Origin of the sequence: Enterobacter sp. 03-F-07-AD-ECC (assembly GCF_047530935.1) — a bacterium.
Classification (GTDB): Bacteria; Pseudomonadota; Gammaproteobacteria; order Enterobacterales; family Enterobacteriaceae; genus Enterobacter; species Enterobacter cloacae.
On sequence record NZ_JBLKBZ010000017.1, the window covers coordinates 1 to 57529 of the forward strand.

Annotated in this window: 56 protein-coding genes (1 of these 56 cut by a window edge); 27 read left to right on the plus strand and 29 right to left on the minus strand. The window is 52.9% G+C overall.

Annotated elements, in window-relative coordinates; all coding sequences use genetic code 11:
- The 5 genes from ACMWKA_RS19525 to aceK form a co-directional block, all read left to right on the plus strand.
- The coding region (locus tag ACMWKA_RS19525; RefSeq protein WP_414760523.1) for a hypothetical protein at positions 1-216 on the plus strand (216 nt) is incomplete at its 5' end.
- Between the two features lie 33 nt (positions 217-249).
- Positions 250-1179, plus strand: a complete 930-nt coding sequence (gene metA, locus ACMWKA_RS19530) for a homoserine O-acetyltransferase MetA (RefSeq protein WP_013095021.1) — start codon at positions 250-252, stop codon at positions 1177-1179.
- Positions 1180-1449: 270 nt separating this feature from the next.
- Positions 1450-3051 (plus strand): malate synthase A, encoded by a 1602-nt coding sequence (gene aceB, locus ACMWKA_RS19535; protein WP_013095022.1) that lies wholly within the window; start codon positions 1450-1452, stop codon positions 3049-3051.
- 32 nt (positions 3052-3083) lie between these two features.
- Positions 3084-4388 carry an isocitrate lyase gene (gene aceA, locus ACMWKA_RS19540; RefSeq protein ID WP_058684019.1) on the plus strand — a complete coding sequence of 435 codons (1305 nt, stop codon included), beginning with the start codon at positions 3084-3086 and terminating at the stop codon, positions 4386-4388.
- Between the two features lie 50 nt (positions 4389-4438).
- Complete coding sequence (gene aceK / locus ACMWKA_RS19545) at positions 4439-6190, plus strand: bifunctional isocitrate dehydrogenase kinase/phosphatase (protein WP_414760524.1); 1752 nt, start codon at positions 4439-4441, stop codon at positions 6188-6190.
- Positions 6191-6212: 22 nt separating this feature from the next.
- Here the strand turns inward: aceK and iclR are convergent, their stop codons facing one another.
- Entirely contained in the window at positions 6213-7040 is an 828-nt protein-coding gene (gene iclR / locus ACMWKA_RS19550; RefSeq protein WP_013095025.1) for a glyoxylate bypass operon transcriptional repressor IclR, read from the minus strand.
- 193 nt (positions 7041-7233) lie between these two features.
- Here iclR and metH point away from each other — a divergent pair, with 193 nt between their 5' ends.
- Both metH and ACMWKA_RS19560 read left to right on the plus strand, forming a co-directional pair.
- Positions 7234-10917, plus strand: a complete 3684-nt coding sequence (gene metH, locus ACMWKA_RS19555) for a methionine synthase (protein ID WP_038980788.1) — start codon at positions 7234-7236, stop codon at positions 10915-10917.
- Between the two features lie 115 nt (positions 10918-11032).
- Positions 11033-12664: a Na/Pi cotransporter family protein gene (locus tag ACMWKA_RS19560; RefSeq protein WP_013095027.1), complete on the plus strand. Its 1632-nt coding sequence runs from the start codon at positions 11033-11035 to the stop codon at positions 12662-12664.
- On the opposite strand, the gene ACMWKA_RS19565 is transcribed toward ACMWKA_RS19560, so the two are convergent.
- On the minus strand, positions 12661-12948 hold the full coding sequence (locus ACMWKA_RS19565; RefSeq protein WP_013095028.1) for an addiction module antidote protein: 288 nt from the start codon (positions 12946-12948) through the stop codon (positions 12661-12663). The two genes, ACMWKA_RS19560 and ACMWKA_RS19565, sit on opposite strands and share 4 nt — an antisense overlap.
- A 6-nt stretch (positions 12949-12954) precedes the next feature.
- Positions 12955-13257 (minus strand): type II toxin-antitoxin system RelE/ParE family toxin, encoded by a 303-nt coding sequence (locus tag ACMWKA_RS19570; RefSeq protein WP_058684023.1) that lies wholly within the window; start codon positions 13255-13257, stop codon positions 12955-12957.
- Between the two features lie 197 nt (positions 13258-13454).
- Between ACMWKA_RS19570 and rluF the strand changes: the two genes are divergently transcribed.
- Positions 13455-14324, plus strand: coding sequence for a 23S rRNA pseudouridine(2604) synthase RluF (rluF, locus tag ACMWKA_RS19575; RefSeq protein ID WP_023621411.1), 870 nt, complete (start codon positions 13455-13457; stop codon positions 14322-14324).
- A 67-nt stretch (positions 14325-14391) separates the two neighbouring features.
- On the opposite strand, the gene panS is transcribed toward rluF, so the two are convergent.
- From panS to ACMWKA_RS19675, 20 genes are all read right to left on the minus strand, one after another.
- Complete coding sequence (gene panS / locus ACMWKA_RS19580) at positions 14392-15336, minus strand: ketopantoate/pantoate/pantothenate transporter PanS (protein WP_128311365.1); 945 nt, start codon at positions 15334-15336, stop codon at positions 14392-14394.
- Between the two features lie 165 nt (positions 15337-15501).
- Complete coding sequence (locus ACMWKA_RS19585) at positions 15502-15957, minus strand: hypothetical protein (protein WP_414760525.1); 456 nt, start codon at positions 15955-15957, stop codon at positions 15502-15504.
- A complete protein-coding gene (locus ACMWKA_RS19590; protein ID WP_414760526.1) occupies positions 15954-16568 on the minus strand; it encodes a DUF4376 domain-containing protein in 615 nt (204 codons plus the stop codon). The genes ACMWKA_RS19585 and ACMWKA_RS19590 overlap by 4 nt, the downstream gene beginning before the upstream one ends.
- Positions 16569-16574: 6 nt before the next feature.
- A complete protein-coding gene (locus tag ACMWKA_RS19595) occupies positions 16575-18143 on the minus strand; it encodes a phage tail protein (RefSeq protein WP_414760527.1) in 1569 nt (522 codons plus the stop codon).
- Positions 18116-18778, minus strand: a complete 663-nt coding sequence (locus ACMWKA_RS19600) for a phage tail protein I (protein WP_414760528.1) — start codon at positions 18776-18778, stop codon at positions 18116-18118. Before ACMWKA_RS19600 ends, ACMWKA_RS19595 begins: the two co-directional genes overlap by 28 nt.
- Entirely contained in the window at positions 18771-19886 is a 1116-nt protein-coding gene (locus ACMWKA_RS19605) for a baseplate J/gp47 family protein (RefSeq protein WP_149896871.1), read from the minus strand. The genes ACMWKA_RS19600 and ACMWKA_RS19605 overlap by 8 nt, the downstream gene beginning before the upstream one ends.
- Positions 19877-20236: a GPW/gp25 family protein gene (locus ACMWKA_RS19610; protein WP_353798258.1), complete on the minus strand. Its 360-nt coding sequence runs from the start codon at positions 20234-20236 to the stop codon at positions 19877-19879. The genes ACMWKA_RS19605 and ACMWKA_RS19610 overlap by 10 nt, the downstream gene beginning before the upstream one ends.
- 97 nt (positions 20237-20333) lie before the next feature.
- Positions 20334-21041 (minus strand): phage baseplate assembly protein V, encoded by a 708-nt coding sequence (locus tag ACMWKA_RS19615; RefSeq protein ID WP_128311354.1) that lies wholly within the window; start codon positions 21039-21041, stop codon positions 20334-20336.
- Between the two features lie 9 nt (positions 21042-21050).
- Positions 21051-22091 carry a phage late control D family protein gene (locus ACMWKA_RS19620; RefSeq protein ID WP_414760529.1) on the minus strand — a complete coding sequence of 347 codons (1041 nt, stop codon included), beginning with the start codon at positions 22089-22091 and terminating at the stop codon, positions 21051-21053.
- On the minus strand, positions 22079-22288 hold the full coding sequence (locus tag ACMWKA_RS19625) for a tail protein X (RefSeq protein ID WP_102891703.1): 210 nt from the start codon (positions 22286-22288) through the stop codon (positions 22079-22081). Before ACMWKA_RS19625 ends, ACMWKA_RS19620 begins: the two co-directional genes overlap by 13 nt.
- Positions 22288-23241 (minus strand): phage tail protein, encoded by a 954-nt coding sequence (locus ACMWKA_RS19630; RefSeq protein ID WP_414760530.1) that lies wholly within the window; start codon positions 23239-23241, stop codon positions 22288-22290. The genes ACMWKA_RS19625 and ACMWKA_RS19630 overlap by 1 nt, the downstream gene beginning before the upstream one ends.
- On the minus strand, positions 23241-25502 hold the full coding sequence (locus ACMWKA_RS19635; RefSeq protein ID WP_414760531.1) for a phage tail tape measure protein: 2262 nt from the start codon (positions 25500-25502) through the stop codon (positions 23241-23243). The genes ACMWKA_RS19630 and ACMWKA_RS19635 overlap by 1 nt, the downstream gene beginning before the upstream one ends.
- 187 nt (positions 25503-25689) lie before the next feature.
- Complete coding sequence (locus tag ACMWKA_RS19640) at positions 25690-26007, minus strand: phage tail assembly protein (protein WP_149896877.1); 318 nt, start codon at positions 26005-26007, stop codon at positions 25690-25692.
- A 52-nt stretch (positions 26008-26059) separates the two neighbouring features.
- Positions 26060-26584 carry a phage major tail tube protein gene (locus tag ACMWKA_RS19645; RefSeq protein WP_128311344.1) on the minus strand — a complete coding sequence of 175 codons (525 nt, stop codon included), beginning with the start codon at positions 26582-26584 and terminating at the stop codon, positions 26060-26062.
- Entirely contained in the window at positions 26584-28011 is a 1428-nt protein-coding gene (locus tag ACMWKA_RS19650; RefSeq protein ID WP_128311342.1) for a phage tail sheath subtilisin-like domain-containing protein, read from the minus strand. Before ACMWKA_RS19650 ends, ACMWKA_RS19645 begins: the two co-directional genes overlap by 1 nt.
- A complete protein-coding gene (locus ACMWKA_RS19655) occupies positions 28001-28198 on the minus strand; it encodes a hypothetical protein (RefSeq protein WP_128311340.1) in 198 nt (65 codons plus the stop codon). Before ACMWKA_RS19655 ends, ACMWKA_RS19650 begins: the two co-directional genes overlap by 11 nt.
- Positions 28195-28653 carry a Gp37 family protein gene (locus ACMWKA_RS19660; protein WP_414760532.1) on the minus strand — a complete coding sequence of 153 codons (459 nt, stop codon included), beginning with the start codon at positions 28651-28653 and terminating at the stop codon, positions 28195-28197. Before ACMWKA_RS19660 ends, ACMWKA_RS19655 begins: the two co-directional genes overlap by 4 nt.
- Before the next feature lie 128 nt (positions 28654-28781).
- On the minus strand, positions 28782-29096 hold the full coding sequence (locus ACMWKA_RS19665) for a hypothetical protein (protein WP_149896880.1): 315 nt from the start codon (positions 29094-29096) through the stop codon (positions 28782-28784).
- Between the two features lie 12 nt (positions 29097-29108).
- The gene (locus tag ACMWKA_RS19670) at positions 29109-29675 is read right to left on the minus strand and encodes a transglycosylase SLT domain-containing protein (protein ID WP_411162200.1); all 567 of its coding nucleotides are present in this window, start codon (positions 29673-29675) and stop codon (positions 29109-29111) included.
- Between the two features lie 44 nt (positions 29676-29719).
- Complete coding sequence (locus ACMWKA_RS19675; protein ID WP_149896882.1) at positions 29720-30007, minus strand: putative holin; 288 nt, start codon at positions 30005-30007, stop codon at positions 29720-29722.
- 419 nt (positions 30008-30426) lie between these two features.
- Between ACMWKA_RS19675 and ACMWKA_RS19680 the strand changes: the two genes are divergently transcribed.
- The gene (locus ACMWKA_RS19680; RefSeq protein WP_161669859.1) at positions 30427-30774 is read left to right on the plus strand and encodes a Mor transcription activator family protein; all 348 of its coding nucleotides are present in this window, start codon (positions 30427-30429) and stop codon (positions 30772-30774) included.
- A 61-nt stretch (positions 30775-30835) separates the two neighbouring features.
- Here the strand turns inward: ACMWKA_RS19680 and lysC are convergent, their stop codons facing one another.
- On the minus strand, positions 30836-32185 hold the full coding sequence (lysC, locus tag ACMWKA_RS19685; RefSeq protein WP_013095032.1) for a lysine-sensitive aspartokinase 3: 1350 nt from the start codon (positions 32183-32185) through the stop codon (positions 30836-30838).
- Between the two features lie 375 nt (positions 32186-32560).
- Between lysC and pgi the strand changes: the two genes are divergently transcribed.
- The 5 genes from pgi (at position 32561) to ACMWKA_RS19710 (ending at position 38352) form a co-directional block, all read left to right on the plus strand.
- Positions 32561-34210, plus strand: coding sequence for a glucose-6-phosphate isomerase (pgi, locus tag ACMWKA_RS19690; RefSeq protein ID WP_020686615.1), 1650 nt, complete (start codon positions 32561-32563; stop codon positions 34208-34210).
- Between the two features lie 367 nt (positions 34211-34577).
- Complete coding sequence (yjbE, locus tag ACMWKA_RS19695; RefSeq protein ID WP_013095034.1) at positions 34578-34820, plus strand: exopolysaccharide production protein YjbE; 243 nt, start codon at positions 34578-34580, stop codon at positions 34818-34820.
- Positions 34821-34883: 63 nt separating this feature from the next.
- Positions 34884-35522, plus strand: a complete 639-nt coding sequence (locus ACMWKA_RS19700; RefSeq protein ID WP_013095035.1) for a YjbF family lipoprotein — start codon at positions 34884-34886, stop codon at positions 35520-35522.
- Entirely contained in the window at positions 35519-36256 is a 738-nt protein-coding gene (locus ACMWKA_RS19705) for a capsule biosynthesis GfcC D2 domain-containing protein (RefSeq protein ID WP_072200518.1), read from the plus strand. The genes ACMWKA_RS19700 and ACMWKA_RS19705 overlap by 4 nt, the downstream gene beginning before the upstream one ends.
- Positions 36256-38352: a YjbH domain-containing protein gene (locus ACMWKA_RS19710; RefSeq protein WP_029882648.1), complete on the plus strand. Its 2097-nt coding sequence runs from the start codon at positions 36256-36258 to the stop codon at positions 38350-38352. Before ACMWKA_RS19705 ends, ACMWKA_RS19710 begins: the two co-directional genes overlap by 1 nt.
- Before the next feature lie 55 nt (positions 38353-38407).
- Here the strand turns inward: ACMWKA_RS19710 and ACMWKA_RS19715 are convergent, their stop codons facing one another.
- Entirely contained in the window at positions 38408-38860 is a 453-nt protein-coding gene (locus ACMWKA_RS19715; RefSeq protein ID WP_020686619.1) for an acyltransferase, read from the minus strand.
- Positions 38861-38956: 96 nt separating this feature from the next.
- On the opposite strand from ACMWKA_RS19715, the gene psiE reads away from it, so the two are divergent.
- From psiE to ACMWKA_RS19740, 5 genes are all read left to right on the plus strand, one after another.
- Positions 38957-39367, plus strand: a complete 411-nt coding sequence (gene psiE / locus ACMWKA_RS19720; protein WP_000202963.1) for a phosphate-starvation-inducible protein PsiE — start codon at positions 38957-38959, stop codon at positions 39365-39367.
- Positions 39368-39513: 146 nt separating this feature from the next.
- Positions 39514-41208 (plus strand): PTS transporter subunit EIIC, encoded by a 1695-nt coding sequence (locus ACMWKA_RS19725; RefSeq protein WP_414760533.1) that lies wholly within the window; start codon positions 39514-39516, stop codon positions 41206-41208.
- Positions 41205-42248, plus strand: coding sequence for an oxidoreductase (locus ACMWKA_RS19730; protein ID WP_414760534.1), 1044 nt, complete (start codon positions 41205-41207; stop codon positions 42246-42248). Before ACMWKA_RS19725 ends, ACMWKA_RS19730 begins: the two co-directional genes overlap by 4 nt.
- 100 nt (positions 42249-42348) lie before the next feature.
- Positions 42349-43110 (plus strand): hypothetical protein, encoded by a 762-nt coding sequence (locus ACMWKA_RS19735; RefSeq protein WP_414760535.1) that lies wholly within the window; start codon positions 42349-42351, stop codon positions 43108-43110.
- A 40-nt stretch (positions 43111-43150) separates the two neighbouring features.
- Positions 43151-43855, plus strand: coding sequence for a GntR family transcriptional regulator (locus ACMWKA_RS19740; protein ID WP_013095042.1), 705 nt, complete (start codon positions 43151-43153; stop codon positions 43853-43855).
- A gap of 103 nt (positions 43856-43958) precedes the next feature.
- Here ACMWKA_RS19740 and malG read toward each other — a convergent pair whose 3' ends face one another.
- From malG to malE, 3 genes are all read right to left on the minus strand, one after another.
- Positions 43959-44849, minus strand: coding sequence for a maltose ABC transporter permease MalG (gene malG / locus ACMWKA_RS19745; RefSeq protein WP_013095043.1), 891 nt, complete (start codon positions 44847-44849; stop codon positions 43959-43961).
- 14 nt (positions 44850-44863) lie between these two features.
- Entirely contained in the window at positions 44864-46408 is a 1545-nt protein-coding gene (gene malF, locus ACMWKA_RS19750) for a maltose ABC transporter permease MalF (RefSeq protein ID WP_020686620.1), read from the minus strand.
- Between the two features lie 125 nt (positions 46409-46533).
- A complete protein-coding gene (gene malE, locus ACMWKA_RS19755) occupies positions 46534-47724 on the minus strand; it encodes a maltose/maltodextrin ABC transporter substrate-binding protein MalE (RefSeq protein ID WP_014830274.1) in 1191 nt (396 codons plus the stop codon).
- 371 nt (positions 47725-48095) lie between these two features.
- Here malE and malK point away from each other — a divergent pair, with 371 nt between their 5' ends.
- The 5 genes from malK to ubiA all read left to right on the plus strand — a co-directional run bounded on the left by malK (position 48096) and on the right by ubiA (position 53204).
- Positions 48096-49205: a maltose/maltodextrin ABC transporter ATP-binding protein MalK gene (gene malK, locus ACMWKA_RS19760; protein ID WP_008500080.1), complete on the plus strand. Its 1110-nt coding sequence runs from the start codon at positions 48096-48098 to the stop codon at positions 49203-49205.
- A gap of 71 nt (positions 49206-49276) precedes the next feature.
- Positions 49277-50584 (plus strand): maltoporin, encoded by a 1308-nt coding sequence (locus ACMWKA_RS19765; RefSeq protein ID WP_013095047.1) that lies wholly within the window; start codon positions 49277-49279, stop codon positions 50582-50584.
- A gap of 114 nt (positions 50585-50698) precedes the next feature.
- Positions 50699-51643, plus strand: coding sequence for a maltose operon protein MalM (gene malM, locus ACMWKA_RS19770; protein ID WP_023622494.1), 945 nt, complete (start codon positions 50699-50701; stop codon positions 51641-51643).
- 180 nt (positions 51644-51823) lie between these two features.
- Positions 51824-52321, plus strand: coding sequence for a chorismate lyase (gene ubiC / locus ACMWKA_RS19775; protein ID WP_013095049.1), 498 nt, complete (start codon positions 51824-51826; stop codon positions 52319-52321).
- Positions 52322-52334: 13 nt separating this feature from the next.
- Positions 52335-53204, plus strand: a complete 870-nt coding sequence (ubiA, locus tag ACMWKA_RS19780; protein WP_129327654.1) for a 4-hydroxybenzoate octaprenyltransferase — start codon at positions 52335-52337, stop codon at positions 53202-53204.
- 98 nt (positions 53205-53302) lie between these two features.
- On the opposite strand, the gene plsB is transcribed toward ubiA, so the two are convergent.
- Positions 53303-55723 carry a glycerol-3-phosphate 1-O-acyltransferase PlsB gene (gene plsB, locus ACMWKA_RS19785; protein WP_013095051.1) on the minus strand — a complete coding sequence of 807 codons (2421 nt, stop codon included), beginning with the start codon at positions 55721-55723 and terminating at the stop codon, positions 53303-53305.
- 154 nt (positions 55724-55877) lie between these two features.
- Here plsB and ACMWKA_RS19790 point away from each other — a divergent pair, with 154 nt between their 5' ends.
- The 3 genes from ACMWKA_RS19790 to dinF form a co-directional block, all read left to right on the plus strand.
- Positions 55878-56246 (plus strand): diacylglycerol kinase, encoded by a 369-nt coding sequence (locus ACMWKA_RS19790; protein WP_023620295.1) that lies wholly within the window; start codon positions 55878-55880, stop codon positions 56244-56246.
- A gap of 108 nt (positions 56247-56354) precedes the next feature.
- Positions 56355-56963: a transcriptional repressor LexA gene (lexA, locus tag ACMWKA_RS19795; protein WP_013095053.1), complete on the plus strand. Its 609-nt coding sequence runs from the start codon at positions 56355-56357 to the stop codon at positions 56961-56963.
- 64 nt (positions 56964-57027) lie between these two features.
- Positions 57028-57529 carry the 5' end (the start) of an MATE family efflux transporter DinF gene (gene dinF, locus ACMWKA_RS19800; RefSeq protein ID WP_414760536.1) on the plus strand. The gene runs 836 nt beyond the window's last position, so only the first 502 of its 1338 coding nucleotides appear in the window; its start codon is at positions 57028-57030; its stop codon lies off the right edge, out of view.

A 57529-nucleotide genomic window follows, 5' to 3' on the forward strand; every position in this document is an offset into this window, starting at 1 on the left:
AACTCAGAAGTGAAACGCCGTAGCGCCGATGGTAGTGTGGGGTCTCCCCATGTGAGAGTAGGGAACTGCCAGGCATCAAATAAGAAGAACCCCGTACCGCAAGGTGCGGGGTTTTTTGCTTTTGTTTTCTCCCTCTCCTTGAAACTTTCTCACCTTAAGCTTGCAGACTCGACATTCACGCCAATTCTGGGTATCGTTGGCTGTCTGGATGTCTAAACGTTTATACGTATGCTGTGAGGATACAAGGTTATGCCGATTCGGGTGCAGGACGAGCTACCAGCCGTCAATTTCTTACGTGAAGAAAACGTCTTTGTGATGACCACTTCACGCGCGACAGGTCAGGAAATTCGCCCGCTGAAGGTGCTCATTCTTAATCTGATGCCGAAAAAGATCGAAACAGAGAATCAGTTCCTGCGCCTGCTTTCGAACTCTCCGCTCCAGGTGGATATTCAGCTGCTGCGGATCGATGCCCGTGAGTCGCGTAACACGCCTTCTGAGCATCTGAATAACTTCTACTGTAACTTCGACGATATCCGCGAGGAAAACTTTGACGGACTGATTGTCACCGGTGCGCCGCTGGGCCTGGTAGAATTTAATGATGTCGCCTACTGGCCGCAGATCAAACAGGTACTGGAGTGGGCAAAAGATCACGTCACGTCCACGCTGTTTGTCTGTTGGGCAGTACAAGCTGCGCTGAATATTCTCTACGGCATCCCCAAACAAACCCGTACCGAAAAACTCTCCGGCGTATACGAACACCACATTCTTCACCCTCATGCCTTGCTGACACGCGGGTTTGATGATTCGTTCCTGGCCCCGCATTCGCGCTACGCCGATTTCCCGGCGCAGCTGATTCGTGACTACACCGATCTGGAGATCCTGGCCGAAACAGAAGATGGCGATGCTTACCTGTTTGCCAGCAAAGATAAGCGTATTGCCTTTGTAACCGGGCATCCTGAATACGATCCACACACCCTCGCGGCAGAGTATTTCCGTGATGTCGAAGCGGGTCTCAATCCGGATGTGCCGTATAACTACTTCCCGAAAAACGATCCTCAGAACAAACCGCGAGCCACCTGGCGCAGTCACGGGAATTTGCTATTTACTAACTGGCTCAACTATTACGTCTACCAGATAACTCCATACGATCTGCGTCACATGAATCCGACGCTGGAGTAATCTTCTGCATAAAACGATCCTAAAGCGTTTCAGCTATTCACATCAGGCACCTTCGGGTGCCTTTTTTATTTCCGAAATTCAACTCAACATGCAATAAAACTTTAAATTCATATTAATCAATAAGTTGAAGTTAAATTGAATTTAAAATGGAAATTGTTTTTGATTTTGGAAAAAATAGAGATAGTCTTAATTCTGCTGAGCGAAAACTACACAACGATCTTTCGTTCGCATTGGGGATGTGAATTTGGATCTTTGATGAGGAGCAGAGTGATGACTCAACAGGCAACGACGGTCGATGAACTGGCCTTTACCCAGCCGTATGGCGAGCAAGAACAGCAAATTTTGACGGCTGAGGCGGTTGAATTCCTGACTGAACTGGTAACCCGCTTTACGCCGCAGCGCAATAAGCTGCTGGCTGCACGCATTCATCAACAGCAGGAAATTGATAATGGCAAGCTGCCTGGGTTTATTTCGGAAACCGCTTCCATTAGACGCGGCGACTGGAAAATCCGCGGCATCCCTGAAGATTTGCAGGATCGCCGCGTTGAGATCACTGGTCCGGTAGAGCGCAAAATGGTGATCAACGCCATGAACGCTAACGTCAAAGTCTTTATGGCGGATTTTGAGGACTCCCTGGCCCCGGACTGGCGTAAAGTGATCGACGGGCAGATCAACCTGCGCGATGCCGTTAATGGCACCATCAGCTATACCAACGAAGCCGGTAAAATTTATCAGCTGAAACCCAATCCGGCGGTTCTGATCTGCCGCGTACGCGGCCTGCACCTACCGGAAAAACACGTCACGTGGCGCGGAGAAGCGATTCCGGGCAGCCTGTTTGATTTCGCCCTCTATTTCTTCCACAACCACAAAAACCTGCTGGCAAAAGGCAGTGGCCCCTATTTCTACCTGCCGAAGACCCAGGCCTGGCAGGAAGCGGCCTGGTGGAGTGAGGTGTTCAGCTACGCGGAAGATCGCTTCAACCTGCCGCGTGGCACCATTAAAGCCACCCTGCTGATTGAAACGCTGCCTGCCGTATTCCAGATGCATGAAATCCTGCACGCTCTGCGCGATCACATTGTGGGTCTGAACTGCGGACGCTGGGACTACATCTTCAGCTATATCAAAACGTTGAAAAACCACCCCGATCGCGTACTGCCGGATCGCCAGGTTGTCACCATGGATAAACCGTTCCTCAGCGCCTACTCGCGCCTGCTGATTAAAACCTGCCACAAGCGCGGTGCCTTTGCGATGGGCGGCATGGCGGCCTTTATTCCGAGCAAAGACGCTGAGCGTAACAATCAGGTGCTCAACAAGGTGAAAGCTGATAAGGAGCTTGAAGCGCGTAACGGTCACGACGGCACGTGGATCGCCCATCCAGGCCTGGCCGATACGGCAATGGAAGTCTTTAACCACGTGCTCGGCGACAACAAAAACCAGCTGTTTGTCACCCGTGATGACGATGCCCCAATCGCAGAAGAGCAACTTCTGGCGCCGTGCTCGGGTGAACGCACGGAAGAGGGCATGCGTGCCAATATCCGCGTGGCCGTGCAGTACATCGAAGCGTGGATCTCCGGTAACGGCTGTGTGCCCATCTACGGTCTTATGGAAGACGCGGCGACGGCAGAAATCTCCCGTACCTCTATCTGGCAGTGGATCCACCATCAGAAAACGCTCAGCAACGGCAAGCCGGTGACCAAATCCCTGTTCCGCCAGATGCTGGCCGAAGAGATGCGCGTCATTCAGGACGAGCTGGGCGAACACCGCTTTAGCAGCGGACGTTTTGATGATGCCGCCCGCCTGATGGAGCAAATCACAACCTCAGATGACTTAATCGACTTCCTCACCCTGCCAGGCTACCGCCTGCTTGCGTAAATCCACCACATAACAATATGGAGCATCTGCACATGAAAACCCGTACCCAACAAATCGAAGAACTGAAGAAAGAGTGGACACAGCCGCGCTGGGAAGGTATCCGTCGCCCATACAGCGCTGAGGAAGTGGTGAAACTGCGTGGCTCGGTCAATCCGGAATGTACGCTGGCGCAAAATGGCGCGGCGAAGATGTGGCATCTGCTGCATGGCGGCTCCAAAAAGGGCTACATCAACAGCCTCGGTGCACTGACCGGCGGTCAGGCATTGCAGCAGGCGAAGGCCGGTATCGAAGCCATTTATCTTTCCGGCTGGCAGGTCGCGGCGGATGCCAACCTGGCCTCCAGCATGTATCCGGATCAGTCGCTCTATCCGGCAAACTCGGTGCCGTCGGTGGTGGATCGGATCAACAACACCTTTCGCCGTGCGGATCAGATCCAGTGGGCGGCAGGTATTGAGCCAAACGATCCGCGCTTTATTGACTACTTCCTGCCGATCGTCGCGGATGCAGAAGCCGGTTTCGGCGGCGTGCTGAACGCCTTTGAGTTGATGAAATCGATGATTGAGGCCGGTGCAGCGGCCGTACACTTCGAAGATCAGCTGGCCTCGGTGAAGAAATGCGGACACATGGGCGGCAAAGTGCTGGTCCCGACCCAGGAAGCGATTCAGAAACTGGTTGCTGCGCGTCTTGCCGCTGACGTGCTCGGCGTGCCAACGCTGGTGATTGCCCGTACCGATGCAGACGCGGCTGACCTGATCACCTCTGACTGCGATCCATACGACAGCGAGTTCATTACCGGCGAGCGCACCAGCGAAGGATTTTATCGTACCCATGCTGGCATTGAGCAGGCCATCAGCCGTGGCCTGGCGTATGCACCGTATGCGGATCTGGTCTGGTGCGAAACCTCCACGCCAGATCTGGCGCTGGCAAAACGCTTTGCCGATGCTATCCACGCCAAATACCCGGGCAAACTGCTGGCCTATAACTGCTCGCCGTCCTTCAACTGGCAAAAGAATCTGGACGATAAAACCATCGCCAGCTTCCAGCAGCAGCTGTCAGACATGGGCTACAAGTATCAGTTCATCACCCTGGCGGGGATCCACAGCATGTGGTTCAACATGTTCGACCTGGCGCACGCCTACGCGCAGGGCGAAGGCATGAAGCACTATGTTGAGAAAGTGCAGCAGCCGGAGTTTGCCGCGGGTAAAGAGGGCTATACCTTTGTTTCTCATCAGCAGGAGGTGGGAACCGGTTACTTTGATAATGTAACCACGATTATTCAGGGCGGCGTCTCCTCCGTCACCGCCTTAACGGGGTCAACAGAAGAAGCGCAGTTCTAATCTTTTCCCCCTCTCCCTTCTGGGGAGAGGGTTGGGGTGAGGGGGAATCTATGTCGCGTGGTCTGGAATTACTGATCGCACAGACTATTTTGCAGGGCTTCGATGCCCAGTATGGTCGTTTTCTGGAAGTCACCTCCGGCGCGCAGCAGCGCTTTGAGCACGCCGACTGGCATGCGGTCCAGCAGGCCATGAAGCAGCGTATTCACCTCTACGATCATCACGTGGGTCTGGTGGTGGAACAACTGCGCTGCATTACCGACGGTAAAAACCCTGACGCGGCATTTTTACTGCGCGTTAAGGAGCACTACACCCATTTGTTGCCAGACTACCCGCGCTTCGAGATTGCGGAGAGCTTTTTCAACTCCGTGTATTGCCGGTTATTTGACCACCGCTCATTATCTCCTGAGCGGTTATTTATTTTTAGCTCCCAGCCGGAGCGCCGTTTTCGCACCATTCCGCGCCCGCTGGCGAAGGATTTTTTCCCCGACCACGGCTGGGAGAAGCTCCTGCACCGCGTGTTAACAGACTTACCGCTGCGTTTGCCGTGGGAGAATAAAGCCCGCGATATTGGCTTTATCATCGCCCATCTCCACGAATCCTTTGGCGAAGAGGCTCTCAGCCACTGCCATTTGCAGGTCGCCAACGAGCTTTTCTACCGCAATAAAGCCGCATGGCTGGTGGGCAAGCTGGTGACGCCCTCCGCCACCGTGCCGTTTCTGCTGCCCATACACCGTACCGATGACGGCGAACTGTTTGTCGATACCTGCCTGACCACCAGCGCTGAGGCCAGCATTGTGTTTGGCTTCGCCCGCTCCTATTTTATGGTCTACGCTCCGCTGCCTGCCGCCCTGGTGGAGTGGCTGCGCGAGATCCTGCCGGGCAAAACCACCGCCGAGCTGTATATGGCGATTGGCTGTCAAAAGCATGCCAAAACGGAAAGCTACCGGGAGTATTTGCGTTATGTCACCACCGCCGATGAGCAATTTATCGAAGCGCCCGGCATTCGCGGCATGGTGATGCTGGTCTTTACGCTGCCGGGGTTTGACCGGGTGTTTAAGGTCATCAAAGATACATTTGCGCCGCAGAAAGAGATGACCGCAGCGCATGTTCGTGCCTGCTATCAGCTGGTGAAAGAACACGATCGCGTCGGACGTATGGCGGATACGCAGGAGTTTGAAAATTTTGTGCTGGATAAGCGGCAGATCGATCCGGCTTTAATGGCCCTGTTACTGCAGGAAGCACCGGCAAAAATCACCGATTTGGGCGACAAAATAGCGATTAGCCATCTGTATATCGAGCGCCGTATGGTGCCGCTGAATATCTGGCTGGAACAGGCCGACGGTCAGGCTTTAAAAGATGCCATTGAAGAGTACGGCAACGCGATTCGTCAGCTTGCCGCCGCCAATATCTTCCCTGGCGACATGCTGTTTAAAAACTTCGGCGTGACCCGACACGGGCGGGTAGTGTTCTATGATTACGATGAAATTTGCTACATGACCGAGGTTAATTTCCGCGATATCCCGCCGCCCCGTTACCCGGAAGATGAACTCTCCGGCGAGCCGTGGTACAGCGTCTCACCGGGCGATGTCTTTCCCGAGGAGTTTCGCCACTGGCTGTGCGCCGACCCGCGTATTGGGCCATTGTTTGAAGAGATGCATGCCGATCTGTTTCGTGCCAGCTACTGGCGCGGGCTGCAAACGCGGATCAAAAACGGGCATGTGGAAGATGTGTACGCCTACCGTCGTAAGCAGCGGTTTTGCATCCGGTTTTCTCCCTCTCCCTATGGGAGAGGGCCGGGGTGAGGGCATCAGACCGCACTCAATCCTAGCGAATCCCACCATACGCCAGGGTGACCTCTTTCGCCGCCTTAATCACCAGCGCACCCAGCTCGGTGACGCGATCGTCGGTCATACGGGAAATCGGCCCGGAGATGGAGATGGCGGCAAACGGTTCGCGATGCTCGTCAAAGATACAGGCCGCAATGCAGCGCAGGCCCAGGGCGTGCTCCTCGTCGTCAAACGAATAGCCGCGCTTACGGGTCAACGCCAGATCTTCTTTCAGATGCACCGGCGACACCAGCGTAGCGTGGGTATAGGCGTGTAGCCCTTTGCGGTGCAGCAGCCCCGTCACCTGCTCCTCGCTGAGCTGCGACAGAAACGCCTTACCCGCGCCGGACGCGTGCATAGGCAGCTTACCGCCAATGGGGGCTGACATACGCATCAGCTGGGTACACTGTACCTGGTCAATGATGATCGCCTGATGATCGCTCTGGTCGAGTACGGCCAGATTCACGGTCTCGCCCGACTCTTCCATTAATTTGCGCAGGATAGGATGCACAATCGCCAGCAGGTTGCGGCTTTGCAGGAAGCTGCTGCCGACGATGAACGCATGGGCGCCGACTGCCCAGTGCCCCAGCTCGCCAACCTGACGCACAAAGCCAAGCTGTTGCATGGTGGTCAGCAGCCTGTGCGTAGTGGAGTTCGGCAAACCAGCCTGTTGGGCCAGCTCCGTCAGGGCCACGCTGCTGTGCGACTCGGCTATCCATTCCAGCAGCTTCAAACCGCGTGTAAGCGATTGAACCTGTCCGCCCTGTTGTGCGGCGGGGGTGGCAGCAGGTTTTCTGCCGCGTTTCGCGGGAACGGTCGTGACCATGACGATCTCCTTTTTCTGTATCGTGGAAATCATTTTCGTTTTATTTGGTGATTTTGCAACCGTTATCCTGACTGATCGGATGAGTGATAGTGAACATGTCTCATGTTACCGCCGTGTGACTTTTCCACCCTGCAAGATTGTGCCAGTATGGACCGCAGCCTTTTGGCCTGGTTGAGCGTTGTCGGGAGCAAGTGTGAGCAGCAAAGTAGAGCAACTGCGTGCGCAGTTAAATGAACGAATTCTGGTGCTGGACGGCGGCATGGGCACCATGATCCAGAGCTATCGCCTCAGTGAAGACGATTTCCGTGGCGAACGTTTTGCGGACTGGCCATGCGATCTCAAAGGTAACAATGACCTGCTGGTATTAAGCAAACCGCAGGTGATTGCGGATATCCACAACGCCTACTTCGAAGCGGGGGCGGATATCGTTGAAACCAACACCTTCAACTCGACAACCATCGCCATGGCGGATTACCAGATGGAATCCCTGTCGGCGGAGATAAACTATGAGGCGGCGAAGCTGGCCCGCGCCTGTGCCGACGCGTGGACGGCGCGCACGCCGGAGAAACCGCGCTACGTTGCCGGGGTGCTGGGCCCAACCAACCGCACCGCCTCTATTTCACCGGACGTAAACGACCCGGCGTTTCGTAACATCACCTTTGACCAGCTGGTGGCAGCCTACCGTGAATCAACCAAAGCGCTGGTGGAAGGCGGTTCCGACCTGATCCTGATTGAAACGGTTTTCGATACCCTCAATGCCAAAGCCGCGATTTACGCGGTGAAAGAGGAGTTCGAGGCGCTGGGCGTCGAGCTGCCAATCATGATTTCCGGCACCATTACCGATGCCTCTGGCCGTACCCTGTCCGGGCAGACCACCGAAGCGTTTTATAACTCTTTGCGCCACGCGGAAGCGCTCTCCTTCGGCCTGAACTGTGCGCTGGGTCCGGATGAGCTGCGCCAGTATGTGCAGGAACTGTCACGTATTGCGGAATGCTACGTCACCGCACACCCGAACGCCGGTCTGCCAAACGCCTTTGGCGAATATGATCTGGATGCAGACACCATGGCGGCGCAGATCCGCGAATGGGCCGAATCCGGTTTCCTGAATATCGTTGGCGGCTGCTGCGGTACCACGCCGGAGCACATCGCCGCAATGAGCAATGCCGTGGCCGGTCTGCCGCCGCGTAAACTGCCCGAGCTGCCGGTTGCCTGCCGGCTCTCCGGCCTTGAGCCGTTGACCATCGGTGACGACAGCCTGTTTGTGAACGTTGGGGAACGTACCAACGTCACCGGTTCCGCGAAATTCAAACGCCTGATCAAAGAAGAGAAGTACAGCGAAGCGCTGGACGTTGCCCGCCAGCAGGTAGAAAGCGGCGCGCAGATCATCGACATCAACATGGATGAGGGGATGCTCGACGCCGAGGCGGCGATGGTACGTTTCCTCAACCTGATCGCCGGCGAGCCGGATATCGCCCGCGTGCCGATCATGATTGACTCCTCCAAATGGGAAGTGATCGAAAAAGGGCTGAAGTGCATTCAGGGCAAAGGTATCGTCAACTCCATCTCAATGAAAGAAGGGGTCGATATCTTTATTCACCACGCGAAGATGGTGCGCCGCTACGGCGCGGCCGTGGTGGTGATGGCCTTTGATGAAGTGGGCCAGGCGGACACCCGCGAGCGCAAAATTGAGATTTGCCGCCGTGCGTACAAGATCCTGACCGAAGAGGTGGGCTTCCCGCCGGAAGACATCATCTTTGACCCGAACATCTTCGCCGTCGCCACCGGGATTGAAGAGCACAATAACTACGCTCAGGACTTTATCGGCGCGTGTGAAGACATCAAACGTGAGCTGCCGCATGCGCTGATCTCCGGCGGCGTCTCGAACGTGTCGTTCTCGTTCCGCGGCAACGACCCGGTACGTGAAGCGATCCACGCCGTATTCCTCTACTACGCCATCCGCAACGGGATGGATATGGGGATCGTCAACGCCGGACAGCTGGCGATTTATGACGATCTGCCCGCAGAACTGCGCGACGCGGTGGAGGATGTGATCCTCAACCGCCGTGACGACGCCACCGAGCGGCTGCTCGATCTGGCAGAAAAATACCGCGGCAGCAAATCGGACGACGCTGCCAACGTCCAGCAGGCCGAGTGGCGTAGCTGGGATGTCAAGAAGCGGCTGGAATATTCGCTGGTAAAAGGCATCACCGAATTTATCGAGCAGGATACCGAAGAGGCGCGCCAGCAGGCCGCCCGGCCCATCGAGGTTATCGAAGGGCCGCTGATGGACGGCATGAACGTGGTGGGCGATCTGTTCGGCGAGGGCAAAATGTTCCTGCCGCAGGTGGTCAAGTCCGCGCGCGTAATGAAGCAGGCCGTGGCGTATCTGGAGCCGTTCATCGAAGCCAGCAAAGAGCAGGGCTCCAGCAACGGTAAAATGGTTATCGCCACCGTGAAGGGCGACGTGCATGACATCGGAAAGAACATTGTCGGTGTGGTGCTACAGTGCAATAACTACGAGATTATTGACCTTGGTGTAATGGTGCCGGCGGATAAAATCCTCAGGACCGCGCGCGAAGTCAATGCTGACCTGATTGGCCTTTCGGGGCTGATTACCCCGTCGCTCGACGAGATGGTTAACGTGGCGAAAGAGATGGAGCGTCAGGGCTTCACCATTCCGCTGCTGATTGGCGGGGCGACCACCTCAAAAGCGCATACTGCGGTGAAGATTGAGCAGAACTACAGCGGCCCGACGGTCTATGTACAGAACGCCTCTCGCACCGTGGGCGTGGTCTCAGCGCTGCTCTCCGACACCCAGCGCGATGACTTTGTGGCCCGGACCCGCAAAGAGTACGAAACCGTCCGCATTCAGCATGCCCGCAAGAAACCGCGCACCCCACCGGTGACGCTTCAGGCGGCGCGCGATAACGATCTGGCGTTTGACTGGGCGAGCTATACGCCGCCAGTTGCCCATCGCCTGGGCGTGCAGGAGGTGACCGCCAGCATCGAAACGCTGCGCAACTACATCGACTGGACACCATTCTTTATGACCTGGTCGCTGGCAGGCAAATATCCGCGCATCCTGGAAGATGAGGTTGTCGGCGAAGAGGCGAAGCGCCTGTTTAAAGACGCTAACGACATGCTCGACAAACTCAGCGCCGAGAAAGCCCTTAACCCGCGCGGCGTGGTGGGGCTATTCCCGGCTAACCGCGTGGGCGACGACATCGAAATTTATCGCGATGAGACGCGCACTCACGTGCTGACCGTAAGCCATCACCTGCGCCAGCAAACCGAAAAGGTCGGGTTTGCCAACTACTGTCTGGCCGATTTTGTTGCGCCGAAGCTGAGTGGTAAAGCCGACTACATCGGTGCCTTCGCCGTGACCGGCGGTCTGGAAGAGGACGCCCTGGCGGATGCCTTTGAAGCGCAGCACGATGATTACAACAAAATCATGGTCAAAGCGATTGCCGATCGTCTGGCGGAAGCGTTCGCAGAGTATCTGCATGAGCGCGTACGCAAGGTTTACTGGGGCTACGCGGCGAATGAAAATCTCAGCAATGAGGAGCTGATCCGCGAAAACTACCAGGGGATCCGCCCGGCACCGGGCTACCCGGCCTGTCCGGAACATACCGAAAAGGGCACCATCTGGCAGCTGCTGGACGTTGAGGCCCATACCGGAATGAAACTGACCGAATCTTTCGCGATGTGGCCTGGGGCATCGGTATCCGGCTGGTACTTCAGCCATCCGGACAGCAAATACTTTGCCGTGGCGCAGCTGCAGCGCGATCAGATTGAAGATTATGCACTGCGTAAAGGCATGAGCGTCTCTGAAGTGGAGCGTTGGTTAGCGCCGAATCTTGGCTACGACGCCGACTGACGTCACTTTTCCTTACAACTAACAGGGCGCTCATTGAGCGCCCTGTCTCTTTCTTACGTTTAAACCCTTATACTGACCTAAGGAAAATGAATAACGATAAGGAGGATAACCTTCCGTGCTGACCCTGTTACATCTGCTCTCGGCAGTCGCACTGCTGGTCTGGGGCACCCATATTGTCCGTACCGGCGTGATGCGCGTGTTTGGCGCACGTTTACGTACCGTTCTCAGCAGCAGCGTGGAGAAGAAACCGCTCGCCTTCTGCGCGGGCATTGGCGTAACGGCGCTGGTTCAGAGCAGTAATGCGACCACATTGCTCGTGACATCGTTTGTCGCTCAGGATCTGGTGGCGCTGGCCCCTGCACTGGTTATTGTGCTGGGCGCTGACGTGGGTACCGCGCTGATGGCACGTATCCTGACTTTCGATCTCTCCTGGCTGTCGCCGCTGCTGATATTTATCGGGGTCATCTTTTTCCTTGGGCGTAAGCAGACGCGCGCTGGTCAGCTTGGACGCGTGGGGATTGGCCTCGGGCTGATTCTGCTGGCGCTGGAGCTGATTGTGCAGGCGGTCACGCCCATTACCGAAGCCAACGGTGTGCAGGTTATCTTCGCCTCGTTAACCGGCGATATTATGCTGGATGCGCTCATCGGCGCGGTGTTTGCCATCGTCAGTTACTCCAGCCTGGCGGCGGTACTTCTGACGGCCACGCTCACCGCCGCAGGGGCGATCTCCTTCCCGGTCGCACTGTGTCTGGTGATCGGGGCTAACCTCGGCTCGGGCCTGCTGGCGATGCTCAATAACAGCGCTGCCAATGCTGCCGCCCGCCGCGTGGCGCTCGGCAGTCTGCTGTTTAAGCTGGTGGGCAGCCTGATTATTCTGCCGTTTGTGCACCCACTGGCGAACCTGATGGACAACCTCTCTCTGCCGAAGGCAGAACTGGTGATCTACTTCCACGTCTTCTACAACCTGGTGCGCTGCCTGGCGATGGTGCCGTTTGCCGAACCGATGGCGCGCTTCTGCGAACGGCTTATACGCGATGAACCGGAGCTGGATGCGCGCCTGAAACCGAAGCATCTGGATACCTCCGCGCTGGATACTCCTGCGCTGGCGCTGGCCAATGCCGCCCGCGAGACGCTGCGCATGGGTGATGCGATGGAAACCATGCTCGAAGGCCTGCAAAAGGTGATGCACGGCGAGCCGCGGGAAGAGAAAGAGCTGCGCCGGCTGGCGGATGATATCAACGTACTTTATACCGCTATCAAGCTCTATCTGGCGCGCATCCCCCAGGATGAACTGGCGGAAGAGGAGTCCCGCCGCTGGGCGGAAATCATAGAGATGTCGCTTAACCTTGAGCAGGCTTCGGATATTGTGGAGCGGATGGGCAGTGAAATTGCTGACAAATCTCTGGCTGCCCGCCGTGCGTTCTCCGTCGAAGGGCTGAAGGAGCTGGAAGCCCTGCACGAACAACTTCTTAGCAACCTGAAGCTGGCGATGTTGGTCTTCTTCTCAAGCGATGTGCCGAGCGCACGCCGTCTGCGCCGCAACAAGCATCGCTTCCGTATCCTCAACCGCCGCTACTCGCACGCCCACGTTGAACGTCTGCACCAGCAGAACGTGCAGAGTATCGAAACCAGCTCCCTGCACCTGGGGCTACTGGGGGATATGAAACGCCTTAACTCATTGTTCTGTGCGGTGGCGTACAGCGTGATGGAACAGCCGGATGAAGATGACGAGCGGGATGAGTATTAATCCCCGGCGGGTTTGATTGTGAGCCCAAGACCCAATGCTTTCATGACCGCCAGCGTGGTTTTAAGCGTTGGGTTCCCCTTATCACTAAATGATCGGTACAGTTGTTCTCGTGACAGGCCAGTTTGCTGTGAAATGGTCGACATCCCTTTCGCTCGTGCGATGACGCCCAAAGCTTTAGCAATATACGCTGAGTCACCGGTTTCTAATGCATCAGCCATAAACACGGCTATTTCCTCATCATCTACCAACGCGATGGCTGGATCGTAGGGTGTTAATTTATGCATGCTCATTCACTCCTGCCATTGGGATACATTGCTCAGCATTTTTGCCATAAGTATGTCTCTGGCCTGGCTGCTTTTGTCACCACCACACAACAGCACGATGATGTAATTGCCCTGGTCTTTAAAATAGATTCTGTAGCCCGGACCAAAGTGGATCCTCAACTCGCATATACCTTCCCCCACGGGTTTTATGTCGCCCGCTAAGCCATTTGCCAACCGAAAGAGGCGGGACGCGATAATGGTCCTTGCTCGCCGATCTTTTAAGTTTTGCTCCCAGCGTCGGAAGGATTCAGTCTGAACGATCTCCTTCATATTACTCCCTGTGATTTATAAACTACAAATAAATCTCTGTGGGGAGTAAAGCTAAAAGGAGTTAGCTCAAGGATAAATGGTCTGACGCTAAATCCTGAAAGTGTCTCGCAAACTAAAAAACCCGTCTCAGTTACCGTCGGCTAATCTTTTTTTCCTGCCCAGACCTAAGGTATATTTCGCCCTTCACAGGAGAAACTATGCTGCCAACTCAATCAACCCGATTAAACAAATACATTAGCGAGAGCGGGATCTGCTCACGTCGCGAGGCGGACCGTTACATCGAACAAGGTAATGTGTTCCTCAACGGCAAACGCGCCACTATTGGTGACCAGGTGATGCCTGGCGACGTGGTTAAAGTGAATGGTCAGCTCATCGAACCGCGTGATGCAGAAGACCTGGTGTTTATCGCGTTGAATAAACCGGTTGGGATTGTCAGCACCACAGAAGATGGCGAGCGGGACAACATCGTTGATTTCGTTAACCACAGCAGCCGTATCTTCCCGATTGGCCGTCTGGATAAAGACTCGCAGGGGCTGATTTTCCTCACTAACCACGGCGATCTGGTGAATAAGATTCTGCGTGCCGGGAATGACCACGAGAAAGAGTATATCGTGACGGTAAATAAACCGGTCACCGACGAATTTATTCGCGGCATGGGCGCCGGTGTACCCATCCTCGGTACCGTCACGAAAAAGTGTAAGGTGAAGAAAGAAGCGCCGTTCGCGTTCCGCATTACCCTGGTGCAGGGCCTGAATCGTCAGATCCGCCGTATGTGCGAATACTTCGGTTATGAAGTGACGAAGCTGGAACGCACGCGCATCATGAACGTCAGCCTGTCCGGTATCCCGCTGGGCGAGTGGCGTGATTTAACCGATGATGAACTGATCGAGCTGTTTAAGCTTATCGAGAACTCCTCGTCTGAAGCAAAGCCGAAGGCCAAAGCCAAACCGAAAACTCAGGCGATTAAACGCCCGGTCGTGAAAGCACCGCAGTCGGAAGAGAAAGGGCGAGGCAAGCCCGCAGGTAAACGCTTTACGCAACCGGGACGTAAAAAGAAGGGGCGTTAAGCCCCTTTTTTCCCCGGCTTGCGCGTGCGGAGAGTGTAGGTCGGGTTAGCGTAGCGCCACCCGACTGTTAAAGACGATATTCATCTGTTTTCTGTGGTTTTTCTTCTATCGGTTTGCCGGACCAGTATCCCGCCAGCAGCGAACCGGACAGGTTATGCCAGACCGAGAAGAGCGCACCAGGCAGAGCCGCCAGCGGCGAGAAGTAAATTTTCCCGAGTGCCGCTGCCAGACCGGAGTTCTGCATCCCTACTTCAATTGCCAGCGTCCGGCAGGTGGATTCATCGAAGCCAAACAGTTTCCCGCCCCAGTATCCGCCCAGCAGGCCAATGGTGTTATGCAACACTATCGCGATAATCACGACAAAGCCCACGGATGCAATGTGCGACGCAGAACCGGCTACCACGGCGCTGATAATGGCCAGAATACAGACCATCGAAAACGCAGGCAGATAGGGCTCAACGGCTTTTACCACGCGCGGGAACAGGTGGTGAATGACAAGGCCCAACGCGATCGGAATCACCACGATTTGCAAAATGCTCAGCAGCATTCCCATCACGTCCACCTGAATATGGGCGTCAACGTACAGGCGTGTTAGCAGCGGCGTGGCAATCACACCCACCAGCGTGGATACCGAAGAGATGGTTACGGAGAGCGCCACATCGCCTTTTGCCAGATAGATCATGACATTGGAGGCGGTTCCGCTGGCCACGCTGCCCACCAGCACCATCCCGGCGGAGAGGTCGGGTGGCATCTTAAAGGCCATTGCCAGCAGCCAGGCCGCAAGGGGCATCACCAGGTAGTGCAGGAAAATCCCTGCAGCAACCGGAGCCGGGCGCGAGAGCACGCGTTTAAAGTCGTCGATTTTTAGATGCACACCCATGCCGAACATAATCAGCATCAGCAACGTGGTCACCCACGGACCAATGCCCGTGAACGTAGTGGGGGTGTAATACGCGAGTATGGAGAGCAGCAGCGCCCATAACGGGAACAGCCGGGTGATGGCGGCAAGCATAATGTTTTCCTTGCGATCGATATAGTTGAGTTTGCTTTTTATAAACTGACCTGGATCGAGCCAGACCATAGCAATGGTGTATCGCTTGAGGGATATTTATTCAAATAAATTATATTCATAATCCGTAGTGAAGGATTACCCGGCCTGGTTAAAGCCGGGTATTGTTTACGGATTGAATTGCCAACTGCTGACGAGAGCATACAGGTGATTGGGTGAGTAGCGCCAACTCTCATTGAGCTGAAGAAATTCAGCGCAGAACTCACTGCAAAATAACCGTTCGCGCTTTTCCCGATTGCCTAATACGATACCTATTGCACCCTGCCAGTCGTAACGTTTTCCGCTATGTTTACGAAAAAATGCTTCCACTTCCTGTTGACTCGCCTGCAATGGTAATTTATCCCACTTGTCGTCAGGCAATGGCATCAATTTTCCCCGCACGCCACGATCGCGAAACGACGCGGAGTAGCATAGATACTCACTTCCGCCGTGTTCTATCGCCAGTTCACAGTGAGAGTAGATACCGCGGGTGACTTTGCGAGTCACCCAGTCGGCCAGCCTGGCAATGCCACGGTGTTCCGTTCGCCCTTTATAGCAGGCGAGCCAGACTGTGTTTTTGCTCATGGTTGCCAGCCTGTTGAGTAGTCGTAATCAATCACCGCCTGGATATTCTCCAGCTCTACTACTGCAGCGATATGGCGCTGCGCATTGGCAAACAAGCGCATATCGTGGTCCATGGTGACGGTTTCAAACTGGGCAGCAATGTCGTTAGTTAGTTCGATTAAACCTTTGTTCTTGGTTTGCCACATTAATCCTTTAGGTATCTTCTTTTCTTGCCCCATTTTGGTTAATGATAATTGCTGAATACGACTGTTAGTGTCACTATGGAAAAAATAACTTTCAATGATAATAAAATCGGCGATAATCTCATCGCGTTTTTCCTTAATTTGTTGAATTTTATCGGTTTTTATTTTGGCAAGAGTCATCAGCATTCGTTCTTCATCAAATACCCACTCCCCTTTTTTTAGGATATAAAAATCTTCCGGTGGTGGAGTGGTGATAAATGTAAGCGTTTCGCTGTTAACCCAAGTTTGCTTATTGGAGCTTGAATAGTCCTGCCATTGCTGTTCTGTCAATTCTATTAAGGGTTGTCTTTCTGGGTAGTTATAGAGATCAGTATTCATCCAGTCGAGAACGATAAAGGATTTTGGATCATAATAAGCGTATTTTGCCATTTTAAATTACCATGATATTTTTACGAAGCCGGGAGACCCGTTGGTGCCGTTTGTAAATGTAAGATCTTTAAATTCGCTTTGAGATTGATAACATGAGGTTCCTCCCGCCCCACCAGCCCCATAACCAGTAGCATTTGATGGAGCTGTAATGGTTACTTTACCGGTTTCATCCATACTGTAGGTACCGGGTTCCCCCCCACTACCCAATAATGAGTTTTCTCCTTTCATGCCTGGATAAAAAATATCAGCAAATGCTGATTTTGACGATTTAAACCCTCCCCCTAAACCACCAGAAGCCAGGATATACTTAAAAGATGATGAGCCACCATTACTTCCTTCTACTTTATCTTTTGTAAAATTATTACCGTTAATGTACCAAGAATATCTTTTCCCCCCAATTCCTCCAGCACCTACATTTACTGGAATTATTTCACCCGGGGTGACTGTAAGATAACTTACTTTGATTTCACCGCATCCTCCTCCATCAGATTGCTGTATGAGGCCAGGCCCTTGCTCACCCCCATTACCGCCGCCGCCGCCGCCCATTACTTCAACAAATAATGTTGTGACGCCAGCAGGAACCGTAAACGTTCCATTTGTGGTAAAAAATTTAGTATGGGAATGGTTCGCCGGAGCAGCTGCATTCGCCTTATCCATAGCCGCTTTCACCGCGCTCGGCGTCGCTGCTTCGGTGGTACTTGTGCTATTGGTTGCGTTATTAAGCTTTACAATCCCTTTTTGCGTCAGCGTACCGTCAGGAACACCGCTAATCTGATTCCAGGGATGAGTATGACTAGCCGGTGCTGCTGCATTGGCCTTATCCATTGCCTCTTTTACCGCACTTGGTGTAGCCGCTTCACTAGTGCTGGTACTTTTAGTCGAAGCATTAAGCTTAACAATACCTTTTTGAATCAACGTACCGTCCGGAATGCCGGTAATCTGGTTCCAGGTATGTGTATGATTCCGCGCTTCAATCATTGCCGCTTTTACCGCTTTCGGGGTGGCGGCTTTGGTTTCATCGTCACTATCAGTGGCATTACTAAGCTGCGTAAAACCTTTCTGCGTGAGTGTCGCATCCGGGTGATGAGTTGAGTTTTCATGTTCGTCCAGCCGTGTATCCACATAATCCCGTGTAGCCAGTACCACGCTCGGATCAACGGTCAGCGTCACCGCAGTGGTATTGGAAACTTCCATAATCAAACGAATACAAACCTGCTTACCGCTTCCACCGGGAAGCAGAGGTTTATAGGATTCCGGGAACTTGCCGATGGCGATTAGTTCTCCGTCAACATCAAAGACACCCACCTCTCGTACATACCAGCCGCCAACGTCTTCCGGCAGGACCACTTCGGCAATCAACCAGTTCGGATTATTTGGCGCAACCGTCAGAGTATTCATCTCGCCGCGCCAGACTTCGTGACGCAATTCGGTTTGGCTGGCTATGGGTTCATAATATTGTCCATTGCTATCGCCAACGGCCATCTTCTGTAAATGTATCTGTTTTTTATCGGCAAGGGCGCTGGCGATTTTTGCCATCCCCTTGTCGGTCAGGAGGGTATAGAATTCATTAACCATATTTGCTCCGGGTAAATAGATGTGATTTCAAGGCTCCATTGCCCTGTACCGAAATAATTCGGTTTAGTTTGTTCAACTTCCTGTATCTGGAACGGCAGGACTGTCGTTATCTCACCACCATAAAGGGCGCAGCCAATAACAGGGATAGCGCTTTGGTTAATGATCCAGACGATTAGTGCTTCCAGTTTGGAACGCACATTTTTGTATTCATGAATAAGATCTACCAGGTTATTAAATAGATGCTCGTCCATTCCCTGATTGCTTAAGTTAACTTCTACTTTAAAGAAGTAAGCTTTCCCGTTATATTCAAACCATTCGGAAACGATACCCGGCAACGAGAGTATTTCGAGTACGCGACGAACGGCCCAAGGGGTTCCTTTATATTTATGTAACTCTATTGCCTGTTTAATTAAATTTCGTCTCTCCTGCTCATCTTTCGCAAATAACCAGCCCTCAAGTCCCTGTATATGAAATTGTGAAGCCAGCGACGGTAGTGCTGAGGCATCAACTAAATCGACCAGATAAACCAGCAGTACTGTAAGATCGATTTGTGAAAAACGTTCGGCAGCTATATTTGCCAGAATAGAGAAACGCTCGTCACTGGCCAGCGGTGGTGGCAAAAGCAATTTATCCATCGCTAACTCCAGCAATGGTCACCTCAATGGCGGTACATTCCGCCCATTCATGTGCTTTTAATACCTTTTTGAGCGGCATATCCAACGCAACATCGTAAACGCCTTCGACCTGTAGCACTTTGATAATCTGGTTTGGCACAATATCCTGGCCTAACCGGGTCTGGCGTTGTTGAACCCATGTACTCAAGGCTTCGCGTGCGGCAGCCAGCGTCGTTTCCTGATCGGCGGTGGTAAAGAGCGTCAACCGAGCGAAAATTTGATAAGGCACTCGTGGCGATTTTTTAGCGCTGACCTTATCGGTTAGCGGACGCTTTTTCTCTTTACAGACTTCCCGTTCGATCTGTTCAAGGAGTTCAGCACCAGGCAGACCGTTCAGGGTAAGCGGATAAATCTCCACGCAGCCTTCCGGCAGTCCTTCATCCGGCCCCAGCACAGCGACGTCAATGATCGACTGGCTGACGGAAAGGGTATGAAAACGATAAGCACCATAGCTTCCTGCGTTACTAAAACTTTCTGGTGCCAGCCGGATTCGCTCACGCAGCGCGTCATCGCTTTCTTCACCACAACCGCCTGTAGATTCGGTCAGGTTAATGACAGTGATATCGTAACCACTCACGCTATCCACCAGCGCACTGATTTGCGCTGGTTGCCAGCCGTTGCCGGATTCTCCAGCGACGACACAGGTTGCGGTTATGGCAACGCTCAGACTTCCAGAGGGGAGGAGGATATCCTCATCTGTGGCGAACATCACGCTGTCGGATGCGCTGGCACGGGTTCCCTGTGGAATCAGTACGTTGCTTTTACAGGCATTTGCCACAGAAAATTGCAGCGTGGTTTTTGCCGCCTGTGGCGGCAGGCGATGAACACCAACCAGTTCACCTAAATAATCCAGCATAGGGGCGCGTGAATACGCGACCAGGTTTTGCTTCGCCGCCTCCTGAACGGCGATGCGGACAAGGTTTTCACGATAAGCAAACAGGTCAATGAGCAGTCGCTCAGCCTGCGCCGGGTAGAGTTTTTTACCGCTGGCTTCTTCATACTGTGCGATCATTTCACTGGTGATTTGCGCAGGGTCGCGATCGATAAAATTGGGTTCGGCTATCGCCATAACACCTCCGTAGAGTTGATTACGCCGTCTGCGGCACGCCATTGCACGTGTAATGTCAGATGTTCACCGTCAATAGCTGGCGTCACCTTAAGCAACTGGCAGCGAGGTTCCCATTTGCGAATAGCTTCCACGGATTCCCGTACAACATGTGGAATGGCTCGCTCGATCGGATAATCGATGTAGCGCCACAGATTGCTGCCAAAAAGTGGCCTGTGGGGATCGCTGCCGCGTGGTGTGCGCAGAATGATATGTATCGCCTGATGGATATCGTCCAGCCCACAGACATATTCTTCAGGACGTTGCAAGGCAGGTTGCCAGTGCAGGGTTGAGGGTCGTGTTTTTGTGTTCATGGGGCTATTTTCACCCCGATATGATGCGAACGATAATAAAGCGCTTTAGGAAAATGTTTGATTAAAAAAGAAAAACCCGCCTTAGCGGCGGGCTGGATTAATAGCCGTGGGAATGGTGATTTGAGTTTCCTCCGCCGTCCATAACGGAACCGCTGACGTTCACGTTGCCCTGAACGTTGACATTGCCGGTGATTACCGCACTGCTGCCAACGCCTCCGCTACCCATCATGCCACCGAGCCAGGTCAGCTTTTTCATTATCGTGACATCACCGGTAAAGGTAGTGAGTGGCGCATTGACGGCAACGTCCAGAGCCTTCACGTCAACAGTCGATGCCTCGATGCTCACATTCGTCGCTTTTACATTTACGGTGTCAGATGTCACCAAAACATGCTGCGCTTTAACCTCAACCTGTGGCGAGGTGAGACGAGTTGTATCCCTTACCTCAATAATAATTTTTTCAATCCCACCGTTAACGGTGAGCTGGTGAGACTTTCGATCGTATTCAAAGGCTGCCCCATCAGAAAAATGTACGTAGCGCTTATCGCGTGATGCGAGTGGTGCAGTATCGACGGTAGAATAGACAGCTCCCAGAACAACACCATCTTCACCATTGTTATCAAGCAGAACCTCCACCTGCTCGCCAATATCCGGTAACCAGTAGTCTTTATTTTCTTGCGTATTGCGTTGCAGGACGGGAAGCCAATTGCTGCGTAAGTTATCGCATTCTGGCAAGGTGACTCTGACGCGAACCGCCGTTTCATCAATATCGCTGATAATGCCTGTCTGACGCGTTACTCCTTTCATATTGCCTCCTTACTGGCTGGTTGCCGGCCCGCGTGAAACGTCGATTTCCGTGGTGTAGCCGCTACGCGAGAAGCGGTGGATTGTTTTATCAATCAACCACTGGCCGGAAAGTACACCAAAACCGTTCAGTTCGATCTTATTACCTGCCGTGAGCTGAGGACAGCCCATCATACTGAGCGTACCGGTCTGCTGGTATTCGTTGTGGCTATCCAGTGCGGCATTGGCCTTCACCTGAGCTGTACCTGCATCTGGCGCCCGGCTGTTTATTTTCAGGGTATCGGCGCTGGTTGCTGCACCGCGTGCAGACGGTTTTTGTTGGCCATCATGCGTATAGATAACCAACTCTTTTTGTTTACTGTTCTGGTGTTGCACCGTGGCATTTTTGTAGATGCGGTTGATCGTATCCTTGAATGAATAGTGTGAAATATCAATTCGGTTAAGCGTCTTCACCGGCGCCAGACAGCGCAACGTCGGCAGATGCGAAAAGATGAGTTCTTTCGTCGTTACCTTCACGGTATAACCATATTCTCCTGCAAGACGTTTCAGAAACGCTACGTCAGTTTCCGCATATTGTGTGACGCGATCGATACTTAGTGATTCGATTTGTCCGACCAGCGTCAGACCATGCTTTTGTGCAATACGACTGGCGATGGCGGAAAGTGTTGTTGCTTCGAAGCCCTGACTGTTCTTCGTGCGCAGCGCTTTGCTAACGGAAGTGGCTATTCCGTCAATATTGACCGTTGAGGGTGGCGCACTAATATCTATTTTATCAATGATATAAGACCCGCAATTCAGTAGATCCTCACCCTGATATCCCAGATGGAGTGTCAGTGTGTCGCCTTTACCTGGGTACCATTCATTTATCCAGCGTCCGGTACTATCTTCCAGCGTAATTGCAATCACATCCGATTCGTTTTTAATACTGTCGCTGTAGCTGATACTGGTGACATAAGGCGCTATGTCGTAGGTAATTTCCTTATGACCATACCAAAGGGTGAAAACAGGCGTCAGGGTAGCAATCCCCCCGCCGGAAACCGTTATCTCAGCCATGGTGGTAACTCCGAGGACGTTTGCGTGATGCTGATGACAGGAATAATTAACCGCATGCCTGACGGTAAAACAGGAAGGATCGCGACATGTGGGTTGGCCGCAATGATTCGCTCGTAGGCCAATGCATCGCCGTAATAGCGCCAGGCGAGGTTATCCCAGCGTTCACCCTCTGTCGTAACATGTTCAAGGTAGCGCATTACAAACTCCTCGTAATATCTGCAGCAGCAAGTTGGCTTACTTCAGACGCGCTTTTTTGCATAGTGCTGCGCCCCTGATTGACCAGCAATGCGGCGCTATCGTAAGTGGCTTCTGCTACGCTGCTAGTGATGACATTAAACAGAGATTCGGCTTGTTCAATGAGTGTTGAGGCGTCCCTGGCGCATTCACGGATCCCCGGCAGGCTGCCTATTAGCGCCTGTATTTTTGCGGCCAGCGCTTTGGGCAGTCCAGCCAGGGTTTGCAGATCCAGAGGTTGTCGCAATAGCGCTTCCACCGAGTCGATCGTTTTTTTCAGTGAGTCGATAATATCGCTACACTTCTTCTTCAACGCTTTGGCTTCCTTAACCAGCTCTTGTGCCTGTGCGACCTTTTTTTTAATGTCATCAATGGTGTCGGCCATGTCGTCCATCATCTCTTTAGCATCGCGCATTCCATCCTCAGCAGCGCTCATAAGGTCATCGAACCAGGCGTCGCTGAGCTCAGGGAAATCATCCAGCATTTCGTCAATATTCGGCTCCTGAGTGGTAATAGCCGGAGGCAGCAGCGGATCCTTCGGATCGCCAGTGTATTCCTGCAACGTCAGGCTCCCGCTCTGGGCTATAACATTGCCACTGGGATCGGTGTGCTGGTGGCTGGCGCTCAGATCGGTAATTACAAACCAGCCGCGATAATCCCCATTGCCAAATACCAACGCCATCGCCTGATGTGCAGTCATCGCGGTGCGCAAGCGATTGAATTCTGTTGACGGCTGGCAAAACTGGCTGTGAAAACTGAATTGCAGAGTGATTTTTTCCAGCTTATCGCCAATAAATTGCACGCCAGGTTTGCCTTCAATACGAGCATGGCTGGCATAATCTACGCCCAGTGTGGTTTCAAAGGCGTCCCAGTATGCAACGACTTCAAATTCAATCTCTCCTAAAACGGCATACATCAGGCATACCCCCGGCGCTGTTGTTGCGCCATTACGTCATTAATCATTTTCTCCAGTTCCCGTTTGCATAGCGTCATGACGTTTTTAACCTCGCCAGCCGTGTTTTGCCCGTGGCCCTGGACTGTAACCTGCGGTGAAAAGTGCACCTGGATATTGCCCAATGATCGGGACGGCAGCGTATAAGATTTTGAGCGGTGTGATGCAGGCGCTGTCGCTGTTGAGGATGTTGCGGCGGGTTTAACCCCAGGCGTGAGTGCCGTTCCGACTATACTGGCGCCTGGTTTTTCCGTGTTGATCCCTAATGTGCTTTTTGCCCAGTCCGGGATAAGACCTTTTATTTTCTCAATTGCGCTATTCAGGAACGGCAGGGCTTTGAGAATGCCATTGATCAGACTATCCAGAATATTGCTGCCGAATTCGCTAAAGCTGGCGGGAAGAACAATACCAAACCAGTCCAGAACGCTGGCGAAGGCGTTATAAAATAGCCCCAGCGGTGACCAGTCCATAATAAGGCGTGTAATACCGCCAATACCACCGTCAAAAGCCGCTTCAATATGAGTCCAGAGGCCGGAGAAGAAACCGGAAATAGGTTCCCAATAGCGATAGATTAAATAGGCTGCGCCAGCGATGGCGGTGATAGTCAGGCCGATAGGGTTCATCAGCAGCGCGCGGCCGAGCCAGATAAATGTTTGGCCGACCAGTTTCAATCCGCCAACCAGAACACGGCCCAATAAAGACGCCGCTATTTTTACGCCGTTTCCAAACGATCTAAGCACCGATAGCGCAGTACTGGCCGCCCCGCCCAATGCGAGGCTGGCTTTTACCCGCAGGAAGATATCGATCAGGCGAATAAAAGGCGATGCGATAAGGTTCGCTGCCAGTTTCATAATATTCAGCGCACCGCTGAATAACCAGATAATGCCAACAATCTTAGCGATGCCCTGCACTAGCGCCGGGTTTTCCCGCAGCCAGGCGCTGAATTGCCTCACTAGTGGCGTAATATTTTGTGTCAGTTCACTCATCGCCGGCAAAAGCTCCTGGCCAACGGTAAGCCACAGGTCGTTAAGGGTGAGCTGTAGTGCTTTGGTTTGCTCTGCCGACGATGTCATTCTCAGGTCAAAATCATTATTGATAAGATCCTGATCTGCTGCCCGTATTGTCGACGCTTTTAGCTGACGGTATTCATCCAGATTTGCCAGCATAGGGGCAAGGAAATCAAGCGTTTGCGTATCGCCAAACAGGGCGCCGAGGTTAAATTTATCCGCCATTGCAATTAGCGCCTCTCTACGAGCGGACTGATCCTCCATTTTCATAGTCTGTTTGAAGGTTTCAAGGATCTGTGGATGCATTTTTTCCAACTGCATCTGCACGATATGTGCCATCGCTTCCGTCACGCCTATCCCGTTTTGCTGATGCTCCAGCAACGATCCCTGGAGATCCACGCCCTGACTGGCAAACCAGTTATCCGTCTCTTTTGAAAAGGTTGATTTGAGGAAATGATCGAAATTTTCCGAAGCTGCTCTGAAGCTCGAGCCATTTTTCATGGCGATTTGCATCGTTGCGGTCAGCTCCGCAAGTCCTTCTTTTCCTTGTAGATTGGTTTTGTCGGCAAAAACATTAATCCACTGTGTTTGTTCTTCAACAGAACCGCCACCGCCTTTTGCGACGCTGTACAGCATGTTTTGTGTGGAACGGAAGTTATCAGACGCAATTTTCAGTTTGTCATGGGTGGCAATCGCCGCCCGCGCCCATATTTGCGCACTGTCGCGGGTTGTCGTTGCGGCTTTGGCGATATCAGGCACGTAGTGGCTAAGATCCTGCAATGCGGTGACGCCGCCCTCAACCATCGTGAAAGTAGCGTTTTGCAGCTCTTTTTGATCCTGATTGAACGCAAGGCTCCAGTCACGGATATTCGAGTTTAAGGCGTCCTCCGTGGCATTATTCATGCTGCCTTTAACCGCTATATTGACCATATTGTCCTGGAATTCGTAGGGTAGCTTCCAGTCGGGCGTCTCGACGTTTAAAAGTTTGCCTGATTGTCCGACAAAACTTTGCGTTTTTCCCACTAATTCAGTGAGTTGCTTGTCGTTTTCTTCCCGTCGGAGGGCTGACTCAGTAAGCTGTTGTGTCAGCCTGGTTATTTTAACTTGCTCGGTACTGAGTGTTTGTAGCGTGCTGGCGTTTAGTGAGCCGTAACGGGCTATTGCCTGCGTCAACGCCTCATTACGCGCCTGGAGCTGAGTAATAACATCGTTGGCCAAAATAATTTTCCGTATAAGTGAATAGTGCCCGGTAACAGGTTTGCCAGAAAAGGAGCAGAGAAGAGGTGAACCGGGGCCGGGCCAGGAAACCCGCAGGCGTTAAGCCTGCGAATCGTATTCGTGTTTAATCTGAGTGCCAGCTTCATCCAGCCAGCAGGCGAAATCGTCAGTAGTCAAAGCATCAATTTCAGCTGGCTGAAAGTGAAACCACTTCGCCAGCAACGCCATCGCCTGCCACAACAGCTGTGGGTTCTGTAGCCATACTAAGCATGGATTGAAATCGTTTCTGCAGCGCCTGATAGTCGAGCAAATCCATCTCTGAGAGATCTTCCGGTACCAGCCCGGTCATTGCTGCCATTAGCGGTTCGTCCCATTCTTCCGGTTTATCACTGGCGCGGCGAGCGGTGCGCATATCTTTTACCTTCAGACGGCGTAATCGAAGTTCGGCGATATGTTCTCCGGTGGCAGAGGTAAATGGAAACTGGAGAGTATATTTTTCGGTCATGTTGTAATCCTTATTAATAACTTTAAATTCGGGGCCGAAGCCCCGAAAAAAATCAACCGCCGATATTATTGCGGTATGCGTTTAGCTGATCCGTCCCGTTAACGCGGAAAATATTTGCCAGATAATCCAGTTCCAGCAGTGTTTCACCGTCAATGACCTGTTTAATATAGGTACAACCAAAGGCGCTGCTAAATTCTGGATTTTCATTCTGTTTGAATGTACCCAGCGGATTCTTTTTAAACATCACTGTCATATGCGTGACCAGAGCTAATTGATCTGCTTTCCCTTGAGAGTTATAGCAGTCAATACTGGAGCGGCATTGTAAAGCGACTGCCTGCCACGGATTGGCCGTTTTGCGCATTACTTCATGATAGAAAGAGTTCCATTTAATCTCACCTTCCAGCTTATCAAAACCCGCTGGCAGCTCGATTTTCCCAACCATACCAAGCGCCTTATGTTCTTGCATAATCATGCTGACATCAGGCAGTTTAATTTCGGTTGCTCGACCTAAAAGATTATTACCATCGAGATAAATATTCGCATTGGTAATACGGTTGATTTGAATTTTTCCGGCCATTAGTGATTGCTCTCCAGAGAAACTAAATATTCAGAGGTAATTTCTGTTTCAAATGTCAAACGCTCCAGTGGCGGTGGCGGTGTGAATTTGTAGCTCAGCAGCAAATGACCGGCAGCCAGTTCCGTTTGTTCGTTACGCGCTGGGTCGTACCAGCATTCGAAACCTAAGAGCGCGCCATCTGCAATGAGTTTGCGTCCCCAGGTATTAACCGATTCAGTTAACGCATCAATCAGCGCCTGGTTAATTGGCATATCCATATATTGTTGACTGAAATAACGAATAGATTCGTTAATAACATCGCCAGTACGGCGCACGTTTTCAAAATTGCGCATATGCGTCACTGTCGGCCAGGCCGCAGTACGGTTACCCCACAGACGCAAACCAGAGCCATAACTATTGAAAACCGTCGTGATACCGTTTTCGTTGAGTTGATTCACTTCACTTTGGGGATCGTCGATCATGGCGCTCAGAGAACGTTCTACGCCGGTAATACCCTGAATTTCCTGGTTTGAGTTGCTCCACCAAAATCCTTTTTCCAGATCGATTTTAGCGCGCAGGCCCGCTGCTCGGGACGAGAGCGGCTCCAGGACTTCCGTATTTGTTGTGCTGTCGTATACTTTTACGTGTGGATAGCACAGGCGAGCACGGTCGGAACTTGTATTAAAATTAATCGTGCCCGTCGATCCTCGCCCTGCCAGTACTTGCTGGAAGGTCGTACCGATCGGCGCATCGATATAACTAATCGCACCCAGATTTTCAGCCTGAGCAATCAGCTCAGTTGCCACAGATTTTTGGGTACAGAATACAGGGGCAATTAAAATTTTTGCAAAAAAACCGAACAGGTTATACGTATCCTGTAGCACTTTCATTCCGGTGCGATCGCCTGCGGCATTTACGGTACCAATTATTTCAGCTGCAGTAACTTTCGTTGGGTCGGAATAGGTATAATTAACAAACGCTTTGGTTCCTGGTGTTAAGTTATTACCCATGCAGGTAATTCTACCCGTCAACATATCGACGGTATAATCTGAATCTTTTGTATAAGGAATGCCGGCATTAATGCTGCGACCAATAGCCAGGGACTGGATTCCCCCATGTTTAAGTTGAATCTTGCTATTGGCATCAACTGTAACGCTTTCACTTGCGATCGTACTTTTGTGTACTGACGGATCTAATACGTTAATGACTACTACGGTGCCTGCACCATGATCATAGATGGCATTTAGCGCCTGCGGAATGGTCGTATTGGCTGTTGCAAAACCAAACTGCGCGGCATCGCTTTCAGAAAGGCATAACGTTGCCTTATTGACAGGACCGCTGATGGCTGTACCAATCAGACCTATCACTGCGGATTTTACTGCTTTAACCGGACGTGGACCGGCTTCGATTTCAAGGGTTTCTACACCATGTAGGTAATTAGCTGCCATGTACAACATCCTCTGCGTTAGTTTCTGTTTCTTCCGTGACAACTGGCGATAGGTGCCGGCGAGCAATCATAGTTTTGACCCACTCATTGTCTTCAGGCAGATCGATCTCGCTATTTGTCCACAATAAAATTTCCTGGCCATTGGAGAGCGTGACGCCGCTTGCCGGGCCGTGATAAACATATTTCATACAGTTTCGTCCTTATAGTTAACGACCGTAAGCAGGGGTAAATCCTTGCTTACCTGATTAGCAATAAACGGCATGCTGGAGGCCAACTCCAGTATGTAACGGCAAAGGCCTGAGTTCTCACCGAGATACCTTTCGTTATCTGGCCAAAGTGGCCGATCGCATCCGGGAAGATAAATTCCTCCCAACACATCACGAATACGATCCAGTGCATTTATTGCTTCACTGATTTTTGGAACAATTACGGTAGCAGCCATCTTGAGTGTTCGTTTCAATACAATTGCATCAGTACTTTCCAGAGAGGTAAAGGTCGAGCCACAATATTGTAATAGTACAGTCACCTTATTTACTGCTGGAATATATTCCAAGGGGTCTATCTCTGAAATAAACACATCCAGTTCAGGAACGGATTTTTGTAGTCTATTAATCACAGTATTGATAATAGTTAATGTTTCCAATGTCACTCTCCTTAGTTGTCCGGTGAGAGTTGTCTCCCCCCTCCGTAATAGTTCGGGTATATCTTTACTGATTTATCCTGAATTTTCTTCTAATTTAATTTAGTAAAAAATAAAAGGTGTTTTTTAGATTAATGGCTTCCACGTTGAATGAGTTCTATCTTGCTATAAACGGCATCCAGCTTTGCTTCTATAACAGCTTGTCCTCGAAGGTAGTCTTCTCTGCGAACATAATGCAGAGGAAGGTCTGCTCTGAATTCCAGAAATTCACGTTCTAGTCTTGTCCATCCAATTTCTGTTTCACGCCGGGCAATTTCAAGTGTTTCAAAACGTTCATTCAACTGCTTTAAAATTTGCGCTAAAAGAAGCTTGCCGCATGCAAACATTAATCCTGCGAACGAAAGTAGGAATGAGATAAGTTCCCAAAAATCGATACTGAGCTTCATTATTACCTCTGTTTAAGAGATGCAACTTGCTGGCCCCCATAACAAATAAAGTGATGCCCGATTAAATAAAATGTTTTTGGGATAATGTCGATTCTCACGCCAGTTTGCCGCACTACGTCCGGCATTAACCCGTTCTACATTCCCAAACCAGAGGGAAGGATCAAGTCCTTTTGATGTGGCCAGCCTTTTATCTTTATTAACCCAACCTTGCCCACCATTGTATGCACTCAGCGTAAATGCCATTCGTTGGCAGTTATCTCTCGCCTGGAGAGAATTCCAGAGTCGACGGTCATATTGCACCAACGCACGTATGGCCCAGGTGGGGTTGTAAGGCGCATTATCGCGTAATTCTGGATAAAGCTTGCTTATCCATGTTGCCGTTTCGGGCATAAACTGTGCCATACCGGTAGCCCCCGCCGGAGAGCGCGCCATGATATTCCAGCCTGATTCTTGATGTATTTGTCCGGAGAAATCTGCTACAGGCGCGTTAAGCCCCCAAATTTCTCTGGTGGTACGAATCAGTTCATTTCGCCATTGTAATGATTCACGCGGAGGGCTTTTTGCCTCGGCCATTGGCATACTGGCGATTATATATAACAAGTAAATGAATCTTTGCCGCATAGTTACAACCCCAGTGCAACAGCAAGACAGGTCGCCGCAACGAGAATAGCGCGGCGAATCATTGCTGCCGCGCAGCACAAAGATTCTTCCCAGGGACAAAAAGAGTCAGGGCGAGCCCAGGGAAAAAGGCTACGGTCGAGCCAATAACCAACCACCGCTGAGAGTGATACAAGGCTGAGTTTGTAAATAGCAACAGGAATTTGTGCGGGTGATGTCCAGCCGATAAGTGCAAAAAGCAATACAGATGAGATCAACCAACCTGATAGCCGGGGAATCGTTTTCTTTGGCATAAACTGTCTCCTGATAAGTGGAATTCCATACTCACGACATAGCCGGTAAAAAGAACGAAAACCACTTTAGAAAATAATTTCTGTCATCTATTTTTAGTTTTTTTTGAAATTTGTTTAAAAGATTTATTAAAAGTGAGGCGTACGATTTCTTTGATGACGCCGAAAAGCGCTTATAAGATGGTGTGCATTATAGATGTCCAATCTAAGGATAAATTCAATGAATGATATAGCGATATGTTCAGATGAATAATTTCTATGGCTAATTAATTAACTCATAATAACTAACTGATTGAGATATATGAGTAAATGTATTCATTAAAAATTTATATGTATTTATGGTGAGTTATTGCTTTTTTTCTGATTTCCGCACCTACAACAGTACTGGAAAATACCTGGTGCAAAAAACATGGAGATGAAAAATGATTGATAAGTCTGTGGAGATGACTCGGTTCCCTGAAATTATTAACGATCTGGCGTTTCATGCGTCCCAGGTGCTTATTGAAAGCATAAATCTTGATAGCGAATCAGCAACGAATGTTGGCCAGGCTATAGCTGACAGGATGATGAGGAACTGGGGGGGACAAAGCATCTATTTCCCCAAGGGCATTTCTGGTAGGGCTTCAGAACGGGATTACAAGATCTATAGTGAATGTGACGGTCGTAACTATGCCGAGCTGGCAAAAAAATACAATCTGACGCTACAGTGGATCTACAAAATCGTAAAGCGTGTACATAAGGAAAAGCAGAAACATCAGCGCATTGCATAAGATACAGGCTCGAATATGGCGTAAAGCATTCTACGCAATACGCCATAGTTAGTATTGACGCTTATTCAAACAAATTCTGATGAAGTTTCTGCACCACCTGTTCTGCCTGCTCAGCAGGCACCAGGAAGCAGAGGTTGTAGCTGGAGGCACCGTAGCAAATCATGCGGATATTGAACGGGTCGAGCACACCGAAGACCTCTTTGCCCACGCCACACGCGCGCGACAGCTTATTACCGATGATGGCCACCAGCGCCAGGTTTTCTTCAACTTCCACGCGGCACAGTTCTGACAGCTCAATCAGCAGCGACTGCGTCAGCAGGGTGTCACCCGTTGAGGTTGAACCGGTGGTGTCCAGCGTCAGTGCGATACTCACTTCGGAGGTGGTGATCAGATCCACGGAGATGTTATGACGCGCCAGGATGCCAAACACTTCCGCCAGGAAGCCGCGCGAGTGCAGCATATTATGGCTGTGCAGCGTAACCAGCGTTTGCTTACGGCGCAGGGCCAGCGCACGGAACAGCGGTGGATTTTCGGTTTTCTTGCACACCAGCGTACCGCCCGCTTTCGGATCTTTACTTGAACCGACGAAGACCGGGATATCACTACGCACGGCAGGCAGCAGCGTTGCCGGGTGCAGCACTTTGGCACCGAAGGTCGCCATTTCCGCCGCTTCTTCAAACGCAATCACATCAATACGTTTTGCCGCAGAGACGACGCGTGGATCGGTGGTGTAAATCCCCGGGACGTCAGTCCAGATATCTACACGGGTCGCGTGCAGCGCTTCACCCAGCAGCGCCGCGGTGTAATCACTGCCGCCACGGCCAAGCGTGGTGGTGCGTCCTTTGGCTTCGCTGCCGATAAAGCCCTGGGTGATCACGATCCCCTCATCCAGGCGCGGGACCAGCTGCTGATTGGTCAGCTCGGCCAGCGCTTCCACGTCCGGCTCGGCGCGGCCAAAGCGATCGCTGGTGCGCATGATTTTACGCACGTCGAACCACTGTGCCTGAACGTTACGTTCACGCATGATTTCAACAAACAGCAGGGTGGACATGAGCTCACCGTGGCTGACCAGCTCATCGGTCAGGGCGGTGGAGGTGGCCAGAGAAGCCGCTTCTGCCAGCGTGGTGATATTTTCCAGCAGGCGCTCCACTTCTTCGCGGATCACGTTCGGGTTCTGCAGACGTTCAAGGATATCGAACTGAATTTTGCGCAGTGCGTCCAGCTTAACGAAGCGCTCGGTGGCCTCCAGCCCTTCAGACAGAGAAACCAGCAGGTTCGTCACGCCAGCAGAGGCAGAAAGCACTACCAGGCGGGTATTCGGATCGGCCAGCACCACATCGGCGCTGCGGTTCATGGCATCGTAATCTGCCACACTGGTGCCGCCAAACTTGGCGACCACAAAACTCGTCATAATAACCTCGTGTCAGGGAATGAATAAAGCGACCATGGCACAAGAATGAAACGAAAACAGGTGCAGGCGCAAAATACGGCCCTATAAATAAAATGCGGGGGAGGTCCTGTCAATGCCGGGATTATGCGGATTTTTCATGGGGGGGTACCCCTGAGAAACAGGACTTATAACAGGGCCATATTTTATGCTTCGTTTTCCCCGATTTTGACCGACATTTCGCCGCCACGGGTGGGCGCGTCAGCAGCTATACTTTTCGGGTCTTTTCACCTGCGTTTGATGCAGGCCAGGGCAATGGCATAAAAACCATCACAATTTTTATTTGCAGGCGCTACAATCGACCGCAGTCACAATTCTCAAATCAGAAGAGTATTGCTAATGAAAAACATCAACCCAACGCAGACCGCTGCCTGGCAGGCACTACAAAAACATTTTGATGAAATGAAAGACGTCACCATCGCGGAGCTGTTCGCGAAAGATGCCGATCGTTTCAACAAATTCTCCGCGACCTTCGATGATCTGATGCTGGTGGATTTCTCCAAAAACCGCATCACCGAAGAGACACTGGCGAAACTGCAGGATCTGGCGAAAGAGACGGAACTGGCAGACGCCATCAAATCCATGTTCTCCGGTGAGAAGATCAACCGTACCGAAGACCGTGCCGTGCTGCACGTGGCTCTGCGTAACCGTAGCAATACGCCAATCATCGTTGACGGCAAAGATGTGATGCCGGAAGTGAACGCGGTGCTGGAAAAGATGAAAGCCTTCTCTGAAGCAATCATCTCCGGAAGCTGGAAAGGCTACACCGGCAAAGCCATCACCGACGTGGTGAACATCGGTATCGGCGGTTCTGACCTCGGCCCGTTCATGGTCACCGAAGCGCTGCGTCCATACAAAAATCATCTCAACATGCACTTTGTCTCCAACGTCGATGGTACTCACATCGCCGAAGTGCTGAAGAACGTGAACCCGGAAACTACACTGTTCCTGGTGGCCTCTAAAACCTTCACCACCCAGGAAACCATGACCAACGCCCACAGCGCGCGCGACTGGTTCCTGAAAACCGCAGGTGACAACAAGCACGTGGCGAAACACTTCGCAGCGCTGTCCACCAACGGTAAAGCGGTTGGCGAGTTCGGTATCGACACCGCGAACATGTTCGAGTTCTGGGACTGGGTTGGTGGCCGCTACTCTCTGTGGTCTGCGATCGGCCTGTCTATCATTCTCTCCGTGGGCTTCGACAACTTTGTTGAGCTGCTCTCCGGCGCGCACGCGATGGACAAACACTTCTCCACCACCGCACCTGAGAAAAACCTGCCGGTGCTGCTGGCGCTGATCGGTATCTGGTACAACAACTTCTTCGGCGCAGAGACCGAAGCGATCCTGCCGTACGACCAGTACATGCACCGCTTCGCGGCTTACTTCCAGCAGGGCAATATGGAATCCAACGGTAAATACGTTGACCGTAACGGCAACGCGGTGGATTACCAGACTGGCCCAATCATCTGGGGTGAGCCAGGCACCAACGGTCAGCACGCGTTCTACCAGCTGATTCACCAGGGGACCAAAATGGTACCGTGCGATTTCATCGCCCCGGCTATCACCCACAATCCACTGTCTGATCACCATCCTAAACTGCTGTCTAACTTCTTTGCTCAGACCGAAGCGCTGGCGTTTGGTAAATCCCGCGAGGTGGTAGAGCAGGAATACCGTGACCAGGGTAAAGATCCGGCCACCCTGGAACACGTTGTGCCGTTCAAAGTGTTCGAAGGCAACCGTCCAACCAACTCCATCCTGCTGCGTGAAATCACGCCGTTCAGCCTGGGTGCGCTGATTGCTCTGTATGAGCATAAGATCTTCACGCAGGGCGCAATCCTGAACATCTTCACCTTCGATCAGTGGGGCGTTGAGCTGGGTAAACAGTTGGCGAACCGTATTCTGCCTGAACTGGGTGATGACAAAGCGATCAGCAGCCACGACAGCTCGACAAATGGTTTGATTAACCGTTATAAAGCATGGCGCGCGTAATTAAATCGTCATAAAAACGTGCCGGCGATATGCCGGCATTTTTTTATCAGACAATTCCTGATGTCTGTTATTTAACTCAAATTCCCGTTATGAGTTTTATCCGAAAATACCTTTTAACCCGTTAATGAGTGCGGTTTATTTTAGGATTATACGGAGAGTTAATTTCGCCTTATGTAATTATATCTATTTGATTTTAAATAACTAATTTATTAGTTAATTATTCTTATACTTCACATTTATCCAATAGTCCGAAAACCCTTCCTCTATTTATCCGTACGGCAATCCCTCTGCTTTAGTTGTGTATACTCGAATCCGCCTGAATTTCTTTTCGGGCAAATCTCCATTCATTCATTGAAGGGAAATTGTTATGAAGAAAGTACTGTATGGCATTTTTGCCATATCTGCACTTGCGGCGACATCTGTCTATGCAGCTCCGGTCCAGGTCGGGGAAGCAGCAGGGTCGGCAGCGACGTCTGCGTCTGCGGGGAGTTCTACCGCGGCCAGCACCAGCACCGTAAGTTCAGCCGTGGGTGTCGCGCTGGCGGCAACCGGTGGCGGTGATGGCTCCAATACCGGAACCACGACCACTACGACGACCAGCACCCAGTAATTCCGGGTGTTTTAATCATAACCACACTTCGGTGTGGTTATTTCGCCCCTTCGGAGAAGAGTCGTGAAGCGACCTGCAATCATCCTGATTTGCCTGCTGTTGCAGGCGTGCTCGGCCACCACCAAAGGGCTGGGCAACTCACTGTGGGACAGCATATTCGGTACGCCGGGTGTGCATTTGACCGATGATGAACTTCAGAACATGCCGTATGCCAGCCAGTACATGCAGCTCAACGATGGTCCGCAACTGTTTGTGGTGCTCGCTTTCGATGAAAACGGGCAGCAGAAATGGGTGACGCAGGATCAGGCCACCATCGTGACGCAACATAGCCGTATTGTGAAAACCCTGCTCGGTGGCGATAACCTTCTTGAGGTCAACAACCTTGCGGCCGATCCGCTCAGCAAACCGAACCAGATCACCGACGGGGCAAGCTGGACGCGGACAATGGGCTGGACGGAACACAAGCAGGTGCGTTACGCCACCGCCCGCTCCACCTTCCGCTGGGATGGTACGGACAGCGTCAGGGTAGGCAGCGACGAAACCCGGGTTCGCGTACTGGATGAAGAGGTCACGACCGATCGGGCAACCTGGCATAACCGTTTCTGGGTGGATGATGAAGGGCAGATCCGTCAGTCCCTGCAATATTTGGGTGCCGGATTCTTCCCGGTTAAAACCACGCTGATCAAGGCCGCGAAATCATGAAAACACTTATTCGCGTTGCGCTGATCGCAAGCTTTGCCACACCGCTCGCCTGGTCTGCCGGGACGGTGAAGGTCTACACGCCGGACAGCACGCAGCCCAAAACGTTGACGAACGCCGGCCACCTGATCGATCTCGTCGGCCAGCCAAGGCTGGCAAACAGCTGGTGGACAGGTGCGGTGATCGCTGAGCGGCAGGCAACGGTGGCGGCGGAACAAAAGCACAAGGCGCTGCTCGCCAGATTAACGGGGTTAGCAGAGCAGGAAGACGGCGACGATGCTGCAGCCATTAACAGCCTTCGTCAGCAGCTTCTGGCGCTAAAGGTTACCGGAAGACAAAACATCAATCTCGATCCGGATGAAGTCCGCGTGACGGAAAAAGGCAATCCGGCCCTGGAGGGAGATTACACGCTCTGGCTCCCGGCGCAGCCTTCCACCATCACGGTGATGGGGCTTATTAGCAGCCCGGGTAAAAAACCGTTTACTCCCGGCCGCGACGTGGCGAGCTATCTCGACGAGCAGAGCCTGCTGAGTGGTGCGGATAACAGCTACGCCTGGGTGATTTATCCTGACGGGAACACGCAAAAGGCGCCGGTTGCCTACTGGAACAAGCGGCATGTCGAACCCATGCCAGGCAGCATCATTTTTGTCGGTTTTGCCGACCATTTCTGGACGAAGGCATATGACGGGCTGAATGCCGATATCCTTCATTCCCTGACACAGCGGATACCGGAATAATGAAAAAGACCTATCTCTACAGCATGCTGGCACTGTGTGTGAGTGCCGCCTGTCATGCAGAAACATATCCGGCACCCATTGGCCCGTCTCAGTCAGACTTCGGTGGCGTCGGTTTACTGCAAACCCCTACCGCGCGTATGGCGCGAGAAGGGGAAATTAGCCTTAACTATCGTGATAACGACCAGTACCGCTACTATTCTGCATCCGTACAGCTGTTCCCATGGCTCGAAACCACGCTGCGCTACACCGACGTACGAACGAAACAGTACAGCAGCGTGGACGCGTTTTCCGGCGATCAGACCTACAAAGATAAAGCCTTCGATCTCAAACTGCGCCTGTGGGAAGAGAGCTACTGGATGCCGCAGGTATCCGTGGGGGCCAAAGATATCGGCGGTACCGGCCTGTTCGACGCGGAGTACATTGTCGCCAGTAAGGCCTGGGGGCCGTTTGACTTCTCGCTGGGGCTTGGCTGGGGCTATCTCGGCACCAGCGGCAACGTGAAAAACCCGTTCTGCACCTACAGCGACAAATTCTGCTATCGCGACAACAGCTATCAGAAAGCGGGTTCCATTAACGGTGACCAGATGTTCCACGGTCCGGCTGCCCTGTTTGGCGGCGTGGAGTATCAGACGCCGTGGCAGCCGCTGCGCCTGAAGCTGGAGTACGAAGGTAACGACTACTCGCAAGAGTTCGCCGGAAAGATTGAGCAAAAGAGCAAGTTTAACGTCGGCGCCATTTACCGCGTCACCGATTGGGCCGACGTTAACCTCAGCTACGAGCGCGGCAACACCGTGATGTTTGGCTTTACGCTGCGCACCAACTTTAACGACATGCGGCCGCACTATAACGACAACGCGCGGCCTGCATACCAGCCGGAGCCGCAGGATGCCATTCTGCAGCACTCCGTGGTGGCCAACCAGCTGACGCTGCTGAAGTACAACGCCGGTCTGGCGGATCCGAAAATCCAGGTGAAAGGCGATACGCTGTACGTGACCGGTGAGCAGGTGAAATACCGCGATTCGCGGGAAGGGATCGAACGTGCCAACCGGATCATCATGAACGATCTGCCGGAGGGGATCCGCACGATCCGCGTAACGGAGAACCGCCTGAACCTGCCGCAGGTGACGACGGAAACGGACGTGGCCAGCCTGAAGCGCCATCTGGAGGGCGAGCCGCTGGGGCATGAAACCGAGCTGGTACAAAAACGCGTTGAGCCGATCGTGCCGGAGACGACCGAGCAGGGCTGGTATATCGATAAATCGCGCTTCGATTTCCACATCGACCCGGTGCTAAACCAGTCTGTCGGTGGGCCGGAAAACTTCTACATGTACCAGTTGGGCGTGATGGCAACGGCGGATCTGTGGGTGACCGACCACCTGCTGACCACCGGCAGCCTGTTTGGCAACATTGCCAACAACTACGACAAGTTCAACTACACTAACCCGCCGAACGACTCGAAGCTGCCGCGCGTGCGTACCCGCGTGCGTGAGTACGTGCAGAACGATGCCTACGTAAACAACCTGCAGGCCAACTACTTCCAGTACTTCGGCAATGGCTTCTACGGCCAGGTTTACGGCGGTTATCTGGAAACCATGTATGGCGGCGCGGGGGCGGAAGTGCTTTATCGTCCGGTTGACAGCAACTGGGCGTTTGGTATTGATGCCAACTACGTTAAACAGCGTGACTGGCGCAGCGCGCAGGACATGATGAAGTTCACCGACTATAGCGTGAAAACCGGCCATCTGACGGCCTACTGGACGCCGTCGTTCGCCCAGGACGTGCTGGTGAAAGCCAGCGTGGGTCAGTACCTGGCGGGCGATAAGGGCGGCACGCTGGATATCTCCAAACACTTCGACAGCGGAGTGGTGGTCGGTGGTTACGCCACCATCACCAACGTCTCGCCGGACGAATACGGGGAAGGGGACTTCACCAAAGGGGTGTATGTGTCGATTCCGCTGGATCTGTTCTCATCCGGTCCAACCCGTAGCCGTGCGGCCATTGGCTGGACGCCGCTGACGCGCGACGGGGGCCAGCAGCTGGGTCGTAAGTTCCAGCTGTATGACATGACCAGCGATAAGAACATTAACTTTCGCTGATAGCCCTCATCCTTTTCTGTTGTAGGCCCGGTAAGCGCTTGCGCCACCGGGCAACTCACAAGCGGCGCAGCAGCCTCGCCGGGTTTCCCGCATAAACGCCTTTCTCGGTGATGGATTTGGTCACCACGCTCCCCGCACCAATCACCACCCCGTCGCAGATGGAGACCGCCAGGATGGTCGCCCCGCTGCCTATCGACACATCATTTCCCACAGTAATGCGTCCCCAGCTGTTCCGGTCAGCATTGGGTTTGCCGTCGCGAAACATATCGTTGGCAAACATCACCCCATGGCCAATGAAACAGCGTTCGCCCAGGGTGACGTACTCGCAAATGAAGGTGTGGGACTGAATTTTGCTCTCGTCGCCAATGCGCGTATTGCCCTGAATTTCAACAAACGGGCCGATAAACACACCGTTGCCAAGCACGCAGTCATAGAGATTGCAGGGCTCATACAGGGTGACATTTTCACCACAGGTTACGTTGCGAACCCCGGTAGGTCTGCGCTCCATTCGTTACCTCCGTACATAAAACATAATTAAAAAATATAGATCCACGTCACATTTTTGCGTTATACAGGAACCTCGCCCTGGAGAATGAGGTGCTGTATGACATCCCTGACTCGCCCGCGCGTTGAGTTCATCTCAACTATCCTCCAGACCGTGCTCAACCTCGGTCTGCTGAGCCTTGGCCTGATCCTGGTCGTCTTTTTGGGTAAAGAGACGGTGCATCTGGCGGATGTACTGTTCGCCCCCGAGCAAACCAGCAAATATGCGCTGGTGGAAGGCCTGGTGGTCTACTTTCTCTACTTTGAATTTATCGCCCTGATTGTGAAGTATTTCCAGTCAGGCTTTCACTTCCCGCTGCGCTATTTTGTCTACATTGGGATCACCGCGATAGTGCGGCTGATCATCGTCGATCATAAATCTCCCCTTGATGTGCTGATCTACTCGGCGGCGATCCTGCTGCTGGTGATCACGCTCTGGTTGTGTAATTCGAAGCGGTTGAAGCGCGAATAGGCGCTCTGACGCGGAAGAGATGCGGTCAAAATGTGATCTATATAGATTTAATTTAAAACTATATAGTTTTAAATGTGTGGCAGTTCAGGCATACGCGGTACTGAAATTAACTGCCACATACTTAATCTATTCGACAGGTGATCTGCATGGCCCACTCTTCAATACTGGAGCGGATAACTGACGTCTCGCAAAAGCTGGCATCAGAAGTCCATCTTCGAAGTCTACGGGACAGTTTTATTATTTCTGTCCCGTTCCTTGTCCTGGCTGGACTCTTCATCATGCTTAATTATGTTTTTCTCGATCCGAAAGGCATATTAAGCGGTCTGTTATCCACTGACACCCTGGTACAGCTACGCAATATTGGCGAGCGCGTTCTTAACGGAACAATGAATATTTTATCGCTGATGCTGGTGATATTAATTGCGTATCATATTGCCAGTAAGAAAAAAAACCCTACGCCAGTCATTCCCGCTATGGTTGCGCTGGCGGTGTTTTATGCATTAATGCCCATTGAAACCGTGCAAACCCTGGCCGATGGTCAGCAGGTTCGACTTACCGGAATGGTCTCCTATGGCAGTACCAATGCTGGCGGTGTCTTTCTGGCAATACTGACGGCGGTGTTATCAACAAATCTTTTTTTATGGATTTCGAAAAATAAAAAATTACAGATCCGGCTAGGAGATGATGTGCCTTCCATGGTGGTACAATCCTTCCAGTCGATGTTTTCCATTATGTTAACCGTCGCTATTTTCGCGCTGGTTGCATTTAGCGTTAATCTTTTCCTTCATACTGAAATCCCGGCGCTGATTCAGCATCTCATCCAGGCGCCGCTGGTACATTTAACGACTAATTTATCCGGTTTTCTGGTGTTAACGACCCTGACAAATCTTCTCTTTTCGTTGGGGATACATCCGGGTGGGATTATTAATCCCATTCTTGAACCTCCCTTGCTGGTAGCGATGCAGGAAAACATGTCCGCCTTTGCCAGCGGGCAGATCCCACCCCATATTATCGTTCTGCCATTTCGCGATCTGTATGGTCATATGGGAGGAACCGGGAGCACGCTGGCCCTGCTGCTGGCAGTGTTTGTTCGAAGCCATATGTCCAGCCACCGTAACTTTTCCAGAACGGTGATTGCCCCAGGCATTTTTAATATTAACGAGCCGGTCATTTTTGGTTTCCCGGTGCTCTACAACCCGTTAATGATGATCCCTTTTATCCTTTATCCGCAGATTAATTTCACAATCGCGTACTTTGCAACCGCCTGGGGGTGGGTCTCAAAAATTGTTGCCTACGTTCCCTGGTCAGTGCCTCCGCTTATTTCTGGCTGGCTCGGATCCGGCGGTGATTTTCGTAATGTCATTTTGCAGATCCTGCTATTAGCGCTTGGAGTCGTAATCTATTTACCTTTTTTAACCGCCTATGAGCGTTCGTTAATCAAACGCAGCAATGAAACGATAATTAATACTCTCGCCTCTGAGTCAGAAATAACGCCGCAGGAGGACAATGATATTCATCGGTTGGATGGGAAAACCATTATTCTGGCCTGCAATGAAGGCATGTCGACCTCTTTGATGGCCAGCAAAATGCGAAAATATTGCGAAAGCCAGAATTGTACGCTCAACGTGTATGCCGTGAATGCAGGTAAACTGGTCGATGAATATAAAAACGCCCAGCTTATTTTGCTGGGTCCGCAAATCGCGTATCTCCAGGAAACCATTCTTCAGGATATCAATCACCACTGCCCGGTGATCCCCCTTGACCCTCAGCACTTCAGCAAACTTGATGGACCGGCGGTAATTCATGCCGCCCTGCCATACTTTAAAAAGGAATCCGTATGATTAACTGCGCCTATATTGGCTTTGGTAAAAGCGCCACGCGCTATCATCTCCCTTATGTTTTATGCCGCAAGGATAAATACAACGTAAAGCGTATTTATGATATTGCGCGTAAGCCAGAGGTTGAAGCGCAGCCGCACTATCAACACATCTGTTTTACCTCCCGGCTGCAGGATATTCTGGAAGACAATACGCTTCAGCTGGTGGTTATCTGCACCCATCCTGATAGCCATTTTGAGTATGCCCGGCTATGTCTGGCACACGGCAAAAACGTGCTGGTCGAGAAACCTTTTACAACCACCCCAGAAGAAGCGAAAACGCTGTTAGCTCTGGCATGGGAAAAGGGCTTAACCGTCTCTCCGTTTCAAAACCGACGTTTTGATAGCTGTTATTTGACCATGAAACAGGCGATTGAGAGCGGTAAACTGGGGGAAATAGTCGAGATCGAAAGCCATTTTGACTATTTTCGCCCGGCGTCGGAAACCTGTCCCGGCAGTTATTTCGACGGCGCGTTTTATGGCCTTGGCGTGCATACGCTCGATCAAATTATCGCCCTGCTGGGGCGTCCGCAGCAGGTCGGGTACCATCTTCAGCGCCAGAGAAACCCGCTCAACCCTGACGACGCCTTCACCGTTCACCTCTATTACCCGAAGACGACCGCGATCGTGAAAACCAGCCATCTGGTGAAAATACCCTCGCCGAGATTCACGGTACACGGTACGCGAGGATCGTTTATTCGCTATGGTATCGACCAGCAGGAAACCAGCCTGAAGGCGGGCATTATGCCTGGGGACCCAGGGTTTGGTGAAGATCGTGAATGCGCGGTGCTGGAGTATATCGATGACGCAGGATGTTCTGTCCGGGAGGAACTGCCGGCGGTACCCGGCGACTACGGACGCGTTTATGACGCGCTTTACGACACACTCTCCTCAGGCAAGGCCAACTATGTCAGCGAGCAAGAAGCGTTAACCAATCTCGACATTTTGCAAAAGGCATTTCAACAGCCAACACCTGCCATCGTTTCTCTCGAAGAGGAGGCGTAAAGATGAAACGGCTTCTGAATTGCCGGGCCAGCGACTTTCGTGGCCCCATTACCGGCGTAGCTTACGAGATGCCATCAGCGCCAGCGAAGGGCGCGTCATTATGGCCGAAATTGCCGTGCAGGCGCCCCCGCTGTTTGCAGAGGTGACGAATGCGGAATTGTTGTGTGCGTTTGGCGCCGACCTTCTGCTGCTCAAGGGGATCCATTTTCAGCGGCCCGCATTGAACGGCGGAGAAGAACGTTTTGGCGCTGATCCTGTCAGCCAGGTGAAATGCCTGACGGGGCGTTTAACAGGCGTCAATTTTGAAGTCCTGCCCGCAGACGATCTCTCCAGCCCCGGCGCTTTTCTGCCTGCGCATCTGGAGGCAGTGCGGCATGCGGATTTTTACTGCCTGACCGGCTATGACAAGCCCGGGGTGACGGCCGGGCGTATGTGTCAGGCGATAGCAGCGCTCAGGGCGCAAACCGATAAGCTGATTCTGGCCGCGAAATTTTATAATTCCGGGCTGGCGCAACCCCTGGAGTATGCTGGCTATATCAGTGCAGGCGCAGATGGCGCTATCTTTTCGGCACCAGGCGGATGCCGGGGGGCATCGGAAGGGCGCGTCAGCCACATTGCGCAGGCAGTGCAGTCGCTGGGAGGGCTTGCCATCACCACGCTGAGCAGTAGTCAGGAAGGTGCGGATTGTGCTACGGTGCGCGACATTGGCCTGGCCAGTAAACGTTGCGGTAGCGACATGCATAATTTTGGCGACGCAGGGGTGGCAGGCATGGCCGACCCGGAAGCGCTGAATGCCTTATCCCTCGCTATCCGTGGCCGACGGCACACCTGGGTGCGTATGGCTGCATCCCTGTCTCGTTAATTTGAGTCGGCCCTGTAAGGGGCCGTTTGCGGAGAGCGTTATGCCTAAGTATATGGAGATCTACCATGAAGTGCGGCGGCGCATTGTGGTGGGCATCTATGCTCCCGACAAAAAATTGCCCGAAGGGGCAAGGCTCGCCGCTGAATTTGGATGTAGCGAGCTAACCATCACTAAAGCGCTGGATTTGCTCGTCCGCGAGGGACTGGTGCTGCGCAAGCGTGGGCTAGGCTCGTTTGTTAAGCGCCAGGTTTCTGCGGCAAGCAACTCACACCTGATAGGCACCGCGCAGCGCTGCGCCACTCAGGGGAAAACCCTCACCACTCGCGTGCAGCTATATACTGCCGTGCCTGCCTCTGCCGATATCGCGCAAAAATTGCAAATCCCTGAGGGTGAACTGGTGCATGAAATCCACAGAGTACGCGTCATAGCGGAGATCCCTTCCATCGTGGAGTACACCTGGATGCCTGTCGCGCTGTTTCCTCGTCTGGCTCTGAGCCATGTTCAGCATTCCATTTACGCGTACATTACCCATGAGCTGGGGTGTACCGTCCATAGCGCACATATGAAAGTCACCGGGCGAAACGCCAGCGAGCAGGAAAGGGTGTGGCTGGAGCTGACCGAACCCACCACGCTTATTCAGGTGGAGCAGACGGCATTTCTCGATAACGGCAAGCTGTTTGAATACTCCTGCGCCCGCCATCTCTGGCATACCTTTAACTTTGAGACTGACTTTGTGCGTGTCTGACCCATAAAAAAATGGCGCTCCGAAGAGCGCCTAACAACAGTCACAAGTTGGGTTAATACAATACGTCTAAAGTTGAGGGTTGCAGTGGCATAACAGATGAAACTTAACCTTTCACACCGCCCGCCGTCAGGCCGTTGACCAGCCAGCGCTGCGCCAGCAGGAACACCACGGTAATCGGGATGGCAGAGAGTACGGCCGCCGCGGCAAAGTCGCCCCACAGGTAGTTTTGCGGGTTGAGGTATTGCTGCATACCCACGGCCAGGGTGTAACTATTCACATCACGCAGTAACAGAGACGCGACCGGCACTTCGGTGATGGCGGCGATAAACGACAGGATAAATACCACCGCCAGGATAGGCACCGACAGCGGCAGCAGAACCAGACGGAACGCCTGCCATGGTGTCGCGCCATCCAGCGCCGCCGCTTCTTCCAGCGAGCCGTCGATGGTTTCGAAATAACCTTTGATGGTCCACACATGCAGGGCGATACCGCCAAGATAGGCGAAGATCACGCCGCCGTGGGTGTTCAGGCCGATAAACGGCACATACTGGCCCAGGCGGTCAAACAAGGCATACAACGCGACCAGAGACAGTACCGCCGGGAACATCTGGAAAATCAGCATCCCTTTCAGCAGTGAGGCCTTGCCCGGGAACTTCATACGGGCGAAGGCGTACGCACAGGTGGTGGAGAGCGTCACGATGCCGATCGCGGTGATGGTCGCCACTTTCACCGAGTTCCAAAGCCACAGCAGTACCGGGAACGGCGGCGGGGTAACGCGGCCATCGGCATGCTCCACGCTGAAGCCCAGCGCAAGCTTCCAGTGCTCCCAGGAGATTTCGTCCGGGATCAGGCTGCCGGTAGCGAAGTTACCCGAACGCAGGGAGATGGCGATGACCATCAGCAGCGGGAACATGATCGCCGCAATAAAAATCAGCAGCCCTAAATGCGTCGCCAGGAGGCGCAGTTTCTGAGATTTGGGTTGTACCATAGCCATGATCGATGCCCTCCTTAGTCAAATTTCATACGTGTGGCTTTCAGGTTCACTATCGCCAGCGCGCCAACCAGCAGGAAGATCAGGGTGGCAATCGCTGCCGCCAGACCAAAGTCCTGACCGCCGCCGCCTTCAAAGGCGATGCGATAGGTGTAGCTCACGAGCAGATCGGTATAGCCGGCTGGCGTGGTGGTACCGAGACGATCCGGGCCACCGTTGGTCAACAGCTGAATCAGCACGAAGTTGTTAAAGTTGAAGGCAAAGCTGGCAATCATCAGCGGAGTCAGCGGCTTGATGAGCAGCGGCAGCGTAATCTTAAAGAAGTTCTGGAACGGACCTGCGCCATCCATTGCCGAGGCTTCGTACAGGTCGTCCGGGATAGCCTTCAGCAGGCCCATGCACAGGATCATCATGTACGGATAACCCAGCCAGGTGTTGACGATGATAATCATCGAACGGGCGGTGGTCGGGTCGCTGAACCAGGCCGGTTTGATGCCGAACAGCGCGCTCAGCATCATGTTGATTTCACCGAAGCTCTGGTTAAACAGCCCTTTGAAAATCAGAATTGAGATAAACGACGGTACGGCATACGGCAGGATCAGCAGCACGCGGTAGATCGCTTTGCCTTTCAGGGCTTCCCACTGCACGAGGCAGGCCAGCACCATACCCACGGCAACGGTCAGGAGTACCGTCAATACGGAGAAGACCACCGTCCAGACGAAGATAGCAAAGAACGGCTTCTGGATCCCTTCGTCGGTAAACACGCGGGTAAAGTTGTCCCAGCCGATAGTCACGGTATAGCCCGGGCTGAGTTTGTCATCGCCCCAGCTGCCGTCGGCGTTTACAGACTGATAGAAACCAATATCGTTGTTCGGACGGTACTTCACGCCGCTCTGGTTATTCGTCAGCGTGCCGTCATCCGCCAGGGTATAGAGTGGCTGCGTGCCGGAGAACTGGCGCAGCGAGCTCATGGTCACTTTGCTTTCGTCCGGCAATACGGCGGTGAGCTGAGTCAGCGCCTGACGGTTCTGGGTAATGATACGCAGGTTAGCGCGTTCGCCTTCCGGCAGGGCAGGGGCCTCTTTTAAGGCCAGCTTCTGCTCGCCGCCAAATTTGAAAGCGTCGGAAATATAGGTTTTGCCGCTCTCGCCGTCAGTCAGTGCTAATTTCCATTCGTCACCCGCAGGATACAAACCAAAGTTGAAGGTCTTGCCTGCCTGATAAGAACGGTCCAGAAGCACCTGAGTGGCGCGCTCTTGTGCGAGCTGGTTGGTGCTGCTGTAGTTAGTGAATGCGATAGCGATAGTACAGATCAGCGGGAACAGGACAAACAGCCCCATCCCGGCCACGCCCGGATAGACATAACGCCAGGCATACGCCTTACGGTTGGCGAAAATATACAGGCCAGCAGAGCTTAAAATCAGCGTCATGATGGCGAACAGATATTCCCCTTGTACGTACATTAAAACAACAAGGTAACCCACCAGCAGACAGAGCAGACCGATCGCTGACCACTTCAGCACGTCGCTTTGCCACCAATGTTTCTTTTTAATGACATCCATGGGGTTCTTCCTCTACAACGTTTGATCTTTTCTCCCTCTCCCGTGGGAGAGGGCCGGGGTGAGGGCGTGCGGATAGCGACAACCCTCACCCTAACCCTCTCCCAGAGGGAGAGGGGACTACGGCATTACTTAGTAATACGACCCTGCGCATCTTTCAGCGCGGCATCGACAGTCTGACGACCGCTTGCGGCGTTAATTACCGCAGTACGGGTGGCATACCAGAACGCGGCCATCTGTGGGATGTTCGGCATGATTTCGCCTTTCTGGGCGTTATCCATGGTTGCCGCGATACGTGGGTCTTTTGCCAGCTGATCCTGGAAGGATTTCAGCGCAACGGCACCCAGCGGTTTGTCCTTGTTCACTTCATCCAGACCCTGATCGGTCAGCAGGTAGTTTTCGAGGAACTCTTTCGCCAGCTCTTTGTTCGGGCTGGCGGCGTTGATACCTGCGCTCAGCACGCCAACAAACGGTTTAGACGGCTTGCCGTTGAATGTTGGCAGCAGCGTCACGCCATAGTTGATTTTGCTCTTGTCGATGTTGGTCCAGGCCCACGGACCGTTGATGGTCATCGCGGTTTCGCCTTTGTTGAACGCCGCTTCCGCGATGGAGTAATCGGTATCCGCGTTCATGTGTTTGTTCTTGATCAGATCGACCAGGAAGGTCAGACCCGCTTTCGCACCCGCGTTGTCCACGCCCACGTCTTTGACGTCATATTTGCCGTTTTCAAACTTGAACGCGTAACCGCCATCGGCAGCAATCAGCGGCCAGGTGAAGTACGGCTCCTGCAGGTTGAACATCAGCGCGCTCTTACCTTTCGCTTTCAGCTCTTTATCCAGTTTCGGGATCTCTTCCCAGGTTTTCGGCGGGTTAGGCACCAGGTCTTTGTTATAAATCAGAGACAGGGCTTCCACTGCAATGGGATAAGCGATCAGCTTGCCGTTATAGCGAACGGCGTCCCAGGTGAACGGGAACAGTTTGTCCTGGAAGGCTTTATCAGGCGTGACTTCCGCCAGCAGGCCGGATTGTGCATAACCCCCGAAACGGTCATGCGCCCAGAAGATGATGTCCGGGCCGTCACCGGTTGCCGCAACCTGCGGGAATTTCTCTTCCAGCTTGTCCGGGTGTTCTACGGTGACTTTGATACCGGTGTCTTTTTCGAATTTTTTACCCACTTCGGCCAGGCCGTTATAGCCTTTGTCGCCGTTAATCCAGATAACCAGCTTACCTTCTTCAATTTTGGCGAGAGCCGGTGCGGAAATCATCATTGCTGCAAGGGCGGACAATGCGAAAACGCGTGCGCCAGTCTTGATCTTCATATCTGCCATCCTTTTTTGGTGATGTGCTCGTGGATACATAAGGTGGTTCAACGTCACTCAGTCTCCTTATTTGACATCCTCTTTCCATCCTCCCAACCCCTACGCCCCACCCCCGGTTTGTGTGATCTGTGTTGCATAAATTTAAGTTATGAGTGCTGGCGCACATAAAAACACGCTGAATTTTGCAGGTGGCTTCACGAATTTTGCCTCAGCCCGCCAGCTGCGGTCGCAGAGCCTGCTCTCTCATCCTCCCGCCTCCTCCCCCATAAAAAAGCCGGGGGGTGGAGGATTCGCGAAAGTAATGGATACCCCATAGTGAACTTATCTTGAATGTTTCTGTCGGTGACAGGTTGTAACGAAGGGAGAAGGGCATGGCGAGCGTACAGCTGCGTAATGTAACGAAAGCCTGGGGCGACGTAGTGGTGTCAAAAGACATCAATCTCGACATCCACGAAGGTGAATTCGTGGTGTTTGTTGGCCCATCTGGCTGCGGTAAATCAACTCTGCTGCGTATGATTGCCGGTCTTGAAACCATCACCAGCGGTGATTTGCTGATTGGTGATACCCGAATGAACGACATTCCGCCTGCCGAACGTGGCGTTGGCATGGTGTTCCAGTCTTATGCACTTTATCCCCATCTCTCCGTCGCCGAGAACATGTCCTTTGGCCTGAAGCTGGCGGGGGCGAAAAAAGAGGTGATTAACCAGCGCGTCACGCAGGTGGCAGAAGTGTTACAGCTGGCACACCTGCTGGAGCGTAAACCGAAGGCGCTTTCCGGTGGCCAGCGTCAGCGCGTCGCGATTGGCCGTACGCTGGTTGCCGAACCACGCGTCTTCCTGCTGGATGAACCGCTTTCTAACCTGGATGCCGCGCTGCGCGTCCAGATGCGTATCGAAATCTCCCGTCTGCATAAACGTCTTGGCCGCACGATGATTTACGTCACCCACGATCAGGTCGAAGCGATGACGCTGGCTGACAAAATTGTGGTGCTGGACGCAGGCCGCGTGGCACAGGTGGGTAAACCGCTGGAGCTGTATCACTATCCGGCAGACCGCTTTGTTGCGGGCTTTATTGGCTCGCCAAAGATGAACTTCCTGCCCGTCAAAGTCACGGCGACAGCCATTGAACAGGTACAGGTGGAGTTGCCAAACCGTCAGCAAGTCTGGCTGCCGGTCGACAGCGCCAACGTACAGGTGGGGGCCAACATGTCCCTCGGTATTCGTCCTGAGCATTTACTGCCGAGCCACATCGCCGATGTGACGCTGGAAGGTGAAGTTCAGGTCGTCGAACAACTTGGTCACGAAACACAGATTCATATCCAGATCCCCGCCATCCGTCAGAACCTGGTCTACCGCCAGAATGACGTGGTGTTGGTAGAAGAGGGTGCCACATTCGCTATCGGTTTGCCGCCAGAGCGTTGCCATCTGTTCCGCGAGGATGGCACTGCATGTCGTCGGCTGCACAAAGAGCCAGGCGTTTAAGCAATCCCAAAAGAAGACACGAAACCGACAGGTCAAGTGTTCAAAGAAAAGCAATGATCTCAGGAGATAGAATGATGATTACTCTGCGCAAAGTCCCTCTGGCACTCGCCATTGCGGCAGGCATTATGTCTGCCCAGGCAGGCGCTGTAGACTTTAAAGGTTATGCTCGTTCCGGCATTGGCTGGACCGGGAGTGGCGGTGAACAACAATGTTTCCAGGCAACCGGTGCTCAAAGTAAATACCGTCTCGGTAACGAATGTGAGACGTACGCTGAGCTGAAACTGGGCCAGGAAGTGTGGAAAGAGGGCGACAAGAGCTTCTATTTCGACACTAACGTAGCGTATTCCGTTTCTCAGCAGAACGACTGGGAATCCACCAGCCCGGCCTTCCGTGAAGCTAACGTGCAGGGTAAAAACCTGATTGAGTGGCTGCCAGGCTCCACCATCTGGGCCGGTAAGCGCTTCTATCAGCGTCATGACGTCCACATGATCGACTTCTACTACTGGGATATCTCAGGTCCTGGTGCCGGTATTGAAAACATCGATCTGGGCTTTGGTAAACTCTCTCTGGCAGCTACCCGCTCTTCTGAATCAGGCGGTTCTGCAACCTTCGCCGATCGTGATGCCAACGGCGACCGTGTTTATGACAACGTTGTACCTAACGACGTCTTCGACGTGCGTTTAGCCGGTCTGGAAACCAACCCGGGCGGTACGCTGGAGCTGGGCGTTGACTATGGTCACACCAACATTCCTGACGACTACTACCTGCAGCCTGGCGCTTCTAAAGATGGCTGGTTATTCACTGCTGAACACACCCAGAGCATGATGAAGGGCTTCAACAAGTTCGTACTGCAGTACGGTACGGATTCCATGACCTCTAACGGCAAAGGTATTCCACAGGGCGGTAGCGTTGATAACGATGGCTCCATGTGGCGTGTGCTGGACCACGGTGCAATCACCCTGGCAGACCGTTGGGACCTGATGTACGTCGGTATGTACCAGAACATCGATCGTGACAACAACAACGGTACCGAGTGGTGGACTGTGGGTGTTCGTCCGATGTTCAAATGGACGCCAATCATGAGCACCCTGCTTGAAGTGGGCTACGACAACGTCAAATCTCAGAGAACTGACGAGAAGAACAGCCAGTACAAAATCACCCTGGCACAGCAATGGCAGGCAGGCGACAGCATCTGGTCCCGTCCGGCTATCCGTGTCTTCGCAACCTACGCGAAGTGGGATGAGAAATGGGGTTACGCAAACAACAGCGACACTGGCTACACCTCCGGTGTGGCTTACAGTGACACCTCTGCGAAAACCTTCAGCCGTGGCGACAACGATGAATGGACCTTCGGCGCCCAGATGGAAATCTGGTGGTAATTCGTTAGACCTGACGTAATGACCTGAAAAGAGGGGCGCAAGCCCCTCTCTCCTTAGGGTGCTGCGCGCTATTGCCTGGCCACCGCAGTGCTCACGCTATCAGAGGTAATAACAATGAAAATGAAGAAAAGTCTCGTCGCGCTGTGCCTCTCTGCGGGGCTGTTAGCCTGTGTTCCGGCCGTCTCCTTTGCAGACGTGAATTTCGTGCCACAAAATACCAGTGCTGCGCCCGCTATCCCGGCAGCGGCACTCCAGCAACTGACATGGACGCCGGTTGATCAATCCAAAACGCAGTCGACTCAGCTCTCTATGGGTGGCCAACAACTGAACGTGCCGGGAATTTCTGGCCCCGTTGCGGCTTATAGCGTACCGGCGAACATTGGTGAATTGACCCTGACGCTGACCAGCGAAGTAAACAAACAGACCAGTGTGTTTGCGCCAAACGTCCTGATCCTAGATCAAAACATGACGCCATCGGCGTTCTTCCCGAGCGACTATTTTAGCTATCAGGAACCGGGCGTAATGAGTGCTGACCGCCTGGAAGGCGTTATGCGCCTGACACCTGCTCTGGGTCAGCAAAAGATTTACGTGCTGGTATTCACAACAGAGAAAGATTTGCAGCAGACAACAAAGCTGGTTGACCCGGCGAAAGCTTATGCCAAAGGCACCGGTAACTCTGTCCCGGATATTCCGGATCCGCTTGCCCGCCATACCACTGATGGCCTGGTCAAACTGAAAGTTTCCACCAACAGCGCTTCCAGCGTACTCGTTGGCCCACTGTTTGGCTCGTCTGGTCCAGGTCCGGTGACTGTGGGGAATACCGCTGCACCTGTTTATACCGCGCCAGCGGCTACGGCAGCCGCGACCGCAGCCCCAGCTCCGGCGAAGAAAGCTGAGCCGGTACTGAACGACACCGAAGAATACTTCAACAACGCCATTAAGCAGGCGGTGAAGCGCGGCGATGTCGATAAAGCGCTGAAACTGCTTGATGAAGCCGAACGTTTAGGTTCAACCACTGCCCGTTCCACCTTTATCAGCAGTGTAAAAGGCAAGGGGTAACCGTTTCCCCACAGTGCTGATTTGTTAGTAGTTTAGTGCGCCTGAGTGGGCGCACTTTTTTTCGTGCCGCTCGCGCTGTTGCACCATTGTTGCGATAGTGATCGCTAAATAACGTTTGACCGCCCTCAATGCGCTTTTCTGCGATACAATGCCATTACGTTATGTATCGGAGAGTCCGGCATGTCACACCCTGCGCTAACGCAACTGCGTTCGCTGCGCTATTTCGACCAAATACCTGCGCTTGACCCGCAGCAGCTTGACTGGTTGCTGCTGGAAGATTCCATGACTAAACGTTTTGAGCAACAGGGTAAGACGGTTACGGTGACGATGATTCAGGAAGGGTTTGTCACCTCTGCTGACATTGCCAGTGAGCTGCCGCTGTTACCAAAAGAAGAACGCTACTGGTTGCGTGAAATTCTGCTCTGCGCGGATGGTGAGCCGTGGCTCGCCGGACGAACCGTGGTGCCTGAATCCACCCTTTCCGGGCCAGAGCTGGCACTGCAACGGCTGGGAAATACCCCGCTCGGGCGGTATCTTTTTACCTCGTCTGAACTTACCCGTGATTTTATTGAAATTGGACGCGATGCCGAACTGTGGGGACGTCGTTCCCGTCTTCGCCTGAGCGGTAAACCGTTAATACTGACGGAGCTTTTTTTACCGGCATCGCCGTTGTACTGAGAGGAAGAAAAAAATGGAGTGGAGCCTGACGCAGAACAAGCTGCTGGCCTATCACCGCTTAATGCGTACCGATAAACCCATCGGCGCGCTACTGCTGTTGTGGCCGACATTATGGGCGCTATGGGTGGCGACGCCGGGCGTTCCACCGCTGTGGATCCTGGGCGTGTTTGTGGCCGGTGTCTGGCTGATGCGTGCGGCGGGCTGTGTGGTCAATGACTACGCCGATCGTAAATTCGACGGACATGTGAAACGGACAGCCAATCGTCCGTTACCCAGCGGGCAGGTCACAGAGAAAGAGGCCCGTGTGCTGTTCATCGTGCTGGTGCTGCTCTCCTTCCTGCTGGTGTTAACCCTCAACACCATGACCATCCTGCTTTCCGTTGCGGCTCTCGCGCTGGCATGGGTCTATCCGTTTATGAAACGCTATACCCATCTGCCGCAGGTGGTGCTCGGCGCGGCGTTTGGCTGGTCGATCCCAATGGCGTTTGCGGCGGTCAGCGAGTCGGTACCGCTGAGCTGCTGGCTGATGTTCCTGGCGAACATTCTCTGGGCCGTGGCTTATGACACGCAATATGCGATGGTTGACCGCGATGACGATCTGAAAATTGGCATTAAATCGACCGCCATTCTGTTTGGTCGTCACGACAAGCTGATTATCGGTATCCTGCAGGTCGCGGTGCTGGCGCTGATGGTGGCGATTGGTCGCCTGAACGGGCTCAACTGGGAGTTTTACTGGTCAGTGCTGGTGGCGGGTCTGCTGTTTGCATATCAGCAAAAGCTGATCGCAAAGCGTGAGCGTGACGCCTGTTTTAAAGCGTTTATGAATAATAACTACGTGGGCCTGGTGCTGTTCCTGGGGCTGGCGATGAGCTATTTTAGCTGAAAAAAAGCCCGGTGACGCTGAAGCTTACCGGGCCTGCATGATATGAAGCGTCAGATTGTGAGCCGGGTAAGGCGAAGCCGCCACCCGGCTTTTTCACATCACTCGCCCTGCGTCGCACTCTCAATCGTCAAACGCACGTCGGAGGTAATCAGCTCTGCCAGCATCTGATACACCTTCAGCGTCTCTTCCGGCTCGGCATCGCCCGTGTCGCTAATGAACCCTTCATCACGCAACGTCAGTACTAGTGAACTGAAGACCGCTTTGTCGAAGAATTCCGGGGCGTTGATGCCGTGCAGAACGGAAAGGCGCTGTGCCAGCGTCCGGCTCTCTTTCTCCAGCGTACCGCGGTTAATGGATGGGTTCGCGCTCAGCAGCCAGAAGGTGATAGCGTAGCGCTGCAGTGTTTCACGCGCACCCGCCGCCAGCAGTTGCAGCGTACGGGAGCGTGACGGATTGATATGCAGCTCGTCGTTAACAACGGTAATTAGCCCCTGACGACGCAGCTCCTCGGTCATTTTATCCAGCTCAATCGCCAGTTCATCCTTGCTCCAGCGCAGGAACAGCTCTGCTTTCAGCATCGGATAAAGCGTCTCTACATGACGCAGCAGCTCCTGACGAGAAATACGGCGATGCTGGGTAATGATCGCCGCCATCAGCGACGGCAGCATCAGCATATGCGCGATATTGTTACGATAGTAGGTCATCAGCACCGCCTGCTCGCGCGGGAGAATGATGATGTCGCCAATCGTATCTTTCTCGACTTCAAACTTGTTCATCTGCAGCGCATGGTCGATCAGCTCGCTCGCCGTGCTGGCAGGCGTCGTTGAATCCACCGAGTAGGGAACGTTGCGCATCAGGTCAAGATAGCAATCCAGCTGCTCCGTAAGCTGTTCACGGGTCAGGGAGCGTTGACGTGACGCCAGCAGCGCCGTACAGCACAGGTTCATGGCGTTTGCGGCACCGGCGTTGTTAATACGCACCATCAGCTCAGCCGCGATACCGTTAACCGTTGGCGTCAGCCAGGCTGGACGCACCGCTTCGATAGGATCGATAGACTCGCGCCAATCGGGAACATGGTTGTTCAGATACGTCATCAACGGCATCGGCTCGCCGAAGTTTACGTAGCCCTGACCAAGATTGCGTAGCTTGCTCAGCCCGCGCAGCATCTGCGGCAGGCTCTCTTTCTCTTTAGTCGCCCCGCGCAGCTCTTTGGCGTAAGTTCCCACTTCCATGACGTGCTCATAGCCAATGTAAATGGGCACCAGCGTGATGGGACGAGTGCCGCCGCGCAGCATCGCCTGGATGGTCATCGACAGCGTGCCGGTTTTCGGATCCAGCAGACGGCCGGTTCGTGAACGGCCCCCCTCCACGAAGTACTCAACGGAATAACCGCGGCTGAACAGCTCGCCCAGATATTCACGGAATACGGTGGAGTAGAGCTTGTTGCCCTTAAAGGTACGACGAATGAAGAACGCCCCCAGGCGGCGGAAAATCGGGCCTGCTGGCCAGAAGTTCAGGTTGATACCGGCCGCGATGTGCGGTGGCACCAGCCCCTGGTGATAGAGCACATACGAGAGGAGCAGGTAGTCCATGTGGCTGCGGTGGCAGGGCACATAAACAATTTCATGGCCGTCATGCGCCAGTTGGCGAACGCGCTCGGCATTATGGACGTTAATGCCCTGATAGAGGCGGTTCCATGTAAAGCCCAGGATGCGGTCAGAAAGACGGATCATCTCATAGGAGAAGTTCGCAGCAATCTCTTCCATCAGCGCAATGGCGTTCTGCTGTGCTTTTTCATGAGAAATCTTTTTACTGCGCGCTTCGTCTTCAACAGCACGAGCGATCGCTTTGGAAGCCAGCAGCTTGTTGAAGAGATCCTGACGCGCCGGAAGGCGAGGGCCAACGGCGGCCAGACGCTGACGAGCGAAATGCATGCGCGCCACGCGCGCCAGTTTTTGCGCGATGATCTTATCGGTGCCGTGCTCGTCGGCCATCCGGCGCAGCGAGACGGAAGGGGAGAAGCGCACAAAGCTGTCGCGCCCCAGCCAGGAGACGGCGAAGAATTTCTGGATGCCATTAAGCATGCGTAACGGTGGGTTCTCTTCCCCTTTTTCGCGGCCCGGACGACGACCAAACATCACCGACACCGGCACCATTTGCACATCCAGATCGGGATTGCTGCGATGCAGGTCGAGATAGTCGTGGAACAGCTTAATGGACTCTTCTTTTGGCGTGTAATAGGTAAACACGCGTGGCCCACCGTGAATGAACACGTATCGCGGCAACAGCGTACCGTCGACTTCTAACGGTTCAAGCGGGTCAGGTAAATCATGCGCCAGACACTGGGCGCGAAGCGTCAGCAAGTCTGCCTTCGAGTTGTAAGGCAAAACATACATAATAGGGCGCGACGTATCGAGCCCCAATTCCAGCGCGGGTTCTGCTGGGATAGACTTACTTTTTACCAGGACGCTTAATGGTAAATTAAGTAATTTGTAGTAAATTCGTGGCCAGCCAGACATAAACGATGTAAAGCCTCTGGTTAATAATGCAATTGCGGCGCAAGGATAACAGAAAGCGCGCGAAATTACTGTTGTTACCCGTCATACTTCAGGCTACAGCGCAACACGTTGCGCCTCCTGTTATTGACGCTATTTCAAATAAAAGGTTCTTTTAATGGCCAATAATACCACTGGGTTAACCCGTATCATTAAAGCTGCTGGCTATTCCTGGAAAGGTTTTCGCGCCGCATGGGTCAACGAAGCCGCGTTTCGCCAGGAGGGTGTCGCCGCGATTGTCGCGGTGATTATCGCCTGTTTCCTTGATGTTGATGCCATTACCCGCGTGCTTCTGATCGGCTCCGTGCTGTTGGTGATGATAGTGGAAATTATTAATAGCGCTATTGAGGCCGTTGTGGACCGTATTGGCTCTGATTTCCACGAACTTTCTGGCCGGGCAAAAGACATGGGCTCTGCTGCCGTGTTGCTGGCGATTATCACTGCGGTCATCACCTGGGTCACGCTGCTTTGGTCACATTTCCGATGAGCCTCGAGGAATAATTAAGTCCCTGGTTTTTTGTGCAGTTTTTGGTTCCAAAATCGCCTTTGACTGTATATACTCACAGCATAACTGTATATACACCCAGGGGGCGGAATGAAAGCGTTAACGACCAGGCAGCAAGAGGTGTTTGATCTCATTCGGGATCATATCGGCCAGACGGGTATGCCACCCACGCGTGCGGAAATCGCGCAGCGTCTGGGCTTCCGTTCTCCGAACGCTGCCGAGGAACACCTGAAAGCGCTGGCGCGTAAAGGCGTAATTGAGATTGTATCGGGTGCTTCACGCGGTATCCGCCTGCTGGTGGAAGAAGAGACGGGTATTCCGCTGGTGGGGCGCGTCGCGGCAGGTGAACCTCTGCTGGCGCAACAGCATATTGAAGGCCACTACCAGGTTGATCCGGGCATGTTCAAGCCGAGCGCGGATTTCCTGCTGCGCGTAAGCGGTATGTCCATGAAAGACATCGGTATTCTTGACGGCGATCTGCTTGCGGTGCATAAAACGCAAGACGTGCGTAACGGCCAGGTTGTGGTGGCGCGCATCGATGATGAAGTCACCGTTAAACGCCTGAAAAAGCAAGGTAATACGGTTCAGCTGCTGCCGGAAAACAACGAGTTTTCCCCCATTGTGGTAGACCTCCGCGAACAAAACTTCTCTATCGAGGGGCTGGCGGTAGGGGTCATTCGCAACGGAGAATGGCTGTAATCTCATCCTGACAGGCTACGGATCTGCCGTGGCCTGATTCCTTATCCACTCCCGGTATTTTTTCATGTCACTGCTTACGGCATCCGATAAGGCATTGTGGCGTCTTGCACTGCCGATGATTTTTTCCAATATCACCGTTCCTCTGCTGGGGCTGGTGGATACGGCAGTTATTGGTCACCTTGATTCACCCATCTATCTGGGCGGCGTGGCGATTGGCGCGACGGCGACCAGCTTCCTTTTTATGCTCCTGCTCTTTTTGCGCATGAGTACCACCGGGCTTACGGCGCAGGCGTACGGTGCTAAAGATCCTTTGCGTCTGGCGCGTGCGCTGGTTCAGCCGTTATTTCTGGCGCTTGGGGCAGGCGCGTTAATCGCTATATTACGTACCCCACTGATCGATCTGGCGCTGCATATCGTTGGCGGCAGCGAGGCGGTACTGGAGCAGGCACGACGCTTCCTGGAAATTCGCTGGCTCAGCGCGCCAGCGTCGCTGGCCAATCTGGTTCTGCTGGGGTGGTTACTCGGCGTGCAGTATGCTCGCGCGCCCGTGATCCTGTTGGTGGTAG

Bases quoted from the DNA above. Each gene is read 5' to 3' on its own strand.
- metA (WP_013095021.1), top strand. From the start codon at position 250: ATGCCGATTCGGGTGCAGGACGAGCTACCAGCCGTCAATTTCTTACGT.
- aceB (WP_013095022.1), top strand. From the start codon at position 1,450: ATGACTCAACAGGCAACGACGGTCGATGAACTGGCCTTTACCCAGCCG.
- aceA (WP_058684019.1), top strand. From the start codon at position 3,084: ATGAAAACCCGTACCCAACAAATCGAAGAACTGAAGAAAGAGTGGACA.
- aceK (WP_414760524.1), top strand. From the start codon at position 4,439: ATGTCGCGTGGTCTGGAATTACTGATCGCACAGACTATTTTGCAGGGC.
- iclR (WP_013095025.1), bottom strand. From the start codon at position 7,040: ATGGTCACGACCGTTCCCGCGAAACGCGGCAGAAAACCTGCTGCCACC.
- ACMWKA_RS19565 (WP_013095028.1), bottom strand. From the start codon at position 12,948: ATGCATAAATTAACACCCTACGATCCAGCCATCGCGTTGGTAGATGAT.
- ACMWKA_RS19570 (WP_058684023.1), bottom strand. From the start codon at position 13,257: ATGAAGGAGATCGTTCAGACTGAATCCTTCCGACGCTGGGAGCAAAAC.
- rluF (WP_023621411.1), top strand. From the start codon at position 13,455: ATGCTGCCAACTCAATCAACCCGATTAAACAAATACATTAGCGAGAGC.
- panS (WP_128311365.1), bottom strand. From the start codon at position 15,336: ATGCTTGCCGCCATCACCCGGCTGTTCCCGTTATGGGCGCTGCTGCTC.
- ACMWKA_RS19585 (WP_414760525.1), bottom strand. From the start codon at position 15,957: ATGAGCAAAAACACAGTCTGGCTCGCCTGCTATAAAGGGCGAACGGAA.
- ACMWKA_RS19590 (WP_414760526.1), bottom strand. From the start codon at position 16,568: ATGGCAAAATACGCTTATTATGATCCAAAATCCTTTATCGTTCTCGAC.
- ACMWKA_RS19595 (WP_414760527.1), bottom strand. From the start codon at position 18,143: ATGGTTAATGAATTCTATACCCTCCTGACCGACAAGGGGATGGCAAAA.
- ACMWKA_RS19600 (WP_414760528.1), bottom strand. From the start codon at position 18,778: ATGGATAAATTGCTTTTGCCACCACCGCTGGCCAGTGACGAGCGTTTC.
- ACMWKA_RS19605 (WP_149896871.1), bottom strand. From the start codon at position 19,886: ATGGCGATAGCCGAACCCAATTTTATCGATCGCGACCCTGCGCAAATC.
- ACMWKA_RS19610 (WP_353798258.1), bottom strand. From the start codon at position 20,236: ATGAACACAAAAACACGACCCTCAACCCTGCACTGGCAACCTGCCTTG.
- ACMWKA_RS19615 (WP_128311354.1), bottom strand. From the start codon at position 21,041: ATGAAAGGAGTAACGCGTCAGACAGGCATTATCAGCGATATTGATGAA.
- ACMWKA_RS19620 (WP_414760529.1), bottom strand. From the start codon at position 22,091: ATGGCTGAGATAACGGTTTCCGGCGGGGGGATTGCTACCCTGACGCCT.
- ACMWKA_RS19625 (WP_102891703.1), bottom strand. From the start codon at position 22,288: ATGCGCTACCTTGAACATGTTACGACAGAGGGTGAACGCTGGGATAAC.
- ACMWKA_RS19630 (WP_414760530.1), bottom strand. From the start codon at position 23,241: ATGTATGCCGTTTTAGGAGAGATTGAATTTGAAGTCGTTGCATACTGG.
- ACMWKA_RS19640 (WP_149896877.1), bottom strand. From the start codon at position 26,007: ATGACCGAAAAATATACTCTCCAGTTTCCATTTACCTCTGCCACCGGA.
- ACMWKA_RS19645 (WP_128311344.1), bottom strand. From the start codon at position 26,584: ATGGCCGGAAAAATTCAAATCAACCGTATTACCAATGCGAATATTTAT.
- ACMWKA_RS19650 (WP_128311342.1), bottom strand. From the start codon at position 28,011: ATGGCAGCTAATTACCTACATGGTGTAGAAACCCTTGAAATCGAAGCC.
- ACMWKA_RS19655 (WP_128311340.1), bottom strand. From the start codon at position 28,198: ATGAAATATGTTTATCACGGCCCGGCAAGCGGCGTCACGCTCTCCAAT.
- ACMWKA_RS19665 (WP_149896880.1), bottom strand. From the start codon at position 29,096: ATGAAGCTCAGTATCGATTTTTGGGAACTTATCTCATTCCTACTTTCG.
- ACMWKA_RS19670 (WP_411162200.1), bottom strand. From the start codon at position 29,675: ATGCCAATGGCCGAGGCAAAAAGCCCTCCGCGTGAATCATTACAATGG.
- ACMWKA_RS19675 (WP_149896882.1), bottom strand. From the start codon at position 30,007: ATGCCAAAGAAAACGATTCCCCGGCTATCAGGTTGGTTGATCTCATCT.
- ACMWKA_RS19680 (WP_161669859.1), top strand. From the start codon at position 30,427: ATGATTGATAAGTCTGTGGAGATGACTCGGTTCCCTGAAATTATTAAC.
- lysC (WP_013095032.1), bottom strand. From the start codon at position 32,185: ATGACGAGTTTTGTGGTCGCCAAGTTTGGCGGCACCAGTGTGGCAGAT.
- pgi (WP_020686615.1), top strand. From the start codon at position 32,561: ATGAAAAACATCAACCCAACGCAGACCGCTGCCTGGCAGGCACTACAA.
- yjbE (WP_013095034.1), top strand. From the start codon at position 34,578: ATGAAGAAAGTACTGTATGGCATTTTTGCCATATCTGCACTTGCGGCG.
- ACMWKA_RS19705 (WP_072200518.1), top strand. From the start codon at position 35,519: ATGAAAACACTTATTCGCGTTGCGCTGATCGCAAGCTTTGCCACACCG.
- ACMWKA_RS19710 (WP_029882648.1), top strand. From the start codon at position 36,256: ATGAAAAAGACCTATCTCTACAGCATGCTGGCACTGTGTGTGAGTGCC.
- ACMWKA_RS19715 (WP_020686619.1), bottom strand. From the start codon at position 38,860: ATGGAGCGCAGACCTACCGGGGTTCGCAACGTAACCTGTGGTGAAAAT.
- psiE (WP_000202963.1), top strand. From the start codon at position 38,957: ATGACATCCCTGACTCGCCCGCGCGTTGAGTTCATCTCAACTATCCTC.
- ACMWKA_RS19725 (WP_414760533.1), top strand. From the start codon at position 39,514: ATGGCCCACTCTTCAATACTGGAGCGGATAACTGACGTCTCGCAAAAG.
- ACMWKA_RS19730 (WP_414760534.1), top strand. From the start codon at position 41,205: ATGATTAACTGCGCCTATATTGGCTTTGGTAAAAGCGCCACGCGCTAT.
- ACMWKA_RS19735 (WP_414760535.1), top strand. From the start codon at position 42,349: ATGGCCGAAATTGCCGTGCAGGCGCCCCCGCTGTTTGCAGAGGTGACG.
- ACMWKA_RS19740 (WP_013095042.1), top strand. From the start codon at position 43,151: ATGCCTAAGTATATGGAGATCTACCATGAAGTGCGGCGGCGCATTGTG.
- malG (WP_013095043.1), bottom strand. From the start codon at position 44,849: ATGGCTATGGTACAACCCAAATCTCAGAAACTGCGCCTCCTGGCGACG.
- malF (WP_020686620.1), bottom strand. From the start codon at position 46,408: ATGGATGTCATTAAAAAGAAACATTGGTGGCAAAGCGACGTGCTGAAG.
- malE (WP_014830274.1), bottom strand. From the start codon at position 47,724: ATGAAGATCAAGACTGGCGCACGCGTTTTCGCATTGTCCGCCCTTGCA.
- malK (WP_008500080.1), top strand. From the start codon at position 48,096: ATGGCGAGCGTACAGCTGCGTAATGTAACGAAAGCCTGGGGCGACGTA.
- ACMWKA_RS19765 (WP_013095047.1), top strand. From the start codon at position 49,277: ATGATGATTACTCTGCGCAAAGTCCCTCTGGCACTCGCCATTGCGGCA.
- malM (WP_023622494.1), top strand. From the start codon at position 50,699: ATGAAAATGAAGAAAAGTCTCGTCGCGCTGTGCCTCTCTGCGGGGCTG.
- ubiC (WP_013095049.1), top strand. From the start codon at position 51,824: ATGTCACACCCTGCGCTAACGCAACTGCGTTCGCTGCGCTATTTCGAC.
- ubiA (WP_129327654.1), top strand. From the start codon at position 52,335: ATGGAGTGGAGCCTGACGCAGAACAAGCTGCTGGCCTATCACCGCTTA.
- plsB (WP_013095051.1), bottom strand. From the start codon at position 55,723: ATGTCTGGCTGGCCACGAATTTACTACAAATTACTTAATTTACCATTA.
- ACMWKA_RS19790 (WP_023620295.1), top strand. From the start codon at position 55,878: ATGGCCAATAATACCACTGGGTTAACCCGTATCATTAAAGCTGCTGGC.
- lexA (WP_013095053.1), top strand. From the start codon at position 56,355: ATGAAAGCGTTAACGACCAGGCAGCAAGAGGTGTTTGATCTCATTCGG.